The sequence below is a fragment of the Enterobacter cloacae complex sp. IR5422 genome, from assembly GCF_049238165.1.
Classification (GTDB): domain Bacteria; phylum Pseudomonadota; class Gammaproteobacteria; order Enterobacterales; family Enterobacteriaceae; genus Enterobacter; species Enterobacter roggenkampii.
Genome location: NZ_JBMKHT010000003.1, coordinates 115,077 through 156,266, shown reverse-complemented (window position 1 = coordinate 156,266; position 41,190 = coordinate 115,077). Strand labels below are relative to the sequence as shown.

General features: G+C 55.6%; 43 protein-coding genes (1 of these 43 cut by a window edge). 33 read left to right on the top strand and 10 right to left on the bottom strand.

Going from position 1 to position 41,190, the window contains the following annotated elements; all coding sequences use genetic code 11:
- Positions 1 to 195: 195 nt before the first annotated feature.
- Complete coding sequence (gene flk / locus ACOTXT_RS03060) at positions 196 to 1,200, bottom strand: flagella biosynthesis regulator Flk (RefSeq protein WP_008502603.1); 1,005 nt, start codon at positions 1,198 to 1,200, stop codon at positions 196 to 198.
- A gap of 113 nt (positions 1,201 to 1,313) precedes the next feature.
- On the opposite strand from flk, the gene pdxB reads away from it, so the two are divergent.
- The 15 genes from pdxB (at position 1,314) to hisP (ending at position 15,335) form a co-directional block, all read left to right on the top strand.
- Positions 1,314 to 2,450, top strand: coding sequence for a 4-phosphoerythronate dehydrogenase PdxB (gene pdxB / locus ACOTXT_RS03055; RefSeq protein WP_023294134.1), 1,137 nt, complete (start codon positions 1,314 to 1,316; stop codon positions 2,448 to 2,450).
- 67 nt (positions 2,451 to 2,517) lie between these two features.
- Entirely contained in the window at positions 2,518 to 3,531 is a 1,014-nt protein-coding gene (locus ACOTXT_RS03050) for an aspartate-semialdehyde dehydrogenase (protein ID WP_055321850.1), read from the top strand.
- Positions 3,531 to 4,343, top strand: a complete 813-nt coding sequence (truA, locus tag ACOTXT_RS03045; RefSeq protein ID WP_021241572.1) for a tRNA pseudouridine(38-40) synthase TruA — start codon at positions 3,531 to 3,533, stop codon at positions 4,341 to 4,343. The genes ACOTXT_RS03050 and truA overlap by 1 nt, the downstream gene beginning before the upstream one ends.
- A 28-nt stretch (positions 4,344 to 4,371) precedes the next feature.
- Entirely contained in the window at positions 4,372 to 5,031 is a 660-nt protein-coding gene (locus ACOTXT_RS03040; RefSeq protein ID WP_008502599.1) for a DedA family protein, read from the top strand.
- Positions 5,032 to 5,185: 154 nt separating this feature from the next.
- Positions 5,186 to 6,091, top strand: coding sequence for an acetyl-CoA carboxylase, carboxyltransferase subunit beta (gene accD, locus ACOTXT_RS03035; RefSeq protein ID WP_008502598.1), 906 nt, complete (start codon positions 5,186 to 5,188; stop codon positions 6,089 to 6,091).
- A gap of 70 nt (positions 6,092 to 6,161) precedes the next feature.
- Positions 6,162 to 7,430, top strand: a complete 1,269-nt coding sequence (gene folC / locus ACOTXT_RS03030; protein ID WP_023344599.1) for a bifunctional tetrahydrofolate synthase/dihydrofolate synthase — start codon at positions 6,162 to 6,164, stop codon at positions 7,428 to 7,430.
- Entirely contained in the window at positions 7,420 to 8,118 is a 699-nt protein-coding gene (gene dedD / locus ACOTXT_RS03025) for a cell division protein DedD (RefSeq protein WP_008502596.1), read from the top strand. Before folC ends, dedD begins: the two co-directional genes overlap by 11 nt.
- A 165-nt stretch (positions 8,119 to 8,283) precedes the next feature.
- A complete protein-coding gene (cvpA, locus tag ACOTXT_RS03020) occupies positions 8,284 to 8,772 on the top strand; it encodes a colicin V production protein (RefSeq protein WP_000262116.1) in 489 nt (162 codons plus the stop codon).
- Positions 8,773 to 8,805: 33 nt separating this feature from the next.
- Positions 8,806 to 10,323 carry an amidophosphoribosyltransferase gene (gene purF / locus ACOTXT_RS03015; RefSeq protein ID WP_021241570.1) on the top strand — a complete coding sequence of 506 codons (1,518 nt, stop codon included), beginning with the start codon at positions 8,806 to 8,808 and terminating at the stop codon, positions 10,321 to 10,323.
- A gap of 89 nt (positions 10,324 to 10,412) precedes the next feature.
- Positions 10,413 to 10,982 (top strand): UbiX family flavin prenyltransferase, encoded by a 570-nt coding sequence (locus ACOTXT_RS03010; RefSeq protein ID WP_023344598.1) that lies wholly within the window; start codon positions 10,413 to 10,415, stop codon positions 10,980 to 10,982.
- Between the two features lie 291 nt (positions 10,983 to 11,273).
- Positions 11,274 to 12,056 (top strand): lysine/arginine/ornithine ABC transporter substrate-binding protein ArgT, encoded by a 783-nt coding sequence (argT, locus tag ACOTXT_RS03005; protein ID WP_008502593.1) that lies wholly within the window; start codon positions 11,274 to 11,276, stop codon positions 12,054 to 12,056.
- A 226-nt stretch (positions 12,057 to 12,282) separates the two neighbouring features.
- On the top strand, positions 12,283 to 13,065 hold the full coding sequence (hisJ, locus tag ACOTXT_RS03000) for a histidine ABC transporter substrate-binding protein HisJ (RefSeq protein ID WP_008502592.1): 783 nt from the start codon (positions 12,283 to 12,285) through the stop codon (positions 13,063 to 13,065).
- A gap of 88 nt (positions 13,066 to 13,153) precedes the next feature.
- Entirely contained in the window at positions 13,154 to 13,840 is a 687-nt protein-coding gene (locus ACOTXT_RS02995) for a histidine ABC transporter permease HisQ (RefSeq protein ID WP_008502591.1), read from the top strand.
- Positions 13,837 to 14,553 (top strand): ABC transporter permease, encoded by a 717-nt coding sequence (locus ACOTXT_RS02990; protein WP_008502590.1) that lies wholly within the window; start codon positions 13,837 to 13,839, stop codon positions 14,551 to 14,553. The genes ACOTXT_RS02995 and ACOTXT_RS02990 overlap by 4 nt, the downstream gene beginning before the upstream one ends.
- An 8-nt stretch (positions 14,554 to 14,561) precedes the next feature.
- Complete coding sequence (gene hisP / locus ACOTXT_RS02985) at positions 14,562 to 15,335, top strand: histidine ABC transporter ATP-binding protein HisP (RefSeq protein WP_014832781.1); 774 nt, start codon at positions 14,562 to 14,564, stop codon at positions 15,333 to 15,335.
- A 98-nt stretch (positions 15,336 to 15,433) separates the two neighbouring features.
- Here the strand turns inward: hisP and ACOTXT_RS02980 are convergent, their stop codons facing one another.
- The 4 genes from ACOTXT_RS02980 to yfcG form a co-directional block, all read right to left on the bottom strand.
- Entirely contained in the window at positions 15,434 to 15,943 is a 510-nt protein-coding gene (locus tag ACOTXT_RS02980) for a GNAT family N-acetyltransferase (protein ID WP_039023981.1), read from the bottom strand.
- Between the two features lie 44 nt (positions 15,944 to 15,987).
- The gene (locus ACOTXT_RS02975) at positions 15,988 to 16,881 is read right to left on the bottom strand and encodes a TIGR01777 family oxidoreductase (protein WP_055321847.1); all 894 of its coding nucleotides are present in this window, start codon (positions 16,879 to 16,881) and stop codon (positions 15,988 to 15,990) included.
- Between the two features lie 13 nt (positions 16,882 to 16,894).
- Positions 16,895 to 17,263, bottom strand: a complete 369-nt coding sequence (gene folX, locus ACOTXT_RS02970) for a dihydroneopterin triphosphate 2'-epimerase (protein WP_008502586.1) — start codon at positions 17,261 to 17,263, stop codon at positions 16,895 to 16,897.
- A 75-nt stretch (positions 17,264 to 17,338) separates the two neighbouring features.
- On the bottom strand, positions 17,339 to 17,968 hold the full coding sequence (gene yfcG / locus ACOTXT_RS02965) for a GSH-dependent disulfide bond oxidoreductase (RefSeq protein ID WP_008502585.1): 630 nt from the start codon (positions 17,966 to 17,968) through the stop codon (positions 17,339 to 17,341).
- Between the two features lie 140 nt (positions 17,969 to 18,108).
- Here yfcG and yfcF point away from each other — a divergent pair, with 140 nt between their 5' ends.
- The 3 genes from yfcF to yfcD are packed head-to-tail and all read left to right on the top strand — an operon-like array spanning position 18,109 to position 19,971.
- Positions 18,109 to 18,753 (top strand): glutathione transferase, encoded by a 645-nt coding sequence (gene yfcF, locus ACOTXT_RS02960; RefSeq protein ID WP_008502584.1) that lies wholly within the window; start codon positions 18,109 to 18,111, stop codon positions 18,751 to 18,753.
- Positions 18,754 to 18,809: 56 nt separating this feature from the next.
- Positions 18,810 to 19,361 carry a phosphodiesterase gene (gene yfcE / locus ACOTXT_RS02955; RefSeq protein ID WP_055321846.1) on the top strand — a complete coding sequence of 184 codons (552 nt, stop codon included), beginning with the start codon at positions 18,810 to 18,812 and terminating at the stop codon, positions 19,359 to 19,361.
- Between the two features lie 55 nt (positions 19,362 to 19,416).
- A complete protein-coding gene (gene yfcD, locus ACOTXT_RS02950; protein WP_055321845.1) occupies positions 19,417 to 19,971 on the top strand; it encodes an NUDIX hydrolase YfcD in 555 nt (184 codons plus the stop codon).
- A 3-nt stretch (positions 19,972 to 19,974) separates the two neighbouring features.
- On the opposite strand, the gene ACOTXT_RS02945 is transcribed toward yfcD, so the two are convergent.
- Complete coding sequence (locus tag ACOTXT_RS02945) at positions 19,975 to 20,994, bottom strand: LacI family DNA-binding transcriptional regulator (protein ID WP_021241565.1); 1,020 nt, start codon at positions 20,992 to 20,994, stop codon at positions 19,975 to 19,977.
- A 234-nt stretch (positions 20,995 to 21,228) separates the two neighbouring features.
- On the opposite strand from ACOTXT_RS02945, the gene ACOTXT_RS02940 reads away from it, so the two are divergent.
- From ACOTXT_RS02940 to ACOTXT_RS02920, 5 genes are all read left to right on the top strand, one after another.
- A complete protein-coding gene (locus tag ACOTXT_RS02940) occupies positions 21,229 to 21,672 on the top strand; it encodes a PTS sugar transporter subunit IIA (protein ID WP_044597875.1) in 444 nt (147 codons plus the stop codon).
- A gap of 80 nt (positions 21,673 to 21,752) precedes the next feature.
- Complete coding sequence (locus tag ACOTXT_RS02935) at positions 21,753 to 22,025, top strand: PTS sugar transporter subunit IIB (protein ID WP_003861447.1); 273 nt, start codon at positions 21,753 to 21,755, stop codon at positions 22,023 to 22,025.
- Positions 22,026 to 22,046: 21 nt separating this feature from the next.
- Positions 22,047 to 23,438: a PTS ascorbate transporter subunit IIC gene (locus tag ACOTXT_RS02930; RefSeq protein ID WP_055321844.1), complete on the top strand. Its 1,392-nt coding sequence runs from the start codon at positions 22,047 to 22,049 to the stop codon at positions 23,436 to 23,438.
- Complete coding sequence (locus tag ACOTXT_RS02925) at positions 23,435 to 24,265, top strand: transketolase (RefSeq protein WP_032675241.1); 831 nt, start codon at positions 23,435 to 23,437, stop codon at positions 24,263 to 24,265. The genes ACOTXT_RS02930 and ACOTXT_RS02925 overlap by 4 nt, the downstream gene beginning before the upstream one ends.
- Entirely contained in the window at positions 24,258 to 25,211 is a 954-nt protein-coding gene (locus ACOTXT_RS02920) for a transketolase family protein (protein WP_333164060.1), read from the top strand. Before ACOTXT_RS02925 ends, ACOTXT_RS02920 begins: the two co-directional genes overlap by 8 nt.
- A gap of 111 nt (positions 25,212 to 25,322) precedes the next feature.
- Here ACOTXT_RS02920 and pta read toward each other — a convergent pair whose 3' ends face one another.
- Both pta and ackA read right to left on the bottom strand, forming a co-directional pair.
- Positions 25,323 to 27,464: a phosphate acetyltransferase gene (gene pta, locus ACOTXT_RS02915; protein ID WP_008502877.1), complete on the bottom strand. Its 2,142-nt coding sequence runs from the start codon at positions 27,462 to 27,464 to the stop codon at positions 25,323 to 25,325.
- Positions 27,465 to 27,540: 76 nt separating this feature from the next.
- A complete protein-coding gene (ackA, locus tag ACOTXT_RS02910; protein ID WP_008502876.1) occupies positions 27,541 to 28,743 on the bottom strand; it encodes an acetate kinase in 1,203 nt (400 codons plus the stop codon).
- A 337-nt stretch (positions 28,744 to 29,080) separates the two neighbouring features.
- On the opposite strand from ackA, the gene yfbV reads away from it, so the two are divergent.
- From yfbV to ACOTXT_RS02890, 4 genes are all read left to right on the top strand, one after another.
- A complete protein-coding gene (gene yfbV / locus ACOTXT_RS02905; RefSeq protein WP_008502875.1) occupies positions 29,081 to 29,536 on the top strand; it encodes a terminus macrodomain insulation protein YfbV in 456 nt (151 codons plus the stop codon).
- A 91-nt stretch (positions 29,537 to 29,627) separates the two neighbouring features.
- Positions 29,628 to 30,122, top strand: a complete 495-nt coding sequence (locus tag ACOTXT_RS02900) for a YfbU family protein (RefSeq protein ID WP_008502874.1) — start codon at positions 29,628 to 29,630, stop codon at positions 30,120 to 30,122.
- 11 nt (positions 30,123 to 30,133) lie between these two features.
- Positions 30,134 to 30,793 (top strand): sugar phosphatase, encoded by a 660-nt coding sequence (locus ACOTXT_RS02895; RefSeq protein WP_021241560.1) that lies wholly within the window; start codon positions 30,134 to 30,136, stop codon positions 30,791 to 30,793.
- 75 nt (positions 30,794 to 30,868) lie between these two features.
- On the top strand, positions 30,869 to 32,701 hold the full coding sequence (locus ACOTXT_RS02890) for an SLC13 family permease (protein WP_021241559.1): 1,833 nt from the start codon (positions 30,869 to 30,871) through the stop codon (positions 32,699 to 32,701).
- Positions 32,702 to 32,781: 80 nt separating this feature from the next.
- Here ACOTXT_RS02890 and yfbR read toward each other — a convergent pair whose 3' ends face one another.
- Entirely contained in the window at positions 32,782 to 33,381 is a 600-nt protein-coding gene (yfbR, locus tag ACOTXT_RS02885; RefSeq protein WP_023344588.1) for a 5'-deoxynucleotidase, read from the bottom strand.
- A 118-nt stretch (positions 33,382 to 33,499) separates the two neighbouring features.
- Positions 33,500 to 34,714, bottom strand: a complete 1,215-nt coding sequence (gene alaA / locus ACOTXT_RS02880) for an alanine transaminase AlaA (protein WP_008500204.1) — start codon at positions 34,712 to 34,714, stop codon at positions 33,500 to 33,502.
- Positions 34,715 to 35,652: 938 nt separating this feature from the next.
- On the opposite strand from alaA, the gene lrhA reads away from it, so the two are divergent.
- From lrhA to nuoF, 6 genes are all read left to right on the top strand, one after another.
- On the top strand, positions 35,653 to 36,591 hold the full coding sequence (gene lrhA / locus ACOTXT_RS02875; protein ID WP_055321572.1) for a transcriptional regulator LrhA: 939 nt from the start codon (positions 35,653 to 35,655) through the stop codon (positions 36,589 to 36,591).
- 630 nt (positions 36,592 to 37,221) lie between these two features.
- Positions 37,222 to 37,662, top strand: a complete 441-nt coding sequence (nuoA, locus tag ACOTXT_RS02870; protein ID WP_006176516.1) for an NADH-quinone oxidoreductase subunit NuoA — start codon at positions 37,222 to 37,224, stop codon at positions 37,660 to 37,662.
- 15 nt (positions 37,663 to 37,677) lie between these two features.
- Positions 37,678 to 38,352 (top strand): NADH-quinone oxidoreductase subunit NuoB, encoded by a 675-nt coding sequence (nuoB, locus tag ACOTXT_RS02865; protein WP_003861482.1) that lies wholly within the window; start codon positions 37,678 to 37,680, stop codon positions 38,350 to 38,352.
- A gap of 89 nt (positions 38,353 to 38,441) precedes the next feature.
- Positions 38,442 to 40,244 carry an NADH-quinone oxidoreductase subunit C/D gene (gene nuoC, locus ACOTXT_RS02860; protein WP_008500207.1) on the top strand — a complete coding sequence of 601 codons (1,803 nt, stop codon included), beginning with the start codon at positions 38,442 to 38,444 and terminating at the stop codon, positions 40,242 to 40,244.
- A gap of 2 nt (positions 40,245 to 40,246) precedes the next feature.
- Positions 40,247 to 40,747: an NADH-quinone oxidoreductase subunit NuoE gene (gene nuoE / locus ACOTXT_RS02855; RefSeq protein WP_008500208.1), complete on the top strand. Its 501-nt coding sequence runs from the start codon at positions 40,247 to 40,249 to the stop codon at positions 40,745 to 40,747.
- Positions 40,744 to 41,190 carry the 5' end (the start) of an NADH-quinone oxidoreductase subunit NuoF gene (gene nuoF, locus ACOTXT_RS02850; RefSeq protein ID WP_008500209.1) on the top strand. Its footprint extends 891 nt past the window's final position, so only the first 447 of its 1,338 coding nucleotides appear in the window; the start codon lies at positions 40,744 to 40,746; the stop codon falls past the right edge of the window. The genes nuoE and nuoF overlap by 4 nt, the downstream gene beginning before the upstream one ends.

Genomic DNA, 41,190 nt, shown 5'->3' with positions numbered 1-41,190 from the left:
GATAAAATCAAGGCGTTGCATAGGTCGGGTCTCAGTCCAGGGCATAGCGAGTCTCCTCTTCTATGCCAGTTATAACTGTTACCCATGTATCCGGTCTAAAGTGTTACCCATGTTTCCGGTTCATACCCTGCGCTTACCCGGCCAACAGTTCGAGCCGTTGTAGGCCCGGTAAGCGCAGCGCCACCGGGCAAAATATCAGGCAACCAGCCAGAAAATCGCCAGCGCAATCAGTAATGCAATAAACATCAATCCCGGACGCGCAGAAAGTGTTCTGAAGGTCTCCACGACCGGCGCAAACAGCGGACTGTAGATCGGCTGAATATTTCTCACCTCTGGTACGCCGCCTTCGCGCTCGGCGCGGCGAACGAAGATCTGGTTGAGCAGATCCTGCACCTGCGCGGTAGTCAGTACCGTTTGCGGCGTGGCCTGCCAGTTCTGCTGGGCATAATCCCGAATCACCTCGAACTCGTGCGGCTCAAGCGGCTGTTTCAGCGCCGCCTGCACAGTATGCAGGGTAGGGGCGCTCTGGGTGCTGAGCGTCTGGCGTGCCTGGAGCCAGGTCACCAGATGGGTAAACTGTTTGGCCGGGATCAGCTCGCCTGCTTTCACGCCCGACAGCTCCAGCATGGATTGCCAGATAAGCTTCGTCGGCTCGCCGGTGGCCGCGGCCAGCTTCGTCACCATCTGCTTGAGCGTATTGTGCTCGGCGGGCAGCAGCGGACGCTCGGTCGCCGGGCGCACCTGCGGCTGCGGAATCGACAGCTCATTGTTCTGCAGCAGCGTCAGCACGGTTTTGAGCTGGTCGGGCGTAAGCTGGCCCAGCGCGGTCTGACCATACTGCTGGCGAATAAAATCACTCACCGCCTGGCGGTTATTTCCCTGGCCCAGCAGCTCCGTCAGCTGAGAAACAATCTGGCGCGTGGTGTGGTTCTGCTGCGCGGTCGTAATACGCTGGTTCAGATTTTGCTCGGCAGCGGGGAAATGGCGCGACTGCAGCGGTGCGTCGTTCCTCACGCCTAAATCATGCTTCACCCCGGCCCAGACTTCCGCGTTTTGCTGTGAAGTCAGCGCAATCAGGCGCGTGATCAGTCGCTCCAGCACGGTGCGCTGTTGCGTGGATAGCGGTTGTTCACCGGCAACGTTTGGCGTGACGGGGCCTTCACCCGGAGGGCGTGGCGGCGTACCTGAAATGGGCTGCATCGTCAAAAATCCTTAAAGTCAAAACTCAGCGTAAACCTGGCAGACGTATATGCCTGGCGGCCAGATTATGGCACACTTGGCAGGTTTTCTTCCTCTCAAACAGGTACTCAGACGTGAAAATCCTCGTTGATGAAAATATGCCTTACGCCCGTGAGCTGTTTAGCCGCCTGGGTAACGTTAAGGCTGTTCCTGGTCGCCCGATCCCGGTCAACGAACTGGACGATGCCGACGCCTTGATGGTGCGCTCGGTGACCAAAGTAAATGAGGCGTTGCTCGCCGGTAAGGCGATTAAGTTCGTTGGGACCGCAACGGCAGGGACCGATCATGTGGATGATAAATGGCTGAAGCAGGCCGGAATCGGTTTCTCCGCCGCGCCGGGCTGTAACGCGATTGCCGTCGTGGAATACGTTTTCTCCTCGCTGCTGATGCTGGCCGAGCGCGACGGGTTTGCGCTGAAAGACCGCACCGTGGGGATTGTCGGCGTGGGTAACGTCGGCGGACGCCTGCAAAAGCGCCTGGAAGCGTTAGGGATCCGCACGTTGCTGTGCGATCCGCCGCGCAAAGACAACGGCGATGATGGGGATTTCCGTTCGCTGGACGAGCTGGTTGAACAGTGCGACGTGCTGACGTTCCACACGCCGCTGTTTAAAGAGGGGCCGTATAAGTCTCTGCATCTGGCCGATGAGGCGTTAATTCGCCGTCTGAAGGCTGGCACTATTCTGATAAATGCCTGCCGTGGTCCGGTAGTCGATAACGCCGCGCTGCTGACGTGTCTGAACGAAGGACAAGACCTCAGCGTGGTGCTGGACGTCTGGGAGCCGGAGCCGGACCTCAACGTTGAGCTGCTAAATAAGGTTGATGTGGGCACGGCGCATATCGCTGGTTATACCCTCGAAGGGAAAGCCCGCGGTACGACGCAGGTCTTCGAAGCCTACAGCGCCTTTATCGGCCATCCGCAGCAGGTGGCGCTGGATACCTTACTCCCCGCGCCTGAATTTGGCCGCATTACCCTTCACGGCCCGCTCGATCAGGCAACGCTGAAAAGGCTGGTGCATTTGGTGTATGATGTGCGCCGCGATGATGCGCTGCTGCGTAAAGTGGCGGGGATCCCGGGTGAGTTTGATAAGCTGCGCAAGAACTACGTTGAGCGTCGCGAGTGGTCTTCCCTCTATGTGATGTGCGACGACGCGTCGGCGGCGACGCTGCTGCACAAGCTGGGGTTTAACGCCGTTCATCACCCGGCGCATTAATGTCTTCTTAATGCTCCCTGTCGGATACTCCGACAGGGACGCTTTTTTATTTCTGGAGTAAACCACCATGTCTGAAGGCTGGAACATTGCCATTTTAGGTGCCACGGGTGCCGTGGGCGAAGCCCTGCTCGAAACGCTTGCTGAGCGTCAGTTCCCGGTGGGCGATATCTATGCGCTGGCGCGAACGGATAGCGCGGGTGAGCATCTGCGTTTTAACAATAAATCCGTCATGGTTCAGGATGCGGCGGCGTTCGACTGGACGCAGGCGCAGCTGGCGTTTTTCGCCGCGGGCGCTGAAGCCACTACGGCGTACGTTGAAGAGGCGACCAACGCAGGCTGCCTGGTCATCGATCTGAGCGGCCTGTTCTCCATGGAGCCGGATGTGCCGCTGGTGGTGCCGGACGTGAACCCGTTTGTACTGGCTGACTACCGCAACCGTAACGTCATTGCGGTACCGAACAGCCTGACCAGCCAGCTGCTGACCGCCCTGAAACCGCTAATCGACGACGGCGGCCTGTCGCGCATTACCGTGACCAGCCTGCTGTCCGCGTCCGCAAACGGCAAAAAGGCCGTTGACGCGCTGGCCGGGCAGAGCGCGAAGCTGCTGAACGGCATCCCGATTGACGAAGATGATTTCTTTGGCCGCCAGCTGGCGTTCAACATGCTACCGCTATTGCCGGACCGCGAGGGCTCCGTGCGCGAAGAGCGTCGTATCGTCGATGAGGTGCGTAAAATTCTGCAGGACGATGGCCTGATGATCTCCGCAAGCGTCGTGCAGTCCCCGGTCTTCTACGGTCACGCGCAGATGGTCGGCTTTGAAGCGCTGCGTCCCCTGGCGGCAGAAGAGGCGCGCGATGCGTTTGGCCGTGGGGAAGACATCGTCCTCTCTGAAGAGAGCGAGTTCCCGACGCAGGTAGGCGACGCCACCGGTAGCGCGCATCTTTCCGTTGGCTGCGTGCGTAACGACTACGGTATGCCGGAGCAGGTTCAGTTCTGGTCCGTTGCCGACAACGTTCGTTTCGGTGGCGCGCTGATGGCGGTCAAGATCGCCGAGAAACTGGTGCAGGAGTACCTGTACTGATGTCAGACGTGGAACAAAAGCCGGTTCATAAAATTGCCCTCGGTATTGAGTACGATGGCAGTAAATATTATGGCTGGCAGCGTCAGAATGAGGTGCGCAGCGTCCAGGAGAAACTGGAGAAAGCGCTCTCTCAGGTGGCAAACGAGCCGATTAACGTCCTGTGCGCAGGCCGTACGGACGCGGGCGTTCACGGCACGGGGCAGGTGGTGCACTTTGAGACCACCGCCGTGCGTAAGGATGCCGCCTGGACGCTGGGTGTAAATGCGAATTTGCCTGGTGACATTGCGGTGCGCTGGGTGAAAGCTGTGCCGGATGATTTTCATGCGCGTTTCAGCGCCACCGCGCGTCGTTACCGTTATGTCATCTACAACCAGCGTCTGCGTCCGGCGGTGTTAAGCCAGGGCGTGACGCATTTTTATGAACCGCTCGATGCGGAACGCATGCATCGCGCGGCGCAGTGTCTGATTGGTGAAAATGACTTTACCTCGTTTCGTGCGGTGCAGTGTCAGTCCCGCACGCCGTGGCGTAATGTCATGCACATTCACGTCAGCCGTTTTGGCGCGTATGTGGTGGTGGATATCAAAGCTAATGCCTTTGTACATCATATGGTGCGGAATATTGTGGGCAGCCTGATGGAAGTGGGTGCCGGACACCAGCCGGAGAGCTGGATTGCAGACCTGCTGGCAGCGAAGGACAGAACGCTTGCGGCAGCCACGGCGAAAGCGGAAGGGCTGTATCTGGTCTCGGTAGACTATCCGGATCGGTTTGACCTGCCGAAACCGCCAATGGGGCCGCTGTTTTTAGCGGACTAAACAAAGGTGCAATTAAGGCTTAGACAATATGGACGTAATTCGTTTTTTGATTGATTTCATCCTGCATATTGATGTTCACCTGGCAGAGCTGGTCGCGCAGTACGGCGTCTGGGTTTATGCCATTCTGTTCCTCATTCTGTTTTGTGAAACCGGGCTGGTTGTCACGCCGTTCCTGCCGGGCGATTCACTGCTGTTTGTCGCCGGGGCGTTATCGGCGCTGCCCACCAACGATCTGAATGTGCATCTTATGGTGGTGCTGATGGTGATTGCCGCCATCGTCGGTGATGCGGTCAACTACACGATTGGACGCGTATTCGGTGAGCGGCTGTTCAGCAATCCGGATTCAAAAATTTTCCGCCGCAGCTATTTAGATAAAACTCATGCGTTTTATGAACGCCATGGCGGAAAAACCATTATCCTTGCGCGCTTTGTGCCTATTGTGCGCACATTTGCACCGTTTGTGGCGGGAATGGGACATATGTCCTATCGTCATTTTGCCATGTATAACGTCGTGGGGGCGCTGCTGTGGGTACTGCTGTTTACCTATGCGGGCTACCTGTTTGGCGATCTCCCGGTGGTTCAGGAAAATCTTAAGTTACTGATTGTAGCGATTATTGTGCTTTCCGTACTGCCGGGCGTTATCGAAATCATTCGTCACAAACGTGCGGCGGCAAAGCAAGCGAAGTAAATGCACGCTGGCGGTTCGACCACTTTTTTATCCAAAGTTTCGGGCTGTTATGTTTTAATGTGCAACATTCATGGTCTGTTGGAGGCAAAAATGGCATTATTCGCCTCTTATAGCAAAACTGGCATACGACCAGGTTCAGGCAGAAAGGTTATCAATGAGCTGGATTGAACGAATTAAAAGCAACATTACCCCAACGCGTAAAGCGAGCATTCCTGAAGGGGTATGGACGAAGTGTGATAGCTGCGGCCAGGTTCTGTATCGCGCAGAGCTGGAGCGCAACCTTGAGGTGTGTCCGAAGTGTGACCACCATATGCGTATGTCGGCGCGCAACCGCCTGCATAGCCTGCTGGACGAAGGTTCTCTGGTAGAACTGGGCAGCGAGCTTGAGCCAAAAGACGTGCTGAAGTTCCGCGACTCCAAAAAATATAAAGATCGTCTGGCCTCCGCACAGAAAGAGACCGGCGAGAAAGACGCGCTGGTCGTCATGAAAGGCACCCTGCATGGGATGCCGGTTGTTGCCGCTGCGTTTGAGTTCTCCTTTATGGGTGGCTCAATGGGCTCCGTGGTCGGTGCGCGCTTCGTGCGTGCCGTTGAGCAGGCGCTGGAAGACAACTGTCCGCTGATCTGCTTCTCTGCCTCCGGCGGAGCACGTATGCAGGAAGCCCTGATGTCCCTGATGCAGATGGCTAAAACCTCTGCAGCGCTGGCGAAGATGCAGGAGCGCGGTCTGCCGTACATCTCCGTGCTGACCGACCCAACCATGGGCGGCGTCTCCGCGAGCTTCGCGATGCTGGGCGACCTGAACGTCGCTGAGCCAAAAGCGCTGATCGGCTTTGCGGGTCCTCGCGTTATCGAGCAGACCGTTCGTGAAAAACTGCCGCCGGGATTCCAGCGCAGTGAGTTCCTCATTGAGAAAGGCGCCATCGACATGATCGTCCGCCGTCCGGAAATGCGCCTGAAACTGGCGCGCATCCTGGCGAAGCTGATGAATCTGCCAGCGCCGAACCCGGATGAGCCGCGTGAAGGCGTGGTGGTACCGGATCAGGAACCCGAGGCCTGATAACTGAAAAGGGCAGGGCCTGTTGGCGCTGCCCTTTTGCTTTCTAATCTGTTAATGACAACCGGGCATTATGGAAAATAAAAGCATTCCCCAAGCCACGTCGCCCCTGGCCGCGTGGCTTTCTTATCTGGAAAACCTGCACAGTAAAACCATCGATATGGGGCTTGAGCGCGTAAGCCAGGTTGCCGCGCGTCTTGATGTGCTGAAACCGGCGCCTTTCGTGTTCACCGTCGCAGGCACCAACGGCAAAGGTACCACCTGCCGCACGCTGGAATCCGTCCTGATGGCGGCGGGCTACAGGGTCGGCGTGTACAGCTCGCCACATCTGGTACGCTACACCGAGCGGGTTCGTGTGCAGAACCGCGAGCTGCCGGAGTCGGCGCATACGGCATCGTTCGCGGAAATTGAAGCCGCGCGCGGAGAGACCTCATTAACCTATTTTGAATACGGCACTCTGTCGGCCCTGTGGCTGTTCAAACAGGCCCAGCTGGACGTGGTGATCCTTGAGGTTGGTCTTGGCGGACGTCTTGATGCGACCAATATCGTCGATGCAGACGTGGCGGTAGTGACCAGCATCGCGCTGGATCATATCGACTGGCTGGGGCCCGATCGTGAAAGCATTGGCCGCGAGAAGGCCGGTATTTTCCGGGCAAATAAACCTGCCGTGGTGGGCGAGCCGGACATGCCGCACACCATTGCTGACGTGGCGAACGAAAAGGGCGCACAGCTGCTGCGCCGCGGCGTTGACTGGCAGTATGAGGTTCAGGACAACGGCTGGCGCTTTAGCGACGCGCAGGGGGCGCTGGATAACCTGCCGCTGCCGCAGGTCCCGCAGCCAAACGCGGCAACCGCGCTGGCGGCACTGCGCGCCAGCAGTCTCATGGTCAGCGAACAGGCGATCCGCGAGGGTATACAAAACGCGATTCTGCCAGGACGTTTCCAGATTGTGAGCGAGTCACCGCGCCTGATTCTGGATGTGGCGCACAACCCCCACGCGGCGGCGTATCTCGCGGGACGTCTCAAATCGCTACCAAAAACCGGGCGCGTGCTGGCGGTTATCGGTATGCTTCATGATAAAGATATCGGCGGGACGCTGGCCTGCATGGAGAGTGTGGTCGATAGCTGGTATTGTGCTCCTCTGGAGGGGCCACGCGGCGCGACGGCTGAGCAGCTGATGGAACATCTCGGCAAAGGCGCAATCTACAGTAGCGTGGCGCAGGCCTGGCATGCCGCGATGGCGGAGGCTAAACCAGAAGATACCGTGCTGGTGTGTGGTTCATTCCACACGGTGGCACATGTCATGGAAGTGATGGACGCGGGGAGAACCGGTGGCGAGTAAGTTTCAGAACCGTTTAACAGGAACCATTGTGCTGGTCGCGCTCGGGGTGATTATTCTTCCCGGGCTGCTCGACGGGCAGAAAAAGCATTATCAGGATGAGTTTGCCGCGATTCCGCTGGTGCCGAAACCGGGCGACCGCGATGAGCCGGATATGCTGCCCGCGGCGACGCAGGCGCTGCCTGCTCAGCCTCCGGAAGGGGCGGCGGAAGAGGTGCGCGCGGGCGATGCCGCCGCACCGTCGCTCGATCCGTCTCGCCTGGCGGCCACGAGCAACAGCGATATCGATCCTGTGCCGGTCGAGCAGCCTAAACCGGTTGAAAAACCGAAGCCGGTTGAGAAGCCGCAGCCGAAACCGCAGCGTGATAAAGCGGCAGAACAGCTCGCCGCAGCGTCAGAGACGCCTCCGCCAGCAAAACCGACGCAGCAGGACGCCGCTGCCCCAACGGGCAAAGCCTACGTGGTGCAGCTCGGTGCGCTGAAAAATGCGGACAAGGTGAATGAGGTGGTGGGTAAACTGCGCAGTGCGGGATATCGTGTTTACACTTCACCTTCCACGCCGGTGCAGGGTAAAATTACCCGTATCCTCGTGGGGCCAGAAGCGTCTAAAGACAAACTGAAAGGGTCGCTGGGTGAGCTGAAGCAGATCTCCGGCCTGAGCGGTGTGGTGATGGGCTACAGCGCGAACTAAGTACGACCTGCTCCTGTAAGAGAGAGGCGATAAGCCACGGCGTTGAACATTTTTTCAGCGCCTTTTTTATTTACGCGCGGGAAGGAAATCCCTACGCAAACGTTTTCTTTTTCTGTTAGAATTCGCCCCGAACTGGATGACAGGGCGTTTAATCGTGGGACACATATGGTCTGGATTGATTACGCCATCATTGCGGTGATTGGTTTTTCCTGTCTGGTTAGCCTGATCCGTGGCTTTGTTCGTGAAGCGTTATCGCTGGTGACCTGGGGTTGTGCTTTCTTTGTCGCCAGTCATTACTACACTTACCTGTCTGTCTGGTTCACGGGCTTTGAAGATGAACTGGTCCGAAATGGAATCGCCATCGCGGTGCTGTTTATCGCGACGCTGATTGTTGGCGCTATCGTCAATTACGTGATAGGTCAGCTGGTCGAGAAAACCGGTCTGTCAGGAACGGACAGGGTACTCGGGATCTGTTTCGGGGCGTTGCGAGGCGTGCTGATTGTGGCCGCGATCCTGTTCTTCCTGGATACCTTTACCGGGTTCTCCAAAAGTGAAGACTGGCAGAAATCGCAGCTCATACCAGAGTTCAGCTTCATCATCAGATGGTTCTTTGACTATCTGCAAAGCTCGTCGAGTTTTTTGCCCAGGGCATAAACCCTGAGATGTGGCTTAACGAGGAAAAGACGAATGTGCGGTATTGTCGGTATCGCCGGTTTCATGCCGGTAAACCAGTCGATTTATGACGCGTTAACGGTGCTTCAGCACCGTGGGCAGGATGCTGCGGGTATCATCACCATTGATGCAAACAACTGCTTCCGTTTACGCAAGGCGAATGGCCTGGTAAACGATGTGTTTGAAGCCCGCCATATGCAGCGTCTGCAAGGTAATATGGGGATCGGTCACGTTCGTTATCCTACCGCTGGCAGTTCCAGCGCCTCTGAGGCACAGCCTTTCTACGTCAACTCACCGTATGGCATCACCCTTGCCCATAACGGCAACCTGACCAACGCGCATGAGCTGCGTAAAAAGCTGTTCGAAGAGAAACGTCGCCACATTAACACCACCTCTGATTCTGAAATCCTGCTCAACGTGTTCGCCAGCGAGCTGGATAACTTCCGTCACTATCCGCTGGAAGCGGACAACATTTTTGCCGCGATTGCCGCGACAAACCGTCAGATCCGCGGCGCGTACGCCTGCGTGGCGATGATCATCGGTCACGGCATGGTGGCCTTCCGCGATCCAAACGGCATTCGTCCGCTGGTGCTCGGCAAGCGCGACCTCGGCGATGGCCGTACCGAATATATGGTTGCCTCTGAAAGCGTGGCGCTGGATACCCTGGGCTTCGAATTCCTGCGCGACGTTGCGCCGGGCGAAGCGGTGTATATCACCGAGAAGGGCCAGCTGTTTACCCGCCAGTGTGCCGACAACCCGGTCAGCAACCCGTGCCTGTTTGAATACGTTTACTTTGCCCGTCCGGACTCCTTCATCGACAAGATTTCCGTCTACAGCGCGCGCGTCAATATGGGCACGAAGCTCGGCGAGAAGATTGCCCGCGAGTGGGACGATCTCGACATCGACGTGGTGATTCCTATCCCGGAAACCTCCTGCGATATCGCGCTGGAGATCGCCCGCATTCTGGATAAGCCATACCGTCAGGGCTTCGTGAAGAACCGCTACGTTGGCCGCACCTTCATCATGCCGGGGCAACATCTGCGCCGTAAGTCCGTGCGCCGCAAGCTGAACGCTAACCGCGCGGAATTCCGCGACAAGAATGTTCTGCTGGTGGATGACTCCATCGTTCGCGGTACTACCTCTGAGCAGATTATCGAGATGGCACGCGAAGCGGGTGCGAAGAAAGTCTACCTGGCCTCTGCTGCGCCGGAGATTCGCTTCCCGAACGTGTATGGTATTGATATGCCAACCGCCAACGAGCTGATCGCTCACGGGCGTGAAGTGGATGAAATTCGCCAGATCATCGGCGCTGACGGCCTGATTTTCCAGGATCTCAACGACCTCATCGACGCGGTGCGTGCCGAGAACCCGGAAATTCAGCAGTTTGAATGCTCCGTGTTCAACGGCATTTACGTGACCAAAGACGTTGACCAGCAGTACCTCGACTATCTTGATTCGCTGCGCAACGACGACGCCAAAGCCGTTCAGCTGCAAAACGATCTTGAAAGCTTAGAGATGCACAACGAAGGTTGATGTTCCGGCAGGTGAGGGCGTATGCCCTCACTTGCAACTCCCCGCAAAATCCTGCACAGTCTGCCCTGAAATCAGTAAGGGCGAAAATCATGAAACGACTCATAGTTGGGCTCAGCGGTGCCAGCGGTGCGATTTACGGCGTACGTTTGCTACAGGTTCTGCGTAACGTGGCGGACGTCGAAACCCATCTGGTGATGAGCCAGGCGGCGCGGCAGACCCTCTCTCTGGAAACCGATCTCTCCCTGCGTGATGTTCAGGCGCTTGCGGATGTCGTTCACGATGCCCGTGATATCGCCGCCAGCATCTCCTCAGGCTCGTTTAAAACCGCCGGCATGGTGATCCTGCCCTGTTCAATCAAAACGCTCTCCGGCATTGTGAACAGCTATACCGACACCCTGGTGACGCGTGCGGCGGATGTGGTGCTGAAGGAGCGGCGTCCTCTGGTGCTGTGCGTGCGGGAAACGCCGCTGCACCTGGGCCATCTGCGCTTAATGACGCAGGCTGCTGAGCTGGGGGCTGTGATCATGCCGCCGGTGCCCGCGTTCTACCATCGTCCGCAAACGCTGGACGACATTATCAACCAGACCGTTAACCGCGTACTCGATCAGTTCGACATCGACCTGCCCGAGGATCTCTTCACCCGCTGGCAGGGTGCCTGAATCTGTGCACATAGCCGGTGCATGAAAAGACACGTTGCCCTGTTTCAGGGCAATTATGCAACGGCGATCATATCCTCGACATTTAATTCGTTTTTTCCCTTTTTCTCTCTCCGGTTCGTTCGGCAGACCTGCTATCTTTCACCATTAAGGCAGTATCGCAACGTTTTATTAACATATTTAACGTCGAAGTTTTAACCAGACGGCAATGTGGCATAAGACCTGCAAGATGAAGCCTGCAACACAACACACAACACAATACATAATAAAATCACGGTACTTGAGGGTAAATGTATGAAGAAGACGGTTCTGGCTCTGTCTTTGCTGGTGGGGTTAAGTGCGGCAGCAGGTAGCTACGCAGCGCTTCCACAGACGGTTCGTATCGGTACAGACGCAACCTACGCGCCATTCTCTTCCAAGGATGCGAAAGGCGATTTCGTGGGGTTTGATATCGATCTGGGTAATGAAATGTGCAAACGCATTGCGGTGAAATGCACATGGGTGGGCAGCGACTTTGACGCGTTAATCCCGTCGCTGAAAGCCAAGAAAATCGACGCCATTATCTCTTCTCTTTCCATCACTGAAAAACGCCAGCAGGAGATTGCCTTCTCTGACAAGCTCTACGCCGCGGATTCTCGCCTGATTGCGCCTAAAGGCTCCCCGATTAAGCCCACCATCGACTCGCTGAAAGGCAAGCATGTCGGCGTGCTTCAGGGTTCGACTCAGGAAGGCTATGCCAATGCTAACTGGCGTGAGAAGGGAGTAGACGTGGTGGCTTACCAGAACCAGGATCTGATTTATTCTGACCTGGCGGCAGGCCGTCTGGATGCGGCATTCCAGGATGAAGTCGCCGCGAGCGAAGGCTTCCTGAAGCAGCCTGCGGGTAAAGACTACGCGTTTGCAGGCCCGTCGGTGAAAGACAAAAAGTACTTTGGCGATGGCACCGGGATTGGCCTGCGTAAGGATGATACCGAGCTGAAAGCCGCCTTCGACAAAGCCTTTGCAGAGCTGCGTAAAGACGGTACTTACGACAAACTGGCGAAGAAATACTTCGACTTCAACGTATACGGTGAATAACACTTGGCGGTGACGCACCGGAAAGGTGCGTTACGGGAGCGGTTGACCCAATACGGTGCATTTGATGCACTGTATTGGAACGCTGTGTGCATACTTACGCATTAATAATGCAAAAATTCCCGCTGGAAAGGCATTAATCTTTGCCTGACTGAGGGGATTAATGGCACATTAGCACCACCCCGTCGTCGTAAAAATCCCGTATGAAGACAGTTTGTTGAGGACAAATATGAAAAAACTCGTGTTGTCATTATCACTGGTACTGGCCTTTTCCAGCGCCACCGCGGCATTCGCAGCTATTCCGCAGAAAATTCGAATTGGTACCGACCCTACCTATGCGCCGTTCGAATCGAAGAATTCAAAGGGTGAACTGGTCGGTTTTGACATCGATCTGGCCAATGAGCTGTGCAAACGCATCAAAGCACAGTGTACCTACGTTGAGAACCCGCTGGATGCGCTGATCCCATCCCTGAAAGCGAAAAAAATCGACGTAATCATGTCCTCCCTCTCCATCACTGAAAAACGCCAGCAGGAGATTGCCTTCACCGACAAACTCTACGCGGCCGATTCACGTCTGGTAGTGGCGAAATCGTCTGATATTCAGCCTACGCTGGAGTCGTTGAAGGGCAAACGCGTGGGCGTGCTGCAGGGTACCACTCAGGAAACCTACGGCAACGAGCACTGGGCACCGAAGGGGATTGAAATTGTCTCCTATCAGGGCCAGGAAAATATCTACGCTGACCTGACGGCAGGCCGTATTGATGCCGCATTCCAGGATGAAGTCGCGGCTAGCGAAGGCTTCCTGAAAACGCCGGTAGGTAAAGATTACAAGTTTGGCGGCCCGTCTATTAAGGACGTTAAGCTGTTTGGTGTGGGCACCGGTATGGGCCTGCGCAAAGAAGACAACGAACTGCGTGAGGCGCTGAACAAGGCGTTCGCTGAAATGCGCGCAGACGGCACGTACGACAAGCTGGCGAAAAAGTACTTTGATTTTAATGTTTACGGCGGCTAATCGCCCCGTCATATAACGTGCGGCCCCTCCCACGGCGGGAGGGGAAAAGACACGGTTCCACCACTCACGATACGACAGGGCTCGCGGTATGCTGTACGGATTTTCTGGCGTTATTTTACAGGGCGCGCTTGTCACCCTTGAGCTGGCTATCAGCTCCGTGGTGCTGGCGGTGCTGATAGGTCTGGCAGGCGCAGGGGCGAAGCTTTCAGCTAACAAACCGCTGGCGCTAATCTTTGAAGGCTACACCACGCTCATTCGCGGCGTTCCCGATCTGGTGCTGATGCTGCTGATTTTTTACGGTCTGCAGATTGCGCTTAACGGCATAACAGACGCGATGGGCATGGGACAAATTGATATCGACCCGATGGTGGCCGGTATTATTACCCTCGGTTTTATCTACGGCGCCTACTTCACTGAAACCTTCCGCGGTGCTTACATGGCCGTGCCGAAAGGTCACATTGAGGCGGCAACCGCATTTGGTTTTACCTCATCACAAACGTTTCGTCGGATTATGTTCCCGGCCATGATGCGCTACGCGCTGCCGGGCATCGGGAACAACTGGCAGGTTATCCTCAAAGCAACAGCGCTGGTCTCGCTGCTCGGTCTGGAAGACGTCGTGAAAGCGACTCAGCTGGCGGGTAAGAGCACCTGGGAGCCGTTCTATTTTGCGGTGGTCTGTGGCGTGATTTATCTGGTCTTTACGACCGTCTCCAATGGTGTGCTGCTTCTGCTGGAGCGTCGCTACTCCGTGGGTGTGAAGAGGGCTGACCTGTGATTGAGATTATTCAGGAATACTGGAAATCGCTGCTGTGGACAGATGGCTACCGCTTTACCGGCGTGGCGATTACGCTCTGGCTGCTGATCTCCTCCGTGGTAATGGGCGGTATTCTGGCGGTGTTTCTCGCCATTGGCCGCGTGTCGAACAATAAATTTATCCAGTTCCCGATCTGGCTGTTTACCTACGTGTTTCGCGGTACGCCGCTGTACGTGCAGCTGCTGGTGTTCTATTCGGGGATGTACACGCTTGAGATCGTAAAAGGCACTGAGATGCTGAATGCGTTCTTCCGCAGCGGTCTGAACTGTACGGTGCTGGCGTTGACGCTCAACACCTGCGCCTACACCACGGAGATTTTCGCGGGGGCGATTCGTTCTGTTCCTTACGGTGAAATTGAAGCAGCCCGGGCCTACGGCTTCTCGTCGGTGAAACTCTACCGCTGCATCATTCTGCCATCGGCCCTGCGTATCGCGTTACCGGCCTACAGTAACGAAGTGATTTTGATGCTGCACTCGACTGCGCTCGCCTTTACCGCGACGGTGCCGGACCTGCTCAAAATAGCGCGCGATATTAACTCCGCAACCTATCAGCCGTTTACCGCGTTTGGCATTGCGGCGGTGCTCTATTTAATTATCTCTTATGTTCTGATTAGCCTGTTCCGTAAGGCTGAAAAACGCTGGTTGCAGCATATAAAACCTTCTTCGACGCACTGAGAAAGATGATGGCTGAGAACAAATTAAACGTAATTGATTTGCACAAACGCTACGGCGAACATGAAGTGCTGAAAGGGGTGTCGCTGCAGGCGAATGCGGGCGACGTGATCAGTATCATCGGCTCATCCGGCTCGGGAAAAAGTACCTTCCTGCGCTGCATCAACTTCCTCGAAAAGCCGAGTGAAGGCTCAATTGTGGTGAGCGGGCAGAATATCAACCTGGTGCGTGACAAAGACGGTCAGCTGAAGGTGGCAGACAAGAACCAGCTGCGCCTGCTGCGTACGCGCCTGACGATGGTATTCCAGCACTTTAACCTCTGGAGCCACATGACGGTGCTGGAGAACGTGATGGAAGCACCGGTTCAGGTGCTGGGCCTGAGCAAGCATGAAGCCCGCGAGCGCGCGGTGAAATACCTGGCGAAAGTGGGCATTGACGAACGCCAGCAGATGAAATACCCGGTGCATCTCTCCGGCGGTCAGCAGCAGCGTGTCTCTATCGCCCGCGCGCTGGCGATGGAGCCCGAGGTGCTGCTGTTCGACGAACCGACCTCCGCGCTGGACCCTGAACTCGTTGGCGAAGTGCTGCGCATCATGCAGAAGCTGGCCGAAGAGGGCAAAACGATGGTGGTGGTGACGCACGAGATGGGCTTCGCCCGTAACGTCTCGAACCACGTGATTTTCCTGCATCAGGGGAAAATTGAAGAGCAGGGCCACCCGGACGAGGTGCTGGCAAACCCGCAAAGCCCGCGTTTGCAGCAGTTCCTTAAAGGCTCTCTGAAGTAAGAGGGCATCAGACCGCAGTGCAGCCCAATCGCCCGGTGGCGCTTCGCTTACCGGGCCTACAAAACCGTAGGCCGGGCAAACGCAGTGCCGCCCGGCATTCAGGCCGCACTATACTCCAGCCGGTACACCCAGTCGTCATAGCGCACGCCATCAATCTCATACGCTTTTTCCAGTACCTGAGTGCGCACAAATCCCGCTTTCTCCAGCACCCGCACTGACCCGCCGTTGTCCGCCAGTACGTACGCATTAATCGCCTTCACGCCGGTCTGGTTAAAGGCGTAATCACACACCGCGCGCAGCGCTTCGCTGGCGATACCTTTCCCCTGCGCGGCAGGCACAACCGTATAGCCGATGTCGGCCTCTTCACGATTCTCAGCGCTGATTTGCAGGCCGATATCGCCCAGCGGCGTATCATCATCCCGGGCGCGAATGACAAACACATGAGCAGCAGCGAGTCGCGCGGCAAACACGCGTCGGGTCTCTTTTTCCGGGGCGATGGCGGCCATATAGCGCATGATGCGGCGATCTTCACGCAGCGAGCGGAAGAAGGCCCAGTCAGTGGGTTCAAAAGGGGTGAGGTAAAGCCGGGGAGTGGTGATGGTTGCCATTGTTACGCCATTTCTTCGGAACATGGCCTGTCACTGTACCATATTCACCGCACCACATCCCCCAGTGCCTCTTCTAATTCATACCAGCGGAACGCAAACCCGGCCGCTTCCAGCCGTTTTGGCAGCGCTCTCTGTCCGCCCAGTACCAGAACAGACGCTTCACCCATCAGCAGCCGAATCGCCGTCGCAGGCACGCGCAATATCGCCGGGCGGTGCAGGGCATGTCCCAGCGCGTGGGCAAACTGTTCATTTCGCACCGGATACGGCGCAACCATGTTAAACGGCCCGCGCAGATCGTTATCCAGCAGCCAGAGAATCCCGTTGACCATATCGTCGATATGGATCCACGCCATATACTGACGGCCATTGCCGATGGGGCCACCGAGTCCTAGCCTGAAAGGGGGAAGCATCTTCGCCAGAATGCCGCCTTTCGGCGCGAGGACGACACCGGTCCGCAGCAGGCAGACGCGGGTCCGATCGCTCTGCGCCGCGCAGGCGATACGCTCCCACTGGGCGCAGAGCTTATGGGTGAACTCGTTATGGGGAGGCTCTTCCTCGGTCACCACCACCTCGCCGAGATCGCCGTAATAGCCTACTGCGGAACCCGAAATCAGCACGGCAGGCGGCGTATGGCTGTTGCGGATCAGCTCGACCAGCTTTTCGGTAATGTTCCACCGGCTGCTGCATAACAGCTGTTTTTGCTCTTCCGTCCAGCGCTTATCGGCGATGGGTTCTCCCGCGAGGTTAATAACGGCGTCGAAACCGTCCAGATTTTGCTGCTCGGCCAGATTTTTCCAGATATCAACACCTGCCCCCAGCACCTGACGCGCTTTTTCCGGGCTGCGCGAGAGCACGGTGATGTCGTGGTGCAAGGCCTGCAGACGCGCAATGAGGTGACGACCAATCAGGCCAGTACCGCCGGTCAGCAAAATCTTCATACAACCTCCAGGTTTACGCCTGGCGTTTCCAGCTTAACGTCATAGAGACGGAGTCGGCGTAACGCAGGGCGTGAAGTTTATCGATCTCAACTTCAGCATAAGTGACCCAGTGATGTTCGCGTGCGATATCGAGCACATCCTGAGTTAATTTTTCCAACAGAGAGAAACGGTTATTCTCTACAAACTGGATAATGTTCTTGGTGATTGTGCGGTAGTTCAGGGCGTCATTGATGTCTTCGCTGGCGCGCGCTTTGTCTGCGGGGTAGTGAATCACCACGTTAATAACAATATCCTGACGGTTGGCGATCTCTTCCTCTTTGATACCGATGAAGGTACGCAGGCGTAAATTTTTTATACGAATAATGGCGTCTGGCTGTGACATTGCAGGTCTTCTCCGTGTCAGTATTTCCTGCCCATAATACATGAGAGCCTCACAGGCACCCAGCCTCATACCGGGTTAAATTTGCTGGATTTTTTGCATCGCTCGCTCGGTCGCCGGGCGGGTCCGGATGCGCTCAAACCAGTTGTTCACCGCCGGGTAAGCGGCCAGGTCAATTCGGTGTTTTTCATGCGTATTCACCCACGGCCAGCAGGCGATGTCGGCAATACTGTAATGATCGCCGCCGAGCCACGGCGTTTTCTCCAGCCGACGGTTCAGAACGTCGTAGAGCCGCTGCGTCTCAACCTGATAGCGCTCTATCGCATAAGGAATGGGTTGCGGGGCGTAAGCGGTAAAATGATGATTTTGTCCCAGCATGGGGCCCAGCCCGCTTGCCTGCCAGAAAAGCCATTGCAGCGTATGGTGGCGCTCGCGCAGTTCGCCGCTCAGCAGCTTGCCGGTTTTCTCCGCCAGGTAGAGCAAAATTTCACCGGATTCAAACAGGCTCAACGGTCTGCCCCCGTCCGCCGGCTGGTTATCAATGATGGCCGGGATTTTATTATTCGGCGAGATAGCCAGAAAGAGAGGGCTGAACTGCTCGCCTTTGCTGATATCCACGCGAATGATTCTGTAATCCAGCTCGGCTTCTTCAAGAAAGAGGGTGATCTTATGGCCGTTGGGGGTAGGGGCATAATAAAGGTCGATCATTCTCAACTCCTGTCCATGCGAATAGTGGTGCCATGACAAATGAGTATAGGTGGTTGTTGTAAATCGTGAGTTTTCATCAAGTGACAGCGAGGCAAAGAGATTATATGTTGAGTCAAAACCGATCAGCCTATGAGGATGTTATGAACCAGCCCGTCATCACGTTGTGGTCCGATGCGAACTTCTTTTCTCCCTATGTCATGAGCGTTTACGTTGCGCTGGCCGAAAAAGGACTCGCTTTTACCCTGAAGACCGTTGATCTCGACGGCGGTGAACATCTCAAGCCGCAGTGGCAGGGCTACGATCTGACCCGACGCGTGCCGGTGCTGGAGATTGATGGATTTGCTCTGAGCGAATCGTCGGCGATCGATGAGTATCTGGAAGATCGGTTCGCCCCCCCGGAGTGGGAGCGTATCTATCCTCACGATCTGCAAAAGCGCGCCCGGGCGCGGCAGATCCAGGCGTGGCTGCGCAGCGATCTGGTGCCGATTCGCGTGGAACGCTCCACGGACGTCGTGTTTGCCGGGGTGAAAAAGCCCGCCCTCAGCGCAGAAGGCCAGGAAAGCGCGCAGAAGCTGATTGAAACCGCCTCCTTACTGCTCGCCCATGGCAACCCAAACCTGTTCGGCGAGTGGTGCATTGCGGATGCCGATCTGGCGTTGATGCTAAACCGCCTGATCCTCAACGGTGATGAGGTGCCGCAGCTGCTGGTGGATTATGCCGCGTTCCAGTGGCAGCGTGCCTCCGTGCAGCGCTATGTGGCACTCTCGGCTAAGCGCGCGGGCTGATAAGCCCTGACGCTTCAGGTATGATGGGGGCAGTCTGTTTTCCCGAGGAGTGACTGATGAAACTGATGTTTGCGTCGGATATCCATGGATCGCTGCCCGCGACCGAGCGTGTCCTTTCTCTGTTTGAGAAAAGCGGTGCGCAGTGGCTGATTATTCTGGGTGACGTGTTGAATCACGGCCCACGCAACGCGCTGCCGGAAGGCTATGACCCTGCGCAGGTCGCGGAAAAACTCAACCCGTATGCCTCGCGCATCATCGCCGTTCGCGGCAACTGTGACAGCGAAGTGGACCAGATGCTGCTGCATTTTCCCATTACCGCGCCGTGGCAGCAGGTGCTGCTCGAACAACACCGTCTGTTCCTGACCCACGGGCATCTTTTCAGCCCGGATAATCTCCCGGCGCTCGCGGCTGGCGATGTCCTGGTTTACGGTCATACTCATATTCCGGTTGCGGAAAAACGCGGTGAGATTTATCACTTTAATCCGGGCTCGGTCAGCATCCCAAAAGGCGGGTATCCTGCGAGCTACGGCATGCTGGAAGGAAATACCCTGAGCGTTATCGCACTTAATGATCAGCAAGTTATTGCGCAGGTAGCGATTAATCCGTAAGTTACACCTCAACTGCAAACGCGCCGAAAGAGCGCTTAGAAAAGAAGGTTTCCCGATGGTGGAGCAGAGTCATTTGGCAAGTACAGAGTGGGTTGACATTGTCAACGAAGAGAATGAAGTGATCGCGCAGGCCAGCCGCGAGCAAATGCGTGCGGAGCGCCTGCGCCACCGTGCGACATATATCGTTGTGCATGACGGTATGGGTAAAATTCTGGTTCAGCGCCGCACGGACACCAAAGATTTTCTCCCGGGTATGCTGGATGCCACTGCAGGCGGCGTCGTCCAGGCGGATGAAGTGCTGCTGGATTCTGCGCGTCGTGAAGCGGAAGAGGAGTTAGGCATCGCCGGCGTGCCGTTTGCCGAGCACGGTCAGTTCTATTTCGAAGACGAGAACTGCCGCGTCTGGGGCGGACTGTTTAGCTGCGTCTCCCACGGCCCGTTCGCCCTGCAGGAAGAAGAAGTGAGTGAAGTCAGCTGGATGACGCCGGAAGAGATCACCGCGCGCTGCGACGAGTTCACGCCGGATTCGTTAAAAGCGCTGGCGCTGTGGATGACCCGCAACGCCAAAAACGAATCGAGCAAATCAGAAAAAGAGGAAGAGGCTGAGTAAGCGTCAGCAGCTCTCTCTCAGACACAGGCTGGACGCGATGGGCTTTTGATCGCGCCAGTCTCCGCCATTCAGGCGCTCCAGTAGCGCTTTCCCGGCTTCGATGCCAATCTTACGATGCGGCACCGCCATGGTCGTCAGCGGCGGCTGACAGACGCGGCTCACGTCGCTATCACCAAACCCTACCACTGCCAGATCGTCCGGCACTTTGATTCGCCTGCGCTGGCACTCGTACAGCGCGCCGCAGGCCAGCTCGTCAGAGACGCACACCAGCGCATCCAGCTCAGGCCACGCCAGCAGGAATTCGGGCAGCTGCGCCGCGCCGGTCGAGAAGCTCGGCGGCATCGCCGCGTTAATGACCCGGTTAGGCGACATATGGTGGCGAAGCATGGCTTTATACCAGCCCTGCAGATGCTGCTGGAAAATCCACTGCTCCTGGTTGGCGCACAGCAGGCCAATGTTTTGATAGCCGCGCTTAATCACCATTTCCGTGAGCTCAAACATGGCCGCCACGTTATCAATCCCGATGTTCATATCAATCGGATCGGCGCGCATGGCGCCCATCTCCATCACCGGAATCGAGGCGTTTTTCAGCCAGTGGCGAACGGTGTCGGTATGTTCAACGCTGAGCAAAATCGCTGCGGCGATATTTGACGCCAGCAGCGTCTCCAGCAACTTCTCCTCCTGCTCAAGACGATGCTGGGATTCTGCCAGCATGATCTGATATCCGGCAGGCTGCAGCACCTGCTGTAGCCCGGCGAACATCTCCGAGCAGCCGGCTTCGGAGAGGTTGGGCACCACCATGGCTATTGTCCATGACGAGGCCGAGGCAAGGGCACTGGCTGCAAGATTGGGCATATAGCCTAACTCTTGTACCGCGGCTTCTATTTTTTCTCGTAGTTTATCGGAAACCTGTTCGGGTGTGCGAAGCGCACGGGACACGGTCATCGTGCCCACACCGGCAAGCTGTGCGACATCGGCGAGTGTCACTTTACCAGTACTGCGCCGTTTTCGGGTTAGAGACATACACCTTCCTGCTGACCAGACGCGTTCTTTTTTTCCTTCGTTTCACGTGACAGGCAGTATACGCCTTAAATCCCTTTTTTTGCTGTGATTTAGTAACGTGATTGCAATTTGATAGCGCTATCACATTTCTGCATGTTAACGATTGGTAGCGCTATCTTTGTGATCGCGATCGCAGTCAATCCGCGATGCGTTGAATAAAGTTTGCTCATCTTAAACGTGTGGCGGGAGTGAAAAGTGCTCAAAAAATGGATATATGATACAACCATCACGCTGCAGGAGAGCGTGAAAGACTGGCCGCAGGCGCTGAAGCTGTGCGCGAAGCCGCTGCTGGATTTGCAGGTGATTGAGCCTGACTACGTCACGGCCATCATCAAGCAGCACCACGCGTTAGGACCTTATTATGTGCTGGCACCAGGGCTGGCGATGCCGCATGCGCGGCCGGAGGAAGGCGCCAAAGGACTGGGGTTGTCGTTATTAAAACTAAAACAGGGCGTCTCGTTTGGTGCCGGTGAGTTTGACCCTGTCGATGTGATTATCATGCTTGCGGCACCGGACAAACATAGCCATATCGAAATGATATCCGCACTCGCAGAATTATTTTCCAGCGACGAGGAGATGGAGAAACTGCATCAGGCGAATACCCTGGAGGAAATTAAAACAATTATTAACCGCTTCTGATTTAATTCTGTAATCCGGTTTTTCACTACATTACGCGTCAGCGTGATGGGGCGTACTCTACTCAAAATAAGGGGACAACAATGAAAATCATGGCTATTTGCGGTTCTGGCCTGGGCAGCAGTTTTATGGTCGAAATGAATATTAAAAAGGTGCTCAAAAAGCTGGAGATTGAGGCTGAGGTTGAACACTCCGATCTCTCCTCGGCGACGCCGGGCGCGGCCGATCTGTTCGTGATGGCAAAAGACATTGCGGCCAGCGCCAGCGTGCCGGAGAGCCAGCTGGTGGTGATCAACAACATAATCGACATCAACGAACTTGAAGCGCAGCTGCGCGCCTGGTTCGAAAGACAATAACCCTGATAAGGCGAGGTGGATATGTTTATCCTTGAAACGCTGAATTTCGTTGTTGATATTTTAAAAGTCCCTTCGGTGCTGGTCGGCTTAATTGCGCTTATTGGTCTGGTTGCGCAGAAAAAAACGTTTTCGGACGTGGTGAAAGGGACGATTAAAACCATTCTCGGCTTTATTGTGCTGGGCGGCGGCGCCACGGTGCTGGTGGGATCATTAAATCCGTTAGGCGGCATGTTTGAACACGCTTTTACTATTCAGGGCATTATTCCAAATAATGAAGCCATTGTGTCCATTGCGCTCGAAAAATACGGTGCAGCGACCGCGTTGATTATGGCCTTCGGGATGGTGGCGAATATTATCGTCGCCCGCTTTACCCGCCTGAAGTATATCTTCCTGACAGGACACCATACGTTTTATATGGCGTGCATGATTGGCGTGATCCTGACGGTGGCGGGCTTTGAAGGCGTAGGGCTGGTCTTTACCGGGTCGCTGATCCTCGGCCTGATCATGGCTTTCTTCCCGGCGATTGCGCAGCGCTACATGAAGCGCATTACCGGCAACGATGAGATTGCCTTCGGCCACTTCGGCACGCTGGGCTACGTGCTGTCCGGCTGGATTGGCAGCAAGGTCGGCAAAAGCTCCCGCTCCACCGAAGAGATGAACCTGCCGAAGAACCTGAGCTTCCTGCGCGATTCTTCGATCTCCATCTCCCTGACCATGATGATTATCTACCTGATCATGGCGGTGAGCGCCGGACGCGAGTACGTCGAGGCCACCTTCAGCGCCGGTCAGAACTACCTCGTGTACGCCATCATCATGGCTATCACTTTCGCGGCGGGCGTGTTCATCATCCTTCAGGGCGTACGCCTGATTCTGGCGGAAATCGTCCCGGCTTTTACCGGCTTCTCGGAAAAACTGGTGCCGAACGCGCGTCCTGCGCTGGACTGCCCGGTGGTGTATCCCTATGCACCTAACGCGGTGCTGATTGGCTTCCTGTTCAGCTTCCTCGGCGGGATTGTGGGGTTGTTCATCTGCGGTCAGTTTAGCTGGGTGCTGATCCTCCCGGGCGTGGTGCCGCACTTCTTCACCGGCGCAACCGCGGGCGTGTTCGGTAACGCCACCGGCGGACGTCGCGGGGCGATGATTGGCGCCTTTGCCAACGGCCTGCTGATTACCTTCCTGCCGGTCCTGCTGCTGCCGGTACTGGGCGCCATTGGCTTTGCCAACACCACCTTCTCTGACGCCGACTTCGGCGCGGTTGGGATTGTGCTCGGCAACCTGGCGCGCTTCCTGTCGCCGCTGGCCATCACCGGGCTGGTCGTGGCGCTGTTCGCGCTGCTGGTGGCGTACAACGTCTTCGCGAAAAACAAACCTGCGGGCGGTAACGCGCAGGAAAACACCGGAGCCAAATCATGAATGAGAAAGAGATAACCGAACTCGCGCGTCAGATCCGTCTTGAGACGCTGAAATCCCTGACGCAGCTGGGCTTTGGGCACTACGGGGGCAGCATGTCGGTGGTTGAAACCCTGGCCGTGCTGTACGGCGCGGTGATGAAAATCGACCCGGCGGACCCGGACTGGCCGGAGCGAGACTATTTTGTGCTGTCAAAAGGCCATGCGGGCCCCGCGCTCTACAGCACCCTGGCGATCAAGGGCTACTTCCCGATAGAAGAGCTGAGCACGCTCAACCAAAACGGGACGCGCCTGCCGAGCCACCCGGACCGTCTGAAAACGCGCGGCGTAGATGCTACCACCGGTTCGCTGGGACAGGGGATTTCCATCGCCGGCGGCATGGCGCTGTCGCACAGGCTGGCAGGGCGGCCGAATCGGGTCTTCTGCATCGTCGGCGACGGCGAGCTGAACGAAGGTCAGTGCTGGGAAGCGTTCCAGTTTATTGCCCACCATCGCCTGAACAACCTGACGGTGTTTGTCGACTGGAACAAACAGCAGCTCGACGGCGAGCTGGATGAGATCATCTGCGCGTTCGACCTCGAGGGCAAATTCCGCGCCTTTGGCTTTGACGTGGTGACGGTCAAGGGGGACGACATTCCGGCGCTGCTGGCGGTGACGTCGCGGGTCCCGACTGCCGATGCGCGTCCGTTAGTCGTCATCCTCGATAGCATTAAGGGGCAGGGGGTGCCGTACCTGGAACAGCTCAGCAACTCGCACCACCTGCGATTGACCGCGGAGAGCAAAGCGGCCCTCAATGAGACGATTCGCCAACTGGAGGCTTCACATGATTAAGGTTGCACCGGCAGGACAGAAAGACGCCGTTGAGATGCGTAAAGTTTACGCGGGCTTCGTGGCAAAGCAGATTGAGGCCGGAAGCGACATCATTGCGCTTGAAGCCGACCTGATGAGCTCGATGGCGATGGACGGCGTGGCGCGCGATTATCCGCAGCACGTGATTAACTGCGGCATTATGGAAGCTAACGTCATCGGCACGGCAGCCGGGCTGTCGCTTACCGGCCGCAAGCCGTTCGTTCACACCTTCACCGCCTTTGCCAGCCGCCGCTGCTTTGACCAGCTGTTTATGTCCCTGGACTATCAGCGCAACAACGTGAAGGTGATTGCCTCAGACGCGGGCGTGACGGCCTGCCACAACGGCGGGACGCACATGTCGTTCGAAGATATGGGCATCGTGCGCGGTCTGGCGCATTCGGTGGTGCTGGAGGTCACAGACGCGGTGATGTTCGAGGACGTGCTGCGCCAGCTTATCGATCTCGACGGCTTCTACTGGGTGCGGACCATTCGTAAGCAGGCGCCGAGCGTGTATGCGCCGGGCTCCACCTTCACCATTGGAAAAGGTAACGTGCTGCGCGAGGGGAGCGATATTACGCTGATTGCCAACGGCATCATGGTTGCAGAAGCCCTTGAGGCGGCGCGGCAGCTTGAGCAGGAGGGCGTCAGCGCGGCGGTCATCGACATGTTTACCCTGAAGCCCATCGACCGGATGCTGGTGAAAAACTACGCCGAGAAAACCGGGCGCATCGTGACCTGTGAAAACCACAGCATTCACAACGGGCTGGGGTCGGCGGTAGCGGAAGTGCTGGTGGAAACCTGTCCGGTGCCGATGCGGCGGGTCGGGGTCAAGGAGCGTTACGGCCAGGTGGGAACGCAGGATTTCCTGCAAAAAAAGTATGGCCTGACGGCACATGAGATTGTATCGGCGGCGAGAGAGCTGCTGTAAATAAAAAAGGCGACCGGTTAAGTGGTCGCCTTTTTGTTGCCCGGTGGCGCTAGCGCTTACCGGGCCTACGGTTTTGTAGGCCGGATAAGCGAAGCGCCATCCGGCAATACATTATTGCTGCTGCGAAGACTGGATCGCTGTCAGCGCGATGGTGTAAACGATATCGTCTACCAGTGCGCCACGAGACAGGTCGTTCACAGGTTTGCGCATGCCCTGCAGCATTGGCCCGATGGAGATCAGGTCGGCAGAACGCTGTACCGCTTTGTAGGTGGTGTTACCGGTGTTCAGATCCGGGAAGATGAACACGGTAGCGCGACCTGCAACCGGAGAGTTCGGCGCTTTGGATTTTGCAACGTCAGCCATGACTGCAGCATCGTACTGCAGCGGGCCGTCGATCATCAGATCAGGGCGTTTTTCCTGCGCAATACGGGTCGCTTCACGCACTTTCTCTACGTCGCTACCTGCACCAGATGTGCCGGTGGAGTAGGAGAGCATCGCCACGCGTGGCTCGATACCGAAAGCGGTCGCGGAGTCTGCGGACTGGATAGCGATCTCTGCCAGCTGCTCTGCGGTTGGATCCGGGTTGATCGCGCAGTCGCCGTAAACGTAAACCTGTTCAGGCAGCAGCATGAAGAACACGGAAGACACCAGAGAGCTGCCTGGCGCGGTTTTGATCAGTTGCAGCGGTGGACGGATGGTGTTCGCCGTGGTGTGAACCGCACCGGAAACCAGACCGTCAACTTCGTCCTGCTCCAGCATCAGCGTGCCCAGCACCACGTTGTCTTCCAACTGCTCACGCGCAACGGCTTCGGTCATGCCCTTGCTCTTACGCAGCTCAACCAGACGGGCAACGTAGCTTTCGCGAACCACTTCCGGGTCAACGATTTCGATGCCAGCGCCCAGCTCAACGCCCTGAGAGGCCGCTACGCGGTTGATCTCATCCGGGTTACCCAGCAGCACGCAGGTCGCGATGCCGCGCTCTGCACAGATAGCCGCCGCTTTAACGGTACGTGGTTCGTCGCCTTCTGGCAGAACAACGCGTTTGCCCGCTTTACGCGCCAGCTCGGTCAGCTGGTAACGGAAGGCTGGCGGAGACAGACGGCGGCTGCGCTCGGAGGTCGCGGTCAGGGATTCGATCCAGTCTGCGTTGATGTAGCCCGCAACGTATTCCTGAACTTTCTCGATACGCTCGTGGTCATCAACCGGCACTTCCAGGTTGAAGCTCTGCAGGCTCAGGGAGGTCTGCCAGGTGTTGGTGTTCACCATGAAGACCGGCAGGCCGGTAGCGAACGCGCGTTCGCACAGCTTGCTGACGCGTGGGTCCATCTCGTAGGCACCGGTCAGCAGGATCGCACCGATTTCCACGCCGTTCATTGCGGCCAGGCAGGCTGCAACCAGTACGTCAGGACGGTCTGCGGAGGTCACCAGCAGGGAACCTGCGCGGAAGTGTTCCAGCATGTGCGGAATGCTACGCGCACAGAAGGTCACGGACTTCACGCGACGGGTGTTAATGTCGCCTTCGTTAATCACGGTCGCGTTCAGGTGACGCGCCATGTCGATTGCACGGGTGGCAATCAGATCGAAGCTCCATGGCACCGCGCCCAGAACCGGAAGCGGGCTCGACTCCTGCAGCTTAGCCGGGTCAACTTTGATGACTTTCGCTTTGGACGAGTCGTCGAAGATCTCGGACAGGTCAGGGCGAGTACGGCCCTGCTCATCCACTGGCGCGTTCAGCTTGTTGACGATCACGCCGGTGATGTTGGTATTTTTCGCGCCGCCGAAGCTGCTGCGCGTCAGTTCGATACGCTCGTTCAGCTGTTCCGGGGTGTCAGTGCCCTGAGACATCACGAAAACGATCTCTGCGTTCAGGGTTTTCGCGATTTCGAAGTTCAGAGACTGGGCAAACTGGTGTTTGCGGGTTGGAACCAGACCTTCAACCAGCACCACTTCCGCGTCTTGCGCGTTAGCATGGTAGTTGGCGATGATCTCTTCCATCAGCACGTCTTTCTGGTTGCTGGAGAGCAGAGACTCAACGTGGCTCATCTTCAGCGGTTCAGCCGCCGGCAGATTGGAGTTCTTGCGAACGATGGTGGTGGTCTGGTCTGGTGCATCGCCACCGGCACGTGGCTGGGCGATTGGCTTAAAGACGCTCAGACGAACGCCTTTGCGTTCCATAGCACGGATAACGCCAAGGCTGACGCTGGTCAGGCCGACGCTGGTTCCGGTAGGGATCAGCATAATAGTACGGGACACGGTTTATCCTCTTTCGTTACCGCCCAAATCGGGCGGGTTACAAAACAGCACCGCCAGCATTGCTGGCGGTGTGGAATCAGGCAGTCAGGCGGTGCGCGTCTTGCGCGATGACCAGTTCTTCGTTAGTTGGGATAACGAGAGCAGGGCGGGTGCCTTCTTTGTTGATGAAGCCAGACTTGCCGAAGCGGGCAGCCAGGTTACGCTCGTGATCAACGTCGAAGCCCAGAACGCCCAGTTTGCCCAGGGACAGTTCACGAACCATTGCCGCGTTCTCACCGATACCACCGGTGAAGATAACCGCGTCCAGACGGCCTTCCATCAGCGCAGTGTAAGAGCCGATGTATTTCGCCAGACGGTGGCAGTAAACGTCCATTGCACGTTTAGCGTCTTCTTTCTCTGCGTAGTTGTCTTCAACGTAACGGCAGTCGCTGGTGACTTCGGTCAGACCCAGCAGGCCAGACTCTTTGGTCAGCATTTTGTTGATCTGGTCAACGCTCATGCCCAAGGTGTCGTGCAGGTGGAAGATGATCGCCGGGTCGATGTCACCGGAACGGGTACCCATCACCAGACCTTCCAGCGGGGTCAGACCCATGGACGTATCAACACATTTACCGTTGCGGATAGCAGAAACAGAACCACCGTTGCCCAGGTGGCAGGTGATGATGTTCAGTTCTTCAACCGGCTTGTTCAGCACTTTTGCCGCTTCCTGAGTCACATAGAAGTGGCTGGTGCCGTGCGCGCCGTAACGACGTACGCCGTGCTCTTTGTACAGGCTGTATGGCAGGGCATAGAGGTAAGACTCTTCCGGCATGGTCTGATGGAACGCGGTGTCGAATACGGCCACGTTTTTGTCTTTCAGATTCGGGAAGGATTTCAGCGCTTCAGCGATACCGATCAGGTGAGCCGGGTTGTGCAGCGGTGCGAAAGAGGCTGAGTCTTTGATGCCCTGGATCACAGAGTCGTCGATCACCACGGAGCTGGTGTATTTTTCGCCGCCGTGGACGATACGGTGACCAATCGCAGTCAGCTGAGCAGACAGTTCTGGTTTTTGTGCCAGAATAGTGTTAACGATAAAGTTCAGCGCTTCACTGTGAGCGGCGCCTGCACCTAAAGCCGCTTCTTGTTTGCTGCCGTCCATCTTCCACTTGATACGCGCTTCAGGCAGATGGAAACATTCGGCCAAACCAGAGAGGTATTCGTCACCGTTGAGCGCATCGATGATGGCGAATTTCAGTGAGGAGCTACCGCAGTTCAGAACCAGTACTAACTTACTCGACATGGAAGTACCTATTATTGATACGTGGCTAAAAAAACGTCAGTGAGTCTAACAGCGTAACGCATGATGACCCGGACATTTATGATTAACATCATGCCAAACGAACATTGTGGCATGATGGAAGAAATAACTATGATTTTATGCCATTTTGCACAATTTTCAGCCAATGGCATAATATGCAATAATTTGACGAGCTAATGATTCTCGTCTAAGGCCCTATCAGGCTGGCACAGGATACCCGATACGGGGTAGTGATGACAAAATATTTTGAACGTTGTCATAGCTTGTTGTGGTTTTGCACGAAAATTTTAATTTTTATATGTGAAGTTGAGGTACAGCCATGTCGACACCAGAGAACCCGTCCGTTAATTTCTTTAGCCTGTTTCGTCGGGGACAGCATTACGCAAAGACGTGGCCGATGGAAAAGCGCCTTGCGCCGATGTTTATTGAGAATCGCACCATCCGCGCCACGCGCTATGCGATTCGCTTTATGCCGCCTGTCGCTATCTTTACGCTGTGCTGGCAGATTGCGTTGGGTGGACAGCTTGGTCCTGCCGTTGCCACGGCGCTCTTCGCATTAAGCCTGCCAATGCAGGGCCTGTGGTGGTTAGGTAAACGGTCCATCACGCCACTTCCCCCTTCTATTTTACACTGGTTTTATGAAGTGCGCGGTAAACTGGAAGAGGCCGGGCAGGCGCTCGCCCCGGTGGAAGGCAAGCCGGATTACCAGGCGCTGGCGGACACGTTAAAGCGTGCATTTAAGCAACTGGATAAAACATTCCTCGATGACTTGTGATTGATCATCGAAACGACCAAGAAAAGAGGGCACAGTAACAATCAGTTACCGTGTCTTTTTTTTAAGTGCAATGCGCTACAGGAGTCGAAAGATGGAAATGACCCATGCCCAACGTCTGATTTTGTCTAACCAGTACAAGATGATGACTATGCTTGATCCCGATAACGCTGCGCGCTACAGCCGCCTGCAAACCATCGTCGAACGCGGCTTTGGTCTACAAATGCGCGAACTGGACCGCGAGTTTGGCGAGCTGAAAGAAGAAACCTGTCGCATCGTGATCGACATTATGGAGATGTATCACGCCCTGCATGTGTCCTGGACGAATCTCAAAGATCAGCAGTCCATTGACGAGCGCCGCGTGACCTTCTTAGGTTTTGATGCCGCAACGGAAGCGCGTTATCTCAGCTATGTGCGCTTCATGGTGAATACGGAAGGACGTTATACCCACTTTGACGCGGGCACCCACGGCTTCAACGCGCAGACCCCGATGTGGGATAAATATCAGCGTATGCTGAGCGCGTGGCACGCCTGCCCGCGTCAGTACCATTTAAGCAGCAACGAAATTCAACAAATCATTAATGCCTGACGGAGGTGCGTGTGCAGTGTAGAGGTTTTCTGTTTGATCTGGACGGTACGCTGGTGGACTCGCTGCCGGTTGTGGAACGTTCCTGGTGCCATTGGGCTGACAGACATGGCATCGACCATCAGGACGTGCTGAATTTTATCCATGGCAAACAGGCCATTACCTCGCTACGGCACTTCCTGGCCGGACGCTCTGAGGAGGACATTCAGGCGGAGTTCAAGTACCTGGAACACATTGAAGCCACCGATACGGACGGCATCACCGCGTTACCGGGCGCGCGCGAACTGCTTGAGCATCTGAACGAGGCGCAGATTCCGTGGGCTATCGTCACCTCCGGTTCCGTGCCGGTGGCCCACGCCCGGCACAAGGCTGCAGGGTTGCCAACGCCGGACGTGTTTATCACGGCGGAGCGCGTGAAGCGGGGTAAACCGGAGCCTGACGCATTTTTACTGGGCGCTGAACTGCTGGGCCTGGACCCCGCAGAGTGCGTGGTGGTGGAAGATGCGGCGGCTGGCGTACTGGCCGGGCTGAACGCAGGAAGCCACGTCATCGCCGTTAACGTTCCGGCGGAATCTCCCCGCCTGGACGAGGCAGACCTGGTGCTGGATTCACTGACGGCACTGTCTGTTTCAAAAGCCTCTGACGGAGTTGTAACCGTCTCGCTAAAAATGTAATCCCATGATATGGCCCCACATTGCTGGGGCTTTTTTATGGCAAAATTCCTCATCTTCCACTGACAAGGATAGGTTGTGAACGGTGAACTGATTTGGGTCCTGAGCCTGCTTTTAATCGCCATCATTCTTTTTGCCACGGGCAAGGTACGCATGGACGCCGTCGCCCTGTTTGTCATCGTCGCATTCGTGCTCAGCGGAACGCTGACGCTGCCGGAAGCCTTCTCCGGATTTAGCGATCCCAACGTTATCCTGATTGCCGCCCTGTTTATCATCGGGGATGGTCTGGTGCGTACCGGCGTAGCGACCATTATGGGGGCGTGGCTGGTAAAAGTGGCGGGCAGCAGCGAAACCAAGATGCTGATCTACCTGATGGTGACCGTCGCCGGACTGGGGGCGTTTATGAGCTCCACGGGCGTGGTCGCCATCTTTATCCCGGTGGTGTTGAGTGTTTCCATGCGGATGCAGAGCTCGCCGTCGCGCCTGATGATGCCCCTGAGCTTTGCCGGGCTTATCAGCGGGATGATGACGCTGGTGGCCACGCCGCCGAACCTGGTGGTCAACAGCGAACTGATCCGGGAAGGATTTGAGGGCTTTAGCTTTTTCAGCGTCACCCCGCTTGGGCTGGTCATTCTGGTCATGGGCGTGGTCTACATGCTGCTGACCCGTTTTGCCCTGAAAGGTGAAAAACAGGACAAAAATAAAGAAGGATGGAAGCGACGCACCTTCCGCGATCTGATTAAGGAGTACCGCCTTACCGGGCGCGCGCGCCGTCTGGCGATCCGGCCCGGCTCGCCGATGGTGGGGCAGCGGCTTGATGACCTGAAGCTGCGTGAGCGCTATGGCGCGAATGTGATCGGCGTAGAGCGCTGGCGACGGTTTCGCCGGGTGATCGTCAACGTCAACGGGGTGTCGGAATTCCGCGCGCGTGACGTCCTGCTGATTGATATGTCCACCGCGGATGTGGACCTGCGCGAGTTCTGCAGCGAACAGCTGCTGGAACCGATGGTGCTGCGCGGGGAGTATTTCTCCGATCAGGCGCTGGATGTCGGCATGGCCGAGGTGTCGCTGATCCCGGAGTCGGAACTGCTGGGTAAAACCGTGCGGGAGATGGGGTTCCGTACCCGCTATGGCCTGAACGTCGTGGGGCTGAAGCGCGATGGCGTAGCGATGGAAGGGGCGGTGGTGGATGAGCCGATCCTGCTGGGCGATATTTTTCTCGTCGTCGGTAACTGGAAGCTGATTAGCCAGCTCGGGCAAAAAGGGCGTGATTTTGTGGTGCTCAACATGCCCGTTGAGGAGAGCGACGCCTCCCCGGCCCACAGCCAGGCGCCCCATGCGATTTTTTGCCTGGTATTGATGGTGGCGCTGATGCTGACCGATGAGATCCCCAATCCGGTAGCGGCAATCATCGCCTGCCTGTTGATGGGTAAATTCCGCTGCATTGACGCCGAAAGCGCCTATAAGGCCATTCACTGGCCGAGCATCATTCTCATTGTCGGGATGATGCCCTTCGCCCTGGCGCTGCAAAAAACCGGCGGGGTAGACCTGATCGTTAAAGGCTTAATGGACGTGGGCGGCGGGTATGGGCCGTACATGATGATGGTCTGCCTGTTTATCATGTGCGCCACCATCGGCCTGTTTATCTCGAACACCGCGACGGCGGTACTGATGGCACCTATCGCCCTGGCGATGGCGAAGTCCATGGGCGTATCGCCGTATCCGTTTGCGATGATGGTGGCGATGGCCGCTTCCGCGGCGTTTATGACGCCGGTCTCTTCACCGGTAAACACGCTGGTGCTGGGACCGGGGAACTATCGATTCAGCGATTTCGTGAAGCTGGGCGTGCCGTTCACCGTGCTGGTGATGGTGGTGTGCGTGGTATTGATACCGGTCCTGTTTCCGTTCTGAGCATTTTGCCGGGTGGCGGCTGCGCCTTACCCGGCCTACAAGCCCGTAGGCCCTGCAAGCGCAGCGCCGCTGGGCGAAAATCAGAGGGGAGAGTCCTGGCTGATCTCATCCAGCGATAAATGGAAGCTCGGTACAAACACCTGCATAAAGTAATCCATCTCTTCGCTGCGGCGGGATTCCAGCGTTTTTTCCAGGCGCGTTTTCGCCAGCAAGAATTCGTTATTCCCTGCGGACAACTCTTCGAGACACTTCAGATAGGCACACAGCGCGTCGGCCTGTTTGACCAGCGACTTCTCCTCTTCCGTGTACTGATGCTCGTTGATAAGCGGCTCGAAAATATCACGAAGCTCTTCGGGCACCATCTCAATCAGCTTCTGCTGGGCAATTTTCTCAATGGCCTTATATTCCTGCGCAATCTGCGAATTGAAATATTTCACCGGCGTAGGCAGGTCGCCGGTCAGCACTTCTGACGCATCGTGGTACATCGCCAGCAGGGCAATGCGTTCCGCATTAACCTGACCGTTGAATTTGCGATTTTTAATCGCGGCCAGCGCGTGAGCGACCATCGCAACCTGCAGACTGTGCTCTGACACATTTTCCGTACGGACATTGCGCATCAGCGGCCAGCGGTTGATGAGTTTCAGGCGGGAGAGGTGGGCAAAGAAATGACTCTGACTCATAGGTTACCTTTTGTCTTCACTGCGACAGGCGTTCATTGTGCGGGGAGGGGAGGCAAGATGCAAATTTGCGGATTTTGTAGGCCGGGTAAGCGCAGCGCCACCCGGCAGAAAGGCAACGTTACTGATGGTATCCTGAGAGGAAGCGGCCGAAACGGCTGATGGCCATTTCCAGGTCATCTTCGCGCGGCAGCGTCACGATACGCACGTGATCCGGCCACGGCCAGTTAAACGCCGTGCCCTGGACCAGCAGCACTTTTTCCTGCAGCAGGAAATCGAGCACCATTTTCTGGTCGTCGTGGATATTGAAGCGCTTTGCGTCAATTTTCGGGAACATATAGAGCGCCCCGTTCGGCTTCACGCAGGAGACGCCCGGGATATCGTTGATCAGCTCCCACGCGCGGTTACGCTGTTCGTACAGGCGTCCACCGGGCACGATAAACTCGCTAATGCTCTGATAGCCGCCGAGCGCGGTCTGGATCGCGTGCTGCGCCGGCACGTTGGCGCATAAACGCATGGAGGCCAGCATCTCCAGCCCTTCAATATAGCCTTTGGCGTGTTTTTTAGGACCGTTTAACACCATCCAGCCCTGGCGGAAACCGGCCACGCGGTAGGTTTTGGACAGGCCGTTAAAGGTGACGGTCAGCAGGTCCGGGGCCAGCGCGGCGATGGAATGGTGCTGCGCCGCGTCGTAAAGGATCTTGTCGTAAATTTCGTCTGCAAAGATGATCAGGTTGTGCTGGCGGGCCAGCTCGACGATCTCCATCAGCAGCTCTTTTGAGTAAACCGCGCCCGTCGGGTTGTTGGGGTTAATAATGACGATACCGCGCGTGCGGGGCGTAATTTTTGCGCGTATATCATCCAGGTCCGGGAACCAGTCAGAGGATTCGTCGCACAGATAATGCACTGCTTTACCGCTGGACAGTGATACGGCAGCCGTCCACAGCGGATAGTCCGGCGCGGGTACCAGCATTTCGTCCCCGCTGTTCAGCAGGGCCTGCATTGCCTGCACAATCAGTTCGGAGACGCCGTTGCCGATATAGATATCTTCAACGGTAACATCACGCATACCGCGTGCCTGGTAGTGCTGCATAATGGCTTTACGTGCGGAGTAAAGTCCTTTTGAATCGCAATAGCCTTGTGCAGTCGGAAGGTTGCGGATCACATCAACCAGAATTTCATCCGGCGCTTCAAAACCAAATGGCGCAGGGTTACCAATGTTGAGTTTCAGTACCTTGTTGCCTTCTTCTTCAAGGCGTTTTGCCTCTTTCAGAACCGGGCCGCGGATGTCATAACAGACGTTATCTAGCTTGCTGGATTTTTCGATAGGGGACATGAACCTTTAACCTTTTCGCTATTATTGCCGCTCCCTGCCGTGGAAGTCAGCACGGAATAATGTACTCCCCCCTCGCTTCGTTTTGAAGGGTGTGCAGGAGAAGATTTTGTGCCCGGAGAAAATTATTGATGAATCTTTTTCGCTGCGCGTACGCTTTTTCACTGTCTTAAAGTTGCGCGCTTAGCGAGAGGTTAGGTTAAATGTGCTATCCATTTGCCAAAATACTGTATAATGTGCTGTTAAAAATAAGTGGTAAGCTGGACAGAGGTGGCAATCACCCTGAGTGACTTTTCGTAAAACCTGAATGCTTGATGCCTGTTTCTGTAATAGCATACTGTGGATAAAAGTTACTCATGTGAAATTAATGTTAAGTGCCATTAATGAATAGTCTTAATCTAAATTAAAATTTATTTATTATTAACCTATAAAATGCAACTTTAGTTAATTTTAATAAAATTAGTTTAGAAGCTTAACATTCTTCTTTAATCCTTAATATTGCAATAAGACTTATAAATAAAGTGGATTTGGGTTAAGATGTCTTCAAGGAAAGCAGAGGACAGATGCACGTTTTTTGTATATCTGACACTGGTTTTCTGAATTAATTGATTGTTATTGTTAGAGTTATCTCTGGCTGGAATGTGTCGCACATCTCCTGCTACGTTGACAGCGCTGCGATACAGATGGCAGAAAAGGTGTTATACCTTTAATGTAATTTACATAAACCTGCGAACATCTAAATATCCTGAACGTTTAAGAGAATAAAAATAACGTCATGAAACGTGCTTTCTGACTGTTGATATAAAGCAGCACAATAACTATCTGTCAGGCAGTCTGCCGGGCCGGGATGCGAGGGAAAATCTTCAGAGGGAATTGCTTAACTGTACACACACAGCTTCAACCCGGGCAGCTCCGCACGAGCAACCTGAAAGTGAATAGATATGATAAATGCAAATCGTCCGATAATGAATCTCGACCTCGATCTGCTGAGAACGTTTGTTGCGGTCGCCGATCTCAACACTTTTGCAGCAGCTGCTGCCGCCGTTTGCCGAACTCAGTCCGCCGTCAGCCAGCAAATGCAGCGGCTGGAGCAACTGGTTGGTAAAGAGCTATTTGCCCGTCACGGGCGTAATAAGCTCTTAACGGAACACGGTATTCAGCTTCTGGGTTATGCCAGGAAAATTCTTCGCTTTAATGATGAAGCATGTATGTCATTAATGTTTAGCAACCTTCAGGGCGTGCTAACGTTAGGTGCATCTGATGAGTCGGCGGATACTATATTGCCGTTTCTTCTCAATCGCATCAGTTCGGTTTATCCGAAGCTTGCGCTGGACGTTAGCGTAAAGCGTAATGCTTTTATGGTTGAGATGTTAAATGAGAATAAAGTCGACCTGGTGGTCACCACGCATCGTCCCGGGCAGTTTGATTGCCTGACGCTGCGTACATCACCTACGCACTGGTATTGCGCGGCCGAATACGTGCTGCAAAAAGGCGAGCCGGTGCCGCTGGTGTTACTGGATGACCCGAGCCCGTTCCGCGATATGGTGCTGACGGCGCTGAATGAGGCCAATATTCCGTGGCGTCTGGCGTATGTGGCGTCGACGCTGCCAGCGGTGCGTGCCGCCGTGAAAGCCGGTCTGGGTGTCACCGCCCGCCCGGTAGAAATGATGAGCCCCGATCTGCGCGTTCTGGGAAAATCTGATGGCCTGCCTGCGCTGCCGGATACGGAATATCTGCTCTGCCACAATTCGTCCAGCCATAACGAGCTGGCAAAGGTGGTGTTCGAGGCGATGGAAAACTACCATAACCCGTGGCAGTTCGAGCGCGTTACCTCCGAAGGGGGGGATAATTCCCTGATCGTTGAGGGGGATTTTGAGTGATCGCCCGCTCAAAATTCTGGTAACAAAATGTAAGTGTAAAAAAAAGCCACTCGTGTGATTTTCACATGCAGTGGCTTTTTTTTAGCAATAATACCCGCGTATGCCGCGTGGATTTCCGGGATACCCTCTATTTATCAATAAGCTAAATGCTTTTGATTAAAACTCATCCGTTTTCCGTTCTAACTTCATCCATATCCCCCCTATGTTAAAAAAACAGGAAATATGTTGCCGTTTTCCAGGTTGAATTAACAAAAGCGTGTCGCAGATCAAGAAAATACTCCTATTTGGGGGGAGGAATCGTTGGCAAATCCTGTCAAAATAGGAGGGTTATTTTTTTTACTTCCGAAACGGACACGATTCAACAACATACATTTGACGGAAAGTCATGTACCCACCAGGGTTAAAGGGCACCAAATGTTAATGAGAATCGCTCGATGTAATTTAATGTGAAGAAACCTTTGTTAAAGTTGACAATAGGTTATAGAAAGGAGTAAAAAACCCCATCATTTTGCTGTCTACGTCTCATTTCTGACAGTTAGTGTAAGGTTATTTGTTCCTCCCCATGAATCGATGTGATGCCCATCTGCCAGCAAGAGCAGTGTCGTTGGTATCACTTTTGATGAGTAAGCAATGAGTATGTCAACATCCACAGAAGTCATCGCTCATCACTGGGCATTCGCAATCTTTCTTATTGTAGCCATTGGCCTGTGCTGCCTGATGTTAGTCGGCGGCTGGTTCCTGGGCGGTCGCGCCCGTGCAAGGCACAAAAACACACCTTTCGAATCAGGTATTGATTCAGTAGGTACCGCTCGCTTACGCCTGTCTGCCAAGTTCTACCTGGTAGCCATGTTCTTCGTCATCTTCGACGTGGAAGCGCTTTACCTCTTCGCGTGGTCTACCTCCATTCGCGAAAGTGGTTGGGTGGGCTTTGTCGAGGCCGCAATTTTCATTTTAGTGTTACTGGCCGGTCTGGTTTATCTGGTGCGTATTGGCGCGCTTGACTGGACGCCTGCGCGTTCACGTCGTGAACACATCAACCCGGAAAACAGTATCTCTAATCGTCAGCAGTAACAGCGAGGCAATAAGATGGATTATACGCTCACCCGCATAGATCCTAACGGTGAGAATGACCGTTACCCCCTGCAAAAACAGGAGATCGTAACCGACCCCCTGGAGCAAGAAGTCAATAAAAGCGTGTACATGGGCAAACTCGAACATGCCATGCACGATATGGTCAACTGGGGTCGTAAGAACTCCATCTGGCCTTACAACTTTGGCCTTTCTTGCTGCTACGTTGAAATGGTGACGTCATTCACTGCGGTGCATGACGTTGCGCGTTTTGGGGCAGAGGTACTGCGTGCTTCCCCACGTCAGGCTGACCTGATGGTGGTGGCCGGTACCTGCTTTACCAAGATGGCACCTGTTATTCAGCGTCTTTATGACCAGATGCTGGAGCCAAAATGGGTTATCTCCATGGGCGCATGTGCTAACTCTGGCGGTATGTACGACATCTATTCCGTCGTACAGGGCGTAGATAAATTTATCCCAGTGGATGTGTACATCCCGGGTTGTCCGCCTCGTCCGGAAGCCTACATGCAGGCGCTGATGCTGCTGCAGGAGTCCATCGGTAAAGAACGTCGCCCACTGTCGTGGGTCGTTGGCGATCAGGGTGTGTATCGCGCGAACATGCAGTCTGAGCGCGAGCGTAAACGTGGTGAACGTATTGCCGTCACCAATCTGCGTACGCCTGACGAAATTTAATTTGCGCCTGTAGGCCTGGAGAACACCTTCGCATATCACTACTCAAATAGCGCGAAGCCAGGCTCAACAGTCACCACGGACCATTTGCAATGGTGAACAATATGACCGACTTAACCGCGCAAGAAGCCGCCTGGCAGACCCGGGATCATCTGGATGACCCAGTCATTGGCGAACTGCGCAACCGTTTTGGGCCGGATGCCTTTACTGTTCAGGCTACCCGCACCGGGGTACCCGTTGTTTGGGTGAAGCGTGAACAATTGCTGGAAGTTGTCGATTTCCTCAAGAAATTGCCAAAACCATACGTCATGCTGTTTGACTTACACGGCATGGATGAACGTCTCAGAACGCACCGCCAGGGTCTCCCTGCTGCGGATTTTTCCGTTTTCTACCACCTGATCTCAATAGACCGTAATACGGATATCATGCTCAAGGTGGCATTGTCTGAAAACGACATGCATTTGCCGACGATCACCAAACTTTTCCCGAACGCCAACTGGTACGAGCGTGAGACATGGGAAATGTTCGGGATGACCTTCGACGGCCATCCACACCTGACGCGCATCATGATGCCGCAGACCTGGACCGGCCACCCGCTGCGTAAAGACTACCCGGCACGTGCTACCGAATTCGATCCGTTTGAGCTGACCAAAGCCAAGCAGGATCTGGAGATGGAGGCGCTGACCTTCAAACCGGAAGACTGGGGCATGAAGCGCGGTACCGACAACGAGGACTTCATGTTCCTCAACCTCGGTCCGAACCACCCGTCTGCGCACGGTGCTTTCCGTATTATTCTTCAGCTCGACGGCGAAGAGATTGTCGACTGCGTGCCAGACATCGGCTACCACCACCGTGGTGCTGAGAAGATGGGCGAGCGTCAGTCCTGGCACAGCTACATTCCGTATACTGACCGTATCGAGTACCTCGGCGGCTGCGTCAACGAAATGCCATACGTGCTGGCCGTTGAGAAACTGGCAGGCATTACCGTGCCGGATCGCGTTAACGTGATTCGCGTCATGCTGTCAGAACTGTTCCGTATCAACAGCCACCTGCTGTACATCTCCACGTTCATTCAGGACGTCGGCGCAATGACCCCGGTCTTCTTCGCCTTTACCGATCGTCAGAAAATCTACGATCTGGTAGAAGCCATTACCGGTTTCCGTATGCACCCGGCCTGGTTCCGTATCGGCGGTGTGGCACACGATCTGCCGCGCGGCTGGGACCGTCTGCTGCGTGAATTCCTCGACTGGATGCCGAAACGACTGGCCTCTTACGAGAAAGCCGCGCTGCGTAACACCATTCTGAAAGGCCGTTCCCAGGGCGTTGCTGCCTACGGCGCGAAAGAAGCGCTGGAGTGGGGGACAACAGGTGCTGGCCTGCGCGCGACCGGTATTGATTTCGACGTGCGTAAAGCCCGTCCTTACTCTGGCTACGAGAACTTCGACTTTGAAGTCCCGGTGGGCGGCGGCGTTTCCGACTGCTACACCCGCGTGATGCTGAAAGTGGAAGAGCTGCGCCAGAGTCTGCGCATCCTTGAGCAGTGCCTCAACAACATGCCGGAAGGCCCGTTCAAGGCGGATCACCCGCTGACCACGCCGCCACCGAAAGAGCGCACGCTGCAACATATCGAAACCCTGATCACCCACTTCCTGCAGGTTTCCTGGGGTCCGGTCATGCCGGCGCAAGAATCCTTCCAGATGATTGAAGCGACCAAGGGTATTAACAGTTACTACCTGACCAGTGACGGCAGCACCATGAGCTACCGTACTCGCGTGCGTACGCCGAGCTTTGCGCACCTGCAGCAGATCCCGTCCGCCATCCGCGGCAGTCTGGTCTCCGACCTGATTGTGTATCTGGGTAGTATCGATTTTGTTATGTCAGATGTGGACCGCTAATTATGCACGAGAATCAACAACCACAAACCGAGGCTTTTGAGCTGAGTGAAGCAGAACGTGCCGCCATTGAGCACGAGATGCACCACTACGAAGACCCGCGTGCGGCGTCCATTGAAGCGCTGAAAATCGTACAGAAACAGCGTGGTTGGGTGCCGGACGGGGCGATCTATGCGATCGCGAAAGTGCTGGGTATTCCGGCAAGTGACGTAGAAGGCGTAGCCACGTTCTACAGCCAGATCTTCCGTCAGCCGGTAGGCCGCCATGTGATCCGCTACTGTGACAGCGTGGTCTGCCACATCACCGGTTATCAGGGCATTCAGGCTGCGATTGAGAAGAAGCTCAATATCAAGCCGGGCCAGACCACGTTCGATGGGCGCTTTACTCTGCTGCCAACCTGCTGCCTGGGTAACTGCGACAAGGGGCCGACCATGATGATTGATGAGGACACTCACAGCCATCTGACGCCGGAAGCGATTCCTGACCTGCTGGAGCAGTACAAATGAAAACTGTAATTCGTACTGCTGAGACGCATCCACTGACCTGGCGTCTGCGTGATGACAAACAGCCGGTATGGCTCGACGAATATCAGAGCAAAAACGGCTATGCCGGTGCGCGTAAAGCCCTTGGCGGCATGGCGCCGGACGACATCGTTAACGCGGTAAAAGAGTCTGGCCTGAAAGGCCGCGGTGGTGCGGGCTTCTCCACCGGTCTGAAGTGGAGCCTGATGCCAAAAGACGAATCCATGAACATCCGTTACCTGCTGTGTAACGCCGATGAAATGGAGCCGGGTACCTATAAAGACCGCCTGCTGATGGAGCAGCTGCCGCACCTGCTGGTGGAAGGCATGCTGATCTCCGCGTTCGCGCTGAAAGCGTACCGTGGCTACATCTTCCTGCGCGGTGAGTACATCGAAGCGGCAGAAAACCTGCGTCGCGCGATTGCCGAA

Coding starts and splice junctions, on each gene's coding strand:
- ACOTXT_RS02925 (WP_032675241.1), top strand. CDS start 23,435: ATGAATGAGAAAGAGATAACCGAACTCGCGCGTCAGATCCGTCTTGAG.
- ACOTXT_RS02930 (WP_055321844.1), top strand. CDS start 22,047: ATGTTTATCCTTGAAACGCTGAATTTCGTTGTTGATATTTTAAAAGTC.
- truA (WP_021241572.1), top strand. CDS start 3,531: ATGTCAGACGTGGAACAAAAGCCGGTTCATAAAATTGCCCTCGGTATT.
- yfcD (WP_055321845.1), top strand. CDS start 19,417: ATGGTGGAGCAGAGTCATTTGGCAAGTACAGAGTGGGTTGACATTGTC.
- yfcE (WP_055321846.1), top strand. CDS start 18,810: ATGAAACTGATGTTTGCGTCGGATATCCATGGATCGCTGCCCGCGACC.
- alaA (WP_008500204.1), bottom strand. CDS start 34,714: ATGTCCCCTATCGAAAAATCCAGCAAGCTAGATAACGTCTGTTATGAC.
- yfbR (WP_023344588.1), bottom strand. CDS start 33,381: ATGAGTCAGAGTCATTTCTTTGCCCACCTCTCCCGCCTGAAACTCATC.
- ACOTXT_RS03040 (WP_008502599.1), top strand. CDS start 4,372: ATGGACGTAATTCGTTTTTTGATTGATTTCATCCTGCATATTGATGTT.
- ackA (WP_008502876.1), bottom strand. CDS start 28,743: ATGTCGAGTAAGTTAGTACTGGTTCTGAACTGCGGTAGCTCCTCACTG.
- ACOTXT_RS03010 (WP_023344598.1), top strand. CDS start 10,413: ATGAAACGACTCATAGTTGGGCTCAGCGGTGCCAGCGGTGCGATTTAC.
- nuoC (WP_008500207.1), top strand. CDS start 38,442: ATGGTGAACAATATGACCGACTTAACCGCGCAAGAAGCCGCCTGGCAG.
- lrhA (WP_055321572.1), top strand. CDS start 35,653: ATGATAAATGCAAATCGTCCGATAATGAATCTCGACCTCGATCTGCTG.
- purF (WP_021241570.1), top strand. CDS start 8,806: ATGTGCGGTATTGTCGGTATCGCCGGTTTCATGCCGGTAAACCAGTCG.
- ACOTXT_RS02920 (WP_333164060.1), top strand. CDS start 24,258: ATGATTAAGGTTGCACCGGCAGGACAGAAAGACGCCGTTGAGATGCGT.
- nuoA (WP_006176516.1), top strand. CDS start 37,222: ATGAGTATGTCAACATCCACAGAAGTCATCGCTCATCACTGGGCATTC.
- folX (WP_008502586.1), bottom strand. CDS start 17,263: ATGTCACAGCCAGACGCCATTATTCGTATAAAAAATTTACGCCTGCGT.
- nuoE (WP_008500208.1), top strand. CDS start 40,247: ATGCACGAGAATCAACAACCACAAACCGAGGCTTTTGAGCTGAGTGAA.
- ACOTXT_RS02900 (WP_008502874.1), top strand. CDS start 29,628: ATGGAAATGACCCATGCCCAACGTCTGATTTTGTCTAACCAGTACAAG.
- ACOTXT_RS02975 (WP_055321847.1), bottom strand. CDS start 16,881: ATGAAGATTTTGCTGACCGGCGGTACTGGCCTGATTGGTCGTCACCTC.
- flk (WP_008502603.1), bottom strand. CDS start 1,200: ATGCAGCCCATTTCAGGTACGCCGCCACGCCCTCCGGGTGAAGGCCCC.
- argT (WP_008502593.1), top strand. CDS start 11,274: ATGAAGAAGACGGTTCTGGCTCTGTCTTTGCTGGTGGGGTTAAGTGCG.
- ACOTXT_RS02995 (WP_008502591.1), top strand. CDS start 13,154: ATGCTGTACGGATTTTCTGGCGTTATTTTACAGGGCGCGCTTGTCACC.
- cvpA (WP_000262116.1), top strand. CDS start 8,284: ATGGTCTGGATTGATTACGCCATCATTGCGGTGATTGGTTTTTCCTGT.
- yfcF (WP_008502584.1), top strand. CDS start 18,109: ATGAACCAGCCCGTCATCACGTTGTGGTCCGATGCGAACTTCTTTTCT.
- ACOTXT_RS03050 (WP_055321850.1), top strand. CDS start 2,518: ATGTCTGAAGGCTGGAACATTGCCATTTTAGGTGCCACGGGTGCCGTG.
- yfcG (WP_008502585.1), bottom strand. CDS start 17,968: ATGATCGACCTTTATTATGCCCCTACCCCCAACGGCCATAAGATCACC.
- hisJ (WP_008502592.1), top strand. CDS start 12,283: ATGAAAAAACTCGTGTTGTCATTATCACTGGTACTGGCCTTTTCCAGC.
- yfbV (WP_008502875.1), top strand. CDS start 29,081: ATGTCGACACCAGAGAACCCGTCCGTTAATTTCTTTAGCCTGTTTCGT.
- ACOTXT_RS02980 (WP_039023981.1), bottom strand. CDS start 15,943: ATGGCAACCATCACCACTCCCCGGCTTTACCTCACCCCTTTTGAACCC.
- hisP (WP_014832781.1), top strand. CDS start 14,562: ATGGCTGAGAACAAATTAAACGTAATTGATTTGCACAAACGCTACGGC.
- accD (WP_008502598.1), top strand. CDS start 5,186: ATGAGCTGGATTGAACGAATTAAAAGCAACATTACCCCAACGCGTAAA.
- ACOTXT_RS02935 (WP_003861447.1), top strand. CDS start 21,753: ATGAAAATCATGGCTATTTGCGGTTCTGGCCTGGGCAGCAGTTTTATG.
- ACOTXT_RS02945 (WP_021241565.1), bottom strand. CDS start 20,994: ATGTCTCTAACCCGAAAACGGCGCAGTACTGGTAAAGTGACACTCGCC.
- nuoB (WP_003861482.1), top strand. CDS start 37,678: ATGGATTATACGCTCACCCGCATAGATCCTAACGGTGAGAATGACCGT.
- folC (WP_023344599.1), top strand. CDS start 6,162: ATGGAAAATAAAAGCATTCCCCAAGCCACGTCGCCCCTGGCCGCGTGG.